Genomic DNA, 57,671 nt, shown 5'->3' on the forward strand with positions numbered 1-57,671 from the left:
CAGCGACAGGCTATCGTACTCAAAAGGCTCCGCCATGATGAAAATTGATGATGTATCGACTTTAAAATCGTTTTTACTCTCAGGCGCAGGTTGGGCAATGATGAGCCTAGAGCACTGCGACCCTGAAATAAAAGCAGGCTTACTTCAAGAAATACACATAACTGACCGAGAGCATAAATTTAGCGCGCAAATTAGAGCCTTTAGGCAGCATGCAATGCACCACGGCCCTGTAGCGCGTACTATCTGGGAGCAATTTAAACAACTAAGTAAGGAATATTCTAACAACAATGGATATTGATAAAGAAACGCTTATTTATACTGTTATCGCAGGCATACCAGTAGGAAAAGTATCAAGTTACGGGCAAGTTGCAGCTCTTGCTGGTTATCCGCAAAACTCACGGTTGGTCGGGCGCTTATTAAAAGTGATGCCAAACGACTCGGTTATACCTTGGCACAGGGTAGTGAATGGTCAAGGTAAAATATCATTCCCTGCAGGTAGCGAAAAATACCAAGAACAGCGCGAAAAGCTACTATCAGAAGGTGTGCTGTTTAAAAACGACAAAGTGAATATGCGCGAGTGCCGGTGGGAGTGATGTGACTATTATTGGCGGATAAATACCAGCAGCTGTCCTTCAAGGCGTGAATCTGAAACTTTGTTGGGTGGCGCCTTCGGCTTAACCAACCTACATTTTGACGTAGGTCGGATAAGTGGCGAAGCCACGCCATCCGACAAAAATGATGAATTTACTAGAAACAGCCCAACTTACCGCGTTGATGACACTGAAGATTACTTTTTAAAGCAAAATATCAGTTTTGAGTGTTTTATAACTTGGGAGTTAAGTGGGTGAGCAAAGAGATGGACGGCTTTGTGCTAACTGCAGACGGTCAGATGTCATAATGTCTGAAGTCAAGATTTGATAACCATATAGAAAGCTCTTTGAGTTTTCCGATACAGTTGTGTTAACCAAAACATAAACTGTACCTCGAGGAACTTAGTATGAAACTATATGGTGGAATTGACTTGCATTCAAATAATAGTGTGATTGCTATTATTGATGAACAAGGTGAAACGCTTAGCTGTAAGCGTTTAAATAATGACATGTCTGTCATTTTATCTTTTTTAGCCCCTTATAAAGACAAGCTAGCAGGACTTGTTGTTGGATCAACATTTAATTGGTATTGGTTAGTTGATGCATTAATGGATGATAAGCTTTGTTGTTTTGTTTAATACTGATTCATCATACTTCACATCTCCTTCAACACATGCTTAGAGAGCCTAATTGTTTTTTATTTTAAGAACTTTTAAAGATAAAGCTTTATAGTGGCTTAAATAATGCGTGTATTTTGTATGAATCATGCTGAAACTTAAAAGGACGTTTTAATGGCGCTATCAGTAGTAACAAATACAGCATCACTCAACGGGCAGCGAAACCTTAATAAATTCGGTAAAGACCTTGAGGTTTCAATGCAACGTCTATCTTCAGGTATGAGAATTAATAGTGCAAAAGATGATGCAGCTGGTATGCAAATATCAAATCGTTTGACTTCCCAAATTAATGGTATATCAGTTGCTCAACGCAATGCCAATGATGGAATATCTATATCGCAAACTGCTGAAGGAGCTATGGAAGAGTCTTCGAGTATCCTACAGCGAATGCGAGTATTGTCTTTACAATCTGCGAATGGCTCAAATAATGGAGATGATAGGGCTGCACTACAAAAAGAAGTGACAGCGTTGCAGCAAGAAATAACCCGCATAGCGGAAACTACTCAATTTGGAAGTATTAGTTTACTTGATGGTACGTTTGGTACAAAGCAGTTTCAGGTAGGTGCTAATGCAAATGAAACAATTAATTTAAATTTGAATGATGTTTCTGCTGACGCTATTGGAATTTATAAAATTGAACCAATTTATTTTCCTGCAGCACCATACCCTTTAGATACAATTACATCGTTGAGGTTTTCAACTTCTGATTTATGGACCTTAAATGGCGAAAGTATCAGTATTCCAGCAGGTACTGGAGCTAGTATTGTTGCTGACGTTATTAACAATAGTGGTGCTGATGTACTTGCCTCTACAAAGTTAGAAGCTCGGATAGAAGGACTAACTTCAGCAGATGATGGTGTTATGAGCTTTAAGAAGGGAGGCATAGTTATAGATAGCTATGATCTGAGTAAATATAGCGGTAACTTTGACAGATTAATGGAAGATCTTCAGTCTGATGGTTATGAAGTGATAGAAAGAGATAATGTAGCAGGGGCTACATCCACTTCATTTGATGTGTTCGGTGTTGATGTTGATGGCTTAGATATGACATCATCTCCAACAGTTAAGCTAGGCCAACTTGTTGATGGCGCTCCAGTTGGTGCTCTACAGTCACCAGTAAACCCTAACAATGGAGCATCTGTTTTCTCTAAATTAGAATTGTCCTCTTCAGATGAAATTAGCGTCAATGGAGGAGATGTTAATCGTTACTTAAATGTACCTCAAACTGGTGGAGTAAGTATATTAGATCATGTTGATGACATAGATATCTCAGGTGAAAACTCTGATGGGGCACAATCAGCTATCGAGGTAATTGATGCTGCTTTAAAACAAATAGATGCAAATAGAGCAAATTTAGGTGCAATACAAAATCGACTTAATCATACGATTAATAATTTAGCAAATATTTCTGAGAATGTTTCTACTTCCCGCAGTCGTATACAGGATGCCGATTTTGCTATTGAAACAGCTATAATTACAAAAAATCAGATATTACAACAAGCTAGTACTACGGTTCTCGCTCAAGCAAATCAGGTTACTCAAGCAGCCATTAATTTACTTGGCTAAATTACGTAGTCATAAATTTGAGCTATTCGAATTATACAAGTAGTTCTAGCTTATTTAATAAACGTAATTGCTAATTGAAATATAATGGCAAATACACCCAGCAATAACGAATAAGTGCCAAATTGCGTGGCTAAATTGGGTGCTTTTAGCACTGTAAAATAATGTACCTAAACTATAAAAAATACCGCCGGCAAGTAGCCAGTAAAGTGCCTTTACATCAACACTAGAATAAAGTGGATATACAATAGCTAGTGCAAACCAGCCCATGAGTAAGTAGGTGGCGAGTGATATTTTTTTATTGCCGTTGCGTACAAATACTTTGTACGCAACGCCTGCTAGTGCCACCGCCCAAATAAATGTAAGTGTTGCCCATGACCAAGCACCGGTTAATGAGATTAATAAAAAGGGAGTGTAGGTGCCGGCAATTAATAAGTATATGGCGCAGTGATCGCACTTTTTATAAAAGGCTCTTAAGCGCGGTTGAATACTGGCATGGTACAAAGTGGATGACAAAAACAGCACAAATAGGCTGCTGCCATAAATTGCAGTACTAATATACGCTTTAGTGCTGGTGGCTTGGCTAAATAAATCCCACATAACAAACGCGGCAAATATAATACCGAGTGCATGGCTGATTACGTTTAATTTCTCTTCTTTACGGGAATAAGGCGTTTCTAACGACATAACTGTTCCTACCACTATTGGAATTAATTTCAGTGTACAACTGTACGCTGAAAGTTTCAATCTTAGCTGTGAGTAATTCTAAATAACTTTATTTGATACGCTACTTTAGCTTTTACTTGATTTTAAAGAGAATTAATTCACTATGTTGGTGTCTAGTGTAATACATATTACGAGCTGAAATAACCATGAAACAAGATTTAAAAGCTGCTTTACTTACCGCCATTGTTTATCCTGGAGCGGGGCATTTTTCTTTAAAAAAACACCTTATAGGCGCTATTTTTGCGGGTGTATTCTCTGTTCTTTTAATTTTAACCTTTCAAGATATATTTGCGATTGCACAGTGTACTGCAAATGAAATTGTAAACGGAAAAATCCCCATGTCGGTTACGGCCATTTTAAAAGCCGCGCAACAACCATCTGACGCTTGCGCTCAACTCGCTGAATATAAGTATGTACCTTTAATGATTATAATTTGGGTGCTGAGTATGATGGATGCATACCGTTTGGGCAGAAAAGCGCTGCCCACTAAAAAATAAGCCACTTAATTAGAACTCGGTTTGGTTGGCTTATTAATTTTCTTCCCGCATATTTATCCCTGATATTTAGCTATTATTGATGGCGGTAATAATTATTATTACCGCCTTTTCATTTTTATACATATTTTTTGTAACCGAGATTTTTTGCCCGCATCATGTAAACATCGTGTAAATGCCTGTATATACCCAGTAAAATCCTCAAACCTCGTTAAATCACTCACTTGTTGATATTTAGTTAACTAAAATCCTTATCTTTGTACCTTTTTATTCATTTAATGTTAATAAATAAATGGTACTTTCTGCTCGCCAAATTAACTTTATTTGACTATTAAGTATTGGTTTGGTGTCAATTTATTACGTCAAGCAATGACGACTGATAATTTCAATTTAAGGAAATACGATGAATAACAGTTCAAATAATCACAAAAGAAAGGATTTTAAAGTGGCGAGCTTATCGTTAGCTTTATTATTAGGATGCTCAACAATGGCTAATGCCGCTGTTGAAAAGTTAACGGTGAGTGGGAATCAAATTCTTGCGGGTGGGGAAAGCACAAGCTTTGCAGGACCTAGCCTATTTTGGAGTAATACGGGGTGGGGCGCTGAAAAATTTTACACAGCAGAAACAGTAGCAAAGGCAAAAACTGAATTTAATGCAACATTAATTCGTGCAGCTATTGGTCATGGTACGAGTACTGGTGGTAGTTTGAACTTTGATTGGGAGGGCAATATGAGCCGTCTTGATACTGTTGTAAATGCAGCTATTGTTGAAGATATGTACGTTATTATTGATTTTCATAGCCATGAAGCACATACCGATCAAGCAACTGCAGTTCGCTTTTTTGAAGACGTAGCTACCAAATATGGACAGTACGACAATGTTATTTATGAAATTTATAACGAGCCGTTACAAATTTCGTGGGTTAACGATATTAAGCCTTATGCAGAAACAGTTATTGATAAAATTAGAGCAATCGACCCTGATAACTTAATTGTGGTTGGAACGCCTACGTGGTCGCAAGATGTCGATGTGGCATCACAAAACCCAATTGATCGCGCCAATATTGCTTACACTCTGCATTTTTATGCTGGCACGCATGGTCAATCGTATCGAAATAAAGCACAAACAGCACTCGATAACGGCATTGCACTATTCGCCACAGAGTGGGGAACAGTTAATGCTGATGGCAATGGTGGTGTTAATATCAATGAAACCGATGCATGGATGGCATTTTTTAAAACAAACAATATTAGCCACGCTAACTGGGCTTTAAACGATAAAAACGAAGGTGCATCGTTATTTACTCCAGGCGGTAGTTGGAATTCACTAACATCGTCAGGCACTAAAGTTAAAGAGATCATTCAAGGTTGGGGTGGTGGTAGTAGCAATGTTGATTTAGATAGCGACGGGGATGGCGTAAGTGACAGCCTTGATCAGTGCAATAATACTCCCGCAGGTACAACGGTTGATAGCATTGGTTGTGCAGTAACTGATAGCGATGCCGATGGTATAAGCGATAATGTTGATCAATGCCCTAATACACCGGCAGGTGAAACGGTTAATAATGTAGGTTGTGTTGTTGAAGTAGTTGAGCCACAAAGCGATGCGGATAACGATGGTGTGAATGATGATATCGATCAGTGCCCAGATACACCCGCTGGTACAAGTGTTGATACAAACGGATGCAGTGTTGTAAGCTCAACAGATTGTAACGGTATTAATGCATACCCTAATTGGGTGAACAAAGATTACTCAGGTGGTCCGTTTACCCACAATAACACCGACGATAAAATGCAATATCAAGGTAATGCATACAGCGCAAATTGGTATACAAACAGCCTTCCAGGAAGTGATGCTTCGTGGACGCTTCTTTATAGTTGTAATTAAGCGCGTTTAATAAAATAAACGAAGAAGGTAAATGATGTATTTACCTTCTTTTTTTATAAAATCAGCCTTTATAAACACTTTGGTGTTGGGCAGCAATGTTGTAATTTGGGGAATCTATATTATCTATATAACGCCAATCAGTTGTGATTTGCTCGTTTGTAATTGTCAATAGCATATATCCGCGGTGCGATAGGTCACAATAATTTAAGTCGTTTATTAACAATGAAAGCGAGTCAGCCATTTGCTTTGCTTGTGCAGTATTAAGCGCTAAATAATGCTCCATACCCGGGGATGTAACGCCAGGTGTTGCAAACTCTACTCCTACGCTTTCGCCTTTTGCATTTTTTAATGTGCCATGCCACGCATTGTGCGTATCACCTGCAACCACGACTAACTTTTTATTTAATGCAGTAACGCTTTTGTATAATGCTTCGCGCTCGCTTGGGTAACCATCCCACGCATCTAAATTATAAGGCATTAAAGTATTTACGCGTGCGAGTTGCTCGGGTGTTACCGCTTTATTAGCTAACACTTCTTTTTTAAAGGTAACAAGCTCTTTTAACACCTGAGGTATTTTAGTGCGATCGGATTGCGAGAATATTTCAGTAGGTAGCCACATTTTAGTCATCAATACTTGCTGGCCCAATACTTGCCATTTTGCATTTGATTTAGTTATTGCACTGGTGAGCCAGTTTAGTTGTGTGTTACCTAGTAAATGCCTATTTTGATTATTTAAATCACTGACAAAGCGCGCAACATCCATTTGCTTGGTCTCGGGGTTTTTGTAGTCGCTGTAAGCGAGTTGTTTATCGCGTGCTATTACGCGCGTATCTAGCATATGTAAGCTTATTAAATTACCAAAATCGAAGGTGCGATATATTTGCGGGCTTTGTTCGCCCATAGGTGGCCTAATTGGCAGCCATTCGTAATAGGCTTGAATAGCTGCTGCGCGACGCTTAAAAAAATCACCTTCATCAGGGGTATGATTTTCAGCACCACTTTTATAGGTATCGTTAGTAACTTCGTGATCATCCCATATTGCGATAAAAGGCGCTGCAGCGTGAAGTGCTTGAAGGCCTTGGTCTGTTCTGTAAATAGCATAGCGTTTACGATAGTCGCTAAGGGTAATAATTTCACCGCTGTTATCAGCTGCTAATTGGCGGCCAATGTTTTCTGCATTTTGTGTGGCGTACCCGCCCATTGGGTATTCGTAAATGTAATCTCCCAAATGCAGTACTACATCTAAATCTTTTTGCTTAGCGGCATCTGTGTAGGCATTAAAATACCCCGCAGGGTAGTTTGAGCAAGACACAACAACCATTTTTATTTGTTCAATATTACTAACCGGCAGAGTTTTAGCGCGGCCAATAGGGCTTTGTGTATTTAACCCAATAAAGCGATAAAAGTATTCTGTATTTGGAGTAAGGTCTTGCACATCTATTTTTATTGTAAAGTCGCGGCTTTTATCGGTTTGTTCGCGCCCGCTGCAAATAATATTTTTAAATTTAGAATCACTTGCCAACTCCCAAGCAACAGTTACTTCTGACGTTAATTGAGAAGTTGTTGCGCGTGTCCATATTATTAAAGCATTACTGAGCGGATCGCCACTCGCTACCCCGTGTTTAAATTCAATTGCTGATAGAGGCTTGCTCATTAATGTTTGAGCACAACCTGTAATGGCGCTCGATACCGCAACTGTAAATATGCTTGCAGCTGAGGTTTTTAAGAAATTTCGACGAGATGAAAGGGTCATACTGCACTTTTTTAATTATTAATAGTGGTGCGCACTTTAATGGTTAGATATGACGTTTTTATAAACGATAAATGTATTTACTGTGACGGTATTAATACACTTAAAACTCTTTTATTTATTAACTAAAAAATAGTCAAAAAATTAAATTAAATGGTTAAATTAACGAGGTATGAATTTATTAAATTAAAGCAATCAATGTAAAGTTGTTTAATTACAGTTGCTTACGATTTATTTTTATGTTGGCACAACCCTTGAGTATATAACTACGTCTAAACAATACACAAACAAGGAATACCATTATGAAACATTCAATTAAAATCGCTATGGCAAGTTTATTAGTATTAGGTTCTGCGCAAGTTCATGCAGTAGAAGTTGACCTAGATGTAACTGATATATTAACTCAAAGTGTAGCAAGCTACGTAAAGCAAACCACAATCGAGCTTGAAAAATCACTAAAGGAAACGCTTTATTTTGATGCTAAAACTGTTTTAGAGGGGTTATTAGATGAGCCCGTTTTAACAGATAGCGCAACGCTTAAAAATACTGACACTAGTATAAAAAACGTAAAATAAACCACTTAAAGGATTAAAACGATGAGCAGTGAACTTGGATTATTTGCATTAATGTTAGCACCCGTAGTAAGCATGATTAGCGCTTATTACTCGGTTCAAGTGTTTAAAGCTATGGGAGGTTGGTTTAATCTTTAACCAATTATATAGCTGGTAATTAATTCGATTCATACAAAGCTGATCGACTTAGCAAAAGCGCACGTAAATAAAGGCAGAGTGTTTGAAATAAGTAGACTTTATGAAACGTGCGATTTTTCCATTACCCATTTTTATGTTACCTGAAGGTTTTACGCGATTACGCATATTTGAGCCTCGTTATTTAAATATGGTTAAAACCGCATTAAAAAATAATTCAGGGTTTGTGCTTTGTACATTTGAGCACGACACGCCATTTAATATAAGTGCGCAAGGTTGCCTTGTCGATATTATCGATTTTGACCAAGACGATAACGACGTACTATTAATTGATGTATTTGCCTCGCAAAATGTGCAAATAAACGATGTTTACCAAGACGAAGACGAACTACGTCATGGCTTAGTGTCGCCTTGCAATACGCCTTATTGGTATAAGGATTCTAACAACGACATTGGCGATCATTACCTATTACACGACGCGCTTAAAAACGTATTTGCAGGTAATTCAGAGCTTAATTTATTGTACAAAAAAACTCATTTTGACAAGTTGCCTTGGATTGCAGCACGTTGGCTTGAGCTCCTACCTATATCAATTGAGAAAAAACAGCAACTTGCGTTTGAAACGAACTTTGATAACTTGCTGAGTTTCCTCCATACTGTGATTAATAACGAATTTGCCTAAATTTTATGATCCTAAATTAATTATTGCCCGTATTACTTAATACAAAAGCAATAACGGGATAAATTATTATGGTAAGTCAACAACAGTCACCACGTTGTGAACCTAATACAGGTAAGTACACTGCCATGCCAGAAACGCCGAGTAAAGAGCTCATGCAAGCGCTTATAGATGTTGCGCAATCACGCGACAAAAAAGCATTTTCCTATTTATTTGAATACTTTGCGCCAAAAATTAAACGCTTTGGAATTAAGCAGTTTGGTGTTGAAGCGCAAGCTATGGAGCTTGTGCAAGAGACACTAACGTCAGTTTGGCGTAAAGCACATTTGTATCATAGTGATAAAGGTGCGGCGACTACGTGGGTTTACACCGTTATGCGTAACGCTTCATTCGATATGCTTCGTAAAATGAAAAGTAATAAAGAAGAAAACATAAGCGAAGACATTTGGCCGTTATTAAACGACTCACAAGATACACATCACGAATACAGCGATCATTTAGAAGATAAACAAATTAAACGCTACCTCGATAAATTACCTATTGCTCAACGCGAAGTGGTAAGAGGCGTTTATTTTCAAGATATGTCGCAAGAACAACTTGCGCATCAACTTAATATTCCAGTAGGCACGGTAAAATCACGATTACGTTTGGCCTTGCAAAAATTACGTAATGAAATGGGAGATCAGCATGATTAAACATCACCCGAGTGAAACTTTACTGACACAGTATTGCGATGCATCACTTGCTACATCACTAAGTTTAGCCGTATCTATACATGTAGATATGTGTCCTGTGTGCCAAGCTAAAGTAGCCAAAATTGAAGCAAGTAATGCGGACGCATTATTTAGTGAAGAGCCTGCCAAATTTGAGAAACCTCAAACTGAGCAATCTGAATTACTTGAAGAATTTGAATTAAATGTACTTGATATGATCATGTCTGATGATTCTATCGATGAGGTTTATGAAGTTGAGCCTGTGTCTGTAAGTATTAACGAACACAATTATCAGCTGCCGCGTGCTTTAACACGTATTTCTCATAGCAAATTTACACAAGTTGGTAAGCTAGCGCGTTCTCGTGTTGCATTAGATGATGGTGCGCTGCGTTCTAGCTTGCTACATATTGATGCCGGTGGCGAAATTCCTGAGCATACACATACCGGATTTGAAGTTACTTTACTACTAGATGGTGAGTTTAGTGATGAAGACGGTAATTACGTACCAGGCGACTTTATTTGGCAAGATGGTAGTCATCAACACACACCTTTAACGAAAGATGGATGTTTATGCTTTACAGTTGTCAGTAGTGCGCTACATTTTAATAAGGGCTTCAGCAAGTTACTAAATCCAATAGGTAATTTGATTTACTAAGAGAATATATGCACACAGATATAATAAAAATAGGTATAAGCGCCTGCTTAGCAGGCGAAAAAGTTAGATTTGACACAGGACATAAAAAGTCAAATTTTTGTATGGATGAGCTAGGTAAACACGTTGAATACACACGATTTTGTCCGGAAGTAGCTGTTGGTTTACCGATACCTCGTCCAACTATTCGCCAAGTTAAAGTGGGCGATACTATTAAAGTATGCCGCCCAGATGGCACCGGCGAAGTAGGCCAACAACTTACTGAATATGGTAAAAAAGTTGCAACTGAACAAGCTAAAGAATTAAGCGGATTTGTATTTTGTGCAAAAAGCCCAAGCTGCGGCATGGAGCGCATTAAAATATACAATGAAGCAGGAACAGGTAATACCTCAGAAGGGATTGGTTTTTTTGCTGAGCAAATAATGAAGCACAACCCATTATTGCCATGTGAAGAAAACGGACGTTTAAACGACATGCATTTACGTGAAAACTTTGTAATGAGAATTTACGTATTTAAAAACTGGCAAAAATTAGTACAAGAGCCGCTTACGGTTCATAAGCTTACTCAATTTCACTCTCAGTATAAGTACTTGTTGATGGCTCATAACTATCAAGCTTATCGTGATTTGGGTAACCTGCTGGGAACTTATGTAGGCGACGATATAAATGCAGTTGCTGATGAATATATTCTAGGTTTGATGACGGGTCTGAAAAAGCCAGCTTCTCGAAGAAATAATTGCAACACCCTAATGCATTTACAAGGTTACTTTAAAACTGATTTATCGAAGGTTGAAAAACAAGAACTTCGTGATGCGATAGATGAATACCGCGAAGGTTTGGTGCCATTGTATGTACCACTTACCTTGTTAAAACATCATTTGAAGGTTCACCCAAATGAGTACCTTGAAAAACAAGTGTTTTTTAACCCTTACCCTCACGATTTAAAACTACGATTTGGTATTTAATGGATACATTATTTTGGTTTAGGCGCGATTTGCGCCTTTTTTCTAACGAAGCGTTAATTCAAGCGCTAAATAATGGCGCTAAACACGCCATTTTTTTTGTGTCTGAAAAACAGTGGCAACAGCACCAAGCTGCGCCTATTCAGATTGACTTACTCAAGCGCCGAGTTACTTATCTTCAATCTCAGCTTGCTGATTACGGCATTACTTTACATGTTATTGAAGCGCCTAGCTTTTCTGATTGTACGCGTGAGCTTATTGATTTTTGTAAATCAAACGATGTAAAACACGTAATTGCTAATACAGAATATGAGCTTAATGAAGTAAACCGCGATAAAGCAATTTTGCACGAATGCGATGAGCTTTCAATTACTTTTACTTTGTACGAAGGTGATTTAATTGCACCTGTTGGAACGGTTAAAAATCAAAGTAATGAAATGTATAAAGTGTTTACTCCATTTAAGCGAGCATGGTTAAAGCAGTATCAAGATACACACTTTAGTTTGCCACAATGGCCTTTAACTTCTGACCCTATTGAGTTTGACGAGAGTGATTTACTAAAAAGTGATGGATGCTCAGATAAGTGGCCGGTTGACGACGAAACACTCTCAACCGTAGTTGATAATTTTATATGTGACAAACTTACAAGCTACGACGATCAGCGTGATATACCCAGCGTAAAAGGCACATCAGGTTTAAGCCCGTATTTAGCACTTGGTATTGTAAGCACAAAACAGCTTCTTATTAATATTCAGCAGCGTTATCCTGATATTTTAACTACGTCAAAAAGTAAAACGTTTACGTGGATTAACGAGCTCGTTTGGCGCGAATTTTACAGGCATTTAATTGCTGAATTTCCGAAGCTTTCGCGCGGTGATAACTTTAACGAAAAGTACAACGCCGTAGTGTGGCGTAAAAGCGAAAATGAATTTACAGCATGGTGTGAAGGGCGTACAGGTTACCCGTTAGTGGATGCTGCAATGCTACAACTAAAGCAAACCGGTTGGATGCACAATCGTTTACGTATGGTTGTTGCGAGCTTTTTAACTAAGCATTTATTAATAGACTGGCGCGAAGGTGAGCGCTTTTTTATGCAGCACCTAATTGATGGCGATTTAGCCTCAAATAATGGTGGTTGGCAGTGGGCTGCAAGTACCGGGTGTGATGCTCAGCCTTATTTTAGAGTTTTTAATCCTATCAGACAAAGCGAGCGCTTTGATCCAACGGGCAAGTTTATCCGTAAGTATTTGCCAGAGCTTGAAAACGTGCCAGATAAACACATTCATTTTCCACACACTTATTTAGCCGCAATAGGTAAAGATAAGGAATGTTACTGGCCAGCAATAGTTGATCATAAAGCGGCACGAGAACGTGCACTTGCTGCATTTAAGGTGTGATATGGATAACCAGTTACCAGTAGATAAATTTGTTGAAATATACCAACAGCTTGATAGCACTAATCTTGATTTATTGAGTGATATTTACTGTGACAACATACAGTTTATAGACCCAATGCACGAAATTAATGGCATTGTAGAATTGCGCAGGTACTTTGCTAACTTATACAGCAATGTTAAGCATTGTCAGTTTGATATTAGCGATTCGTTTAATAGCGGAAACAATGCTTTTATTTATTGGACTATGCACTATGCACATCCAAAGCTTTCATCAGGTAAAACTATATCGGTAGAAGGTCATAGCAAGCTTATTTTTGAAAATGGCAAAATTATCAAGCACAGAGACTACTTTAATGTGGGCGAGTTGCTGTACAAACATATTCCTTTACTTGGTAGTGTTATAAAGCTAATTGATAAAAGGGCAGGTTAATTATGATCACACTTATAACGGGTGCTACTTCTGGTATTGGTGAGCAGTTAGCAATTAAATATGCACAGATGGGAGACACTGTTATAGCTTGTGGCCGTAATAGTGAAAAGCTCGCTGAGCTTGCTAAATACGACAATATTCAAGTATGCAAATTTGACGCAACTAATCTACAAGACATTAAAGAGTCGACAGTTGGCTTTCCTCATTTTGACCGTGTTATTTTAAACGCGGGTAACTGTGAATACATAGATGACGCACGAAACTTTGATAGTGCATTGTTTGAGCGTGTAATAAACGTAAATTTACTCTCTATGGGGTATTGCCTTGAGGCGCTACTTCCTAAAATAAATTCAGGTGGTCAGCTTGTTTTGGTCAGCTCAAGTGTTACCTATCTTGCGCTACCTCGTTCAGAAGCTTATGGTGCATCAAAAGCGGGTGTAAGTTACTTAGCAAAAAGCTTAGCTGTTGATTTAGATGATGTTGATGTGACTTTAGTTCACCCTGGCTTTGTGAAAACTCCGCTTACTAATAAAAATGATTTCCCGATGCCTATGGCTGTTACCGCTGAAAAAGCCGCAGACTATATGATTAAGGGGATACATAAGCGCCGAAAAGATGTTCACTTTCCGTACCGTTTTACACTTATATTAAAAGCATTACGTATTTTACCACTCCCAATTTGGCTTAAAATCGCAAAAGGATTAGCCCGTTGAAAAAAATAGCAATAATAGGAACTGGTGTATCTGGTTTAACATGTGGGCATTTGCTTCATAAACATTACGATGTAACCGTATTTGAAAAAAATGATTATATAGGTGGCCACACTGCAACGGTTGATGTTGATGTATGCGGCATAAAATACGCAATAGATACTGGCTTTATTGTATTTAATGACAGAACTTACCCATACTTTGAAAAGTTACTATCGCGTATTGGTGTAGATAAACAAACAACGCAAATGAGCTTTAGTGTTCATAACGAAGCCACTGGCTTTGAATACAATGGCCATACGTTTACAAGCCTGTTTGCACAGCGTCGTAATATTTTTAGACCAAAGTTTTGGCGATTATTGTACGACATTGTTAGGTTTAACAAACTGTGTAAAGCACTACATGAAAAAGATGATTACCAATCTGATCAATCATTAGGGCAACTGCTTAGTGACAATCACTTTAATGACTTTTTTAAATACCATTATATTCTTCCGATGGGCGCAGCTATTTGGTCTACCAGTATTAAAGAAATGGAAAATGTAGGCGTTGAATTTTTTGTTAAGTTCTTCTTTAATCATGGCCTTTTAGATGTAACAAATAGACCACAGTGGTATGTAGTACCAGGTGGCTCTCGTCAGTATATTAAGCCACTGATCAGAGGTTTTGCTGATAAAATTAAACTTAATACAGATATTAAATCTGTTACGCGTCAAAATGATGAAGTAACAATAGAGTTTGCCAATGGTGAATTAAGTAAGTTTGATAAAGTAATATTTGCTTGTCATTCAGATCAGGCGCTTGCACTACTTGGTGATGCGACTGAGCAAGAAAAGTCAGTATTGGGTGCAATAGCTTACACTGAGAACTCAGTTGTGCTGCACACCGATACAAACCTTTTACCTGATAGAAAAGCGGCATGGGCAAGTTGGAACTACCTACTTAATAACAACACTGATAAAGCAGCTGTTGTTACTTACCAAATGAATATTTTGCAAGGTATACAATCGGATACACAGTTTTGTGTAACGCTTAATCATCTTGAAGGAATAAGCCAAAGTAAAATTTTGCGCGAGTTTACTTATCATCACCCTGTATTTAACCAAGAGTCAATTGCTGCTCAAAAGCTTAAACACAGTATTGATGGACAAAACAATAGTTATTTTTGTGGTGCTTATTGGTACAATGGTTTTCATGAAGATGGCGTACACAGTGGTGTAGATGTAGCCAAGCAACTTGGGGTCGAATTTGACTAGTGCAGTGTATTTAGGCGATGTAAAACATCGCCGTTTTGCTGTTAAAGAACATCGTTTTAGTTACCCTTTGTATATGATGTGGGTAGATTTAAATAATCCTCAACAACTAAATAGTGTGCATAAGCACATAGGTACATCAGGCTTAAAAGCGTTAAAATTTAATGAAGCTGATTATCTTAAAGACACCTCAGAACTTGCTAAACGACCTCTTATTGAGCGTGCGCATGATCAACTTGCCAATTTAGGTATTACTGAAACCTTTTCTCATATTTACATGTTAGGGCAGTTTCGTTGTTTTGGTGTGTATTTTAGCCCTGTTAATTTTTACTTTTTTGGCCACAACGACACCCGTTTTAAGTACATGATTGCTGAAGTGAGTAATACACCATGGAACGAACGTCATTATTATTTAGTCCCTTTAGAAAAAAAAGTGAACTTTAAGAAGGTTTTTTCCGTATCACCTTTTATGAATCTGGATATGAACTATCATTGGCATGTTAAACAATCGCCTGATAAAACATTGATACACATTGAAAATAAGCGAAATGAAGAGTTATTATTTGATGCAACACTTCGCTTGAAACGTAAAGAACTCACTAACGAAGAGATTAATAAGTTGTTTAAACGTTTTCCGGCCATGACATGGTCTATTTTCAAAGGTATTTATTATCAAGCATTAAAGTTGTTTATAAAGCGAGTGCCTTTTTTAGGTCACTCAGGTAAGCCATAAAGCACATAGGTAGTCAGGACAATTAATAGGTATTTTAATGGATAAAGTGTCGAGCTTAAATTGCGAACAAAGCACTAGTTGGTTAACTAATATATATAAAAAATTAGTGACTAAAGCCTTTTCGTCAATTGAAACAGGTCAAGTTGTTTTAATTGAAGGAAATGAGCGTACAGTTTTTGGTGATGTATCGTCTGCGTTAAAAGCAACAGTAACAGTTAATGATAAAGCTATGTATAAAGCGTTTGCGTTATCTGGGAGTGTTGGCGCTGGCGAAGCGTATATTTTGGGGCATTGGTCTTGTGACAACTTAACTTCATTCATTGAGATATTTGCTATAAACGAAAAGCAACTCGATGAGTTTGAAAAAAAATTCGCATTTTTTAGTAATATCGCACACCGATTTAATCACATAAAAAACAAAAATTCAGAATCGGGTTCTAAGAAAAATATTGTTGCTCATTACGACTTAGGTAATGATTTGTACGAATCATTTTTAAGTAAAGAAATGCTTTACTCAAGTGCTGTATATCCTACAAAAGAAGCGACACTTGAAGAGGCTCAACAATACAAGCTTAAACGCATTTGTGAGCAAGTTGAGCTTCAAAAAAATGATTCAGTAATCGAAATTGGTACAGGGTGGGGGGCATTTGCTATATATGCAGCCACACATTACGATTGCCATGTAACAACAACAACCATATCTGATGAGCAACATGATTATGTAGCTAACAAGATTGTTGAGCTTGGTCTTGAAAGTAAAATAACATTACTTAAGCTCGACTACAGACTACTAAAAGGTAAATACGACAAGCTTGTTTCTATTGAAATGATAGAAGCGGTTGGTCATGATTATTTGCCTAGCTTTTTCACTCAATGTGGTGAGCTCCTAAAAGACGATGGTGCCATGCTTATTCAAGCAATTACTATTGGCGATCAGCGTTACAAGCACTACTTAAAAAACTCTGACTTTATCCAGCAGTATATTTTTCCGGGCGGATGTTTGCCATCGCTTAACGAAATGAGTGAGCAGATTAAAAATAATACCGATATGGTTATTCATACTGTTAATGATATTGGCGCTCACTACGCAAGAACATTAGCAGACTGGCGAACTCGTTTTATAAAAAGCTGGCCTGATTTAGACCGCTCTAAATTTGATGAACGCTTTTATCGTTTATGGTTATTTTATTTTGCTTATTGTGAAGGTGCGTTTAGAGCCAGAGCAACAAGTACGGTACATTTAATGGCGCGTAAACCTCGTTTTACAAGTGATAACGATGATATTGCGCTCGGTTACTAATTTTGTTTTATTTCAAGCAGTGTGGTTTTTATCATTGCTGCTTGAAGCCAATTCGCTACTTTTTAGTGGCTTGATTATTGTTTTAATGTTTTGTTTGTCAAAGCAGAAAAAACAAGACTCCTTACTATTAATTAAAGCCCTACCTTTAGCACTATTGTTAGAATTTATAGCGGTAAAGTTAGGCTTGTTAGAATTTAAAGTTTATCCCTTCCCTCTATGGCTCCTGTTTTTATGGGCTGCATTACTACTTTCTTTAAATACCTCAATGGTTTTTTTGAGTAAATTAAAGCTTTGGCAGGCCTTTTTGGTATGTATGGCATTTGCGCCAGCAAGTTATTGGGCTGGAGCGCGCTTTGAAGTAATAAGTTTAGGTTTACCTTTATGGCAATTCTGGCTCGTTTACGGGGCGCTTTGGTCTACAGTGTTTACTGTTATTCTTTTCATAAACCAAAAAATCAAGTTATTCATCAATCGCTGATCTTCCACGATTTCTATTTCGTAACATTACCCATTGACTCAAAGGGAGCTTATTTTGAAATTTTTACTAAAGGCAGTTACTTTTTATTTGCTTATCACTTCAACTGTTTTAGCTAACACACAATTTAATAAAGTAGGCGAAGCACGAATGGAGTATTTATTTTGGGATGTATATGACGCAGTGCTATTTACCCCTTCAGGTAATTACAGCGCAGGAGCACATCCTGTTAAGTTTAAGCTTACCTATTTACGTGACTTTGACGCTAAAGAAATAGTAAAAGCAACAAATGAGCAGTGGCAACATCTTGGAAAAACAGGGCTGGCAGATAAATACGACAGTAAATTGTTGTCTATTTGGCCTGATATAAAAAAGGGTGACTCACTAACATTAGTGACAAATGAGCAAGGTATGAGCACTTTTTATCATAATGATGAAAAAATGGGTGAAATTGATGAACCTCAATTTTCGAGTGACTTTTTAGCTATTTGGCTTGATGAAAAAACCTCTGAACCAAAATTACGAAAGCAATTATTAGGGAATTAATATGAACATATTAAACACGTTAAAAGCAGCTGTTATGAGCCTCTCGGCTCTACTTTTAATTAGCTGTTCGGCACCAAAAGTTGAACATTATAAAAATACATCGCCAAATTTCGATTTTAAAACCTTTTTTAGCGGAAATTTGAAAGCCTATGGTGTTGTACAAGACTTTAAAGGCGAGCTGACCCGAAAGCTTGTTGTAGACATGAATGCGACTTGGGATGGTAATGAGGGCGTTATTGAAGAAGACTTTGTTTACGACGATGGCGAAACTCAAAAGCGTATTTGGAAAATAACGTTAAATAACGACAATAGTTTAACGGGGACAGCGGCCGATGTTATAGGTACGGCAAAAGGCAAAAGCGATGGTAGCGTATTTCATTGGAATTACAATGTAGCCCTTCCATACGATGGCAGCACTTTAGAAGTCAATTTTGACGATTGGATGTACCTGGTTACACAATCGCGCTTGATAAACCGCACATCTATTGTTAAGTTTGGAGTCGAGGTCGGGGAAGTGACCTTAGTTATCGAAAAAATATAGCTTATTTACCCAGTTGCTTAACTTGCGCCAAAATTGTACTCAAATTAAGTCTTTGTTAACCCAACACGCTGTATTCTACCGAGAATTATTTAAATTTTACTCATTTTTTAAGAATTTAAGCAAAAAATGCAATTTGCTGTTGCTAACTCTTTAAAAATGCATAAAGATAGGTTTTGCGAAGGCAAAATAATAACGAATAGGAATCTAACAATGAATAAAGCTCAATTAGTTGAAAAAATTGCTACTGATGCAGAAATCTCTAAAGCCGCTGCTACTCGTGCTCTTGACGCGTTTACAGGTGCTGTAACTTCTTCTTTAAAAGAAGGTGATTCAGTAGCATTAGTTGGTTTTGGTACTTTCTCAGTAAAAGAACGTGCAGCTCGCACTGGCCGTAACCCACAAACGGGTGCTGAGATCCAAATCGCAGCGGCAACTATCCCAAGCTTTAAAGCAGGTAAAGGTCTTAAAGACCAAGTAAACCCTTAATAGGTTTAACGAATTAAAATAAAAAAAGAGCTATTTAGCTCTTTTTTTTTATGTTTAATAAAGACATCAATTGATGCCTTTATATTATAAATTTATGCTTTTAAGGCTTTATCGCCTCGGCCAATGCCAACAGCACCAGAACGTACAACTTCAATAATATCGGTTTCATGGCGAAGTGTGTCTAAAAACGATTCTATTTTGTCTGTACTGCTCACTAGTTGCAGGCTATAGCTTTGCCGGCCCATATCTAAAATAACACCCTGGAACACATCAACTACGCGGGTAACCGCTGCACGAGTCGTCTCGTCTTGAGCAAATACCTTAACAAGCAATAACTCTCGCTCAATGTGACTCATTTCTGTTAAATCGATAATTTTAAGCACGTCGACTAATTTGTTAACTTGCTTTGTGATCTGCTCAACCACTCTGTCATCACCCATGGTGGTAATGGTAATACGTGATAACGACTGATCATCAGTTGTGCCAACAGTTAGGCTGTCGATGTTGTATGCACGTTGTGAAAAAAGCCCAACAATACGCGACAGTGCACCTGGTTCGTTTTCCAATAGAATAGATAAAATACGACGCATTATGCTTTTACTCCTTTACGTAACCACATCTCATCAATGCCACCTAACTTGATTTGCATTGGGTATACATGTTCTTTCTCGTCTACAAGAATATCTAAAAAGACTAAACGATCGTTTATGCTCATAGCTTTATCGATAGCAGGTTGTAACTCATCAAGTGTGTTTACTTGTATGCCTACATGCCCGTAGCTTTCAACTAACTTAACAAAATCAGGCAGTGAGTCCATGTAAGATGATGAATGACGACCGCCGTAAACCATATCTTGCCATTGGCGTACCATACCTAAAGAGCGGTTATTGAGTGATACAACTTTTACAGCTAGGTTGTACTGCAAGCAGGTAGATAGCTCTTGAATATTCATTTGAATAGAGCCATCACCTGTAATACATACAGACTCTTTATCAGGAAAAGCAAGCTTTACGCCCATAGCTGCAGGTAAACCAAAGCCCATAGTGCCTAGCCCGCCTGAGTTAATCCATTGGCGAGGGTGCTTAAATGGATAATACTGCGCTGCAAACATTTGGTGCTGACCAACGTCTGAGCTGATATAAGCATCACCATTTGTTGCTTTGTAAACCGCTTCAATAACGGCTTGTGGCTTAATTTTGTCGCCATCTGTGTTGTAGCTTAAACATTTTTGTTCACGCCAGCTGATAATTTGGCGCCACCAATCTTCTTGCGCGCTTCGATCTATTTTAATTGGGCTTTTATCAATACCCGTTTGTAGTTGTTCTAGTACTGTTGCTAAGCAACCTACAACCGGTATGTGAGCTTTAATTGTTTTAGAAATAGAAGTTGGATCGACATCAACATGTACAATGGTGGCATTTGGACAAAACTTTTTAACGTTATTAGTTACTCGATCATCAAAACGAGCACCAAGCGCTAAAATCACATCGGCGTTTGCCATTGCTTTGTTAGCCTCAAGCGTACCGTGCATGCCTAGCATACCTACAAAGTTTGGATGTACACCTGATATGCCGCCAAGCCCCATTAGTGTATTGGTAATGGGCGCATTTAACGACTCAACTAAATGCGTTAATTGCTCTGACGTATTTGAAATAACAATACCACCGCCAGAGTAGATAACCAGTTTTTTGGCTTCTAAAATAGTTGTTACCGCTTTACGAATTTGTTTTGAATGCCCTTTAGTATTAGGGCTGTATGTTCTTAGCTCTGTTGTTTTAGGAAATTCGTATTCAAACTTAATAGCAGGGTTAAGCATATCTTTAGGAAGCTCAACCACAACAGGTCCAGGACGACCTGTACTGGCTATATAAAAGGCTTTAGCTAAGATTGTTGGGATTTCTTTAGCACTTCTACAGTTAAAGCTGTGTTTAACTATAGGGCGAGAACAGCCAACAATATCAGTTTCTTGGAATGCATCGTCACCAATTAAACTTGTAGGCACTTGGCCTGACAATACAACCATAGGAATTGAATCCATGTAGGCCGTTGCAATACCCGTTATACAGTTTGTAGCGCCAGGGCCTGAGGTTGCAAGTACAACACCAACGTCTCCAGTAGCACGAGCATAACCATCAGCCATATGTGTGGCAGCTTGTTCATGACGTACTAATATATGCTCAATATCATCTTGCTGAAAAAGTGCATCATATAAGTCTAAAACCGAACCACCGGGGTAGCCAAATATGTATTTTACCTTTAACTCTTTTAATGCCTGAACTACTAGTTCAGAGCCATTATATTCTTGTTTGCTCATCCTCATTCCTCTGTGCGCTTTTTTATGCATAAAAAAACCCCCGCGTAGTGCGAGGGTTTTTAAAAAGCAGTATCACCTTTTAATACATCCCCGCTGGGCTTATAACTAAGACCAGTACGAGTACGACTAAAAGGTTAATTTGTGTGTTCATAGTTTTTACTCTACTTAGCAAAACACTGCTTTTAAATTAAAAATTCTGTATAGGTTTATTTTTAAGGGTTTTGAACCCTTATGTCAACCTTGAAAGTGGTTTTTTGCATTTTAAATTCGTTTTGTAGCTTTTTTTAATTTAAATCTGCAGAAATACTGTATTTAACTGAGTTAACTAGCAGAAATTATGCGTTTTAGGTTGTGTGTTTGATTTTAGTTATAAAAGAGTGTGAAAGACCATTAACTTTTATTGCACATGTTAACTATATGTTTTTATCGCATGTTTAAATTTCTATTATTAGGTATGATTACTACATAATTATGTTTGAGGAAAACACAGTGAAAAAAGTGACGTTAATTGCGCTTTTAACTACGCTATTAAGCCCTATAGTAGCGGCTAATAATTTAAGCCCGCATGATGTTGGTATAACTAACGAAGAACGTATTTTATATTGGCTTAAAAAAAGAGACCAAATATCCTCTAGTGAGTTAGATAGTTCATTTAAGTCATATATGAGTAACAAAGAAGTTGCCAATCACTCAATTAAAAATGGCTTTAGGCGATTTAAATCTTCCTCTACGGATTTTTCAAACACAAATAAAAAACAAGCCGCTTTTTCAACGTCGCTAGTGCCTGATCAAAGCGTTAATGATGTAAAAGTGTTAGCTATCTTAATTGATTTTCCTGACCTCAAACATGACGATGATCGACTTGTACAGCAAGACACCGACATGTTTTACGCTGATTATTCAACTGAACACTATCAGCAAATGCTTTTTAATACTCAAGGTTATGCGGGCCCTGATGGACAAAGCTTATCAACGGCTGCAGATTATTATAAAGCAGCGTCTGGTAATAGCTTAAACTTTAACGGGCAAGTATATGGCTGGGTAACCGCTGATAGTAATGCAAAAACATATGGTGAACGCCAAGGCAGTACGCGTGATAAAAATGCGCCCGCTTTAGTCAAAGAAGCGGTAGAAAAAGCCGTTGCACAATTTAATATTAATTTAGCCGATTATGATTTAACCGATTTAGATGATATTGATGGCGATGGAATTATTAACGAACCCAATGGCATTATTGACCATGTAATGATTTTTCATTCAAGTATTGGCGAGGAAGCGGGTGGTGGCTACCTAAGCACCGACGCTATTTGGTCGCACCGCTACTATGTATTTGATGAAAGTAGCGGGCCGAGCGAGATTGCAGGCAGCAATATAAAGCTCTTTGGTTATACAATTAATCCAATTGATGCTGGGATTGGCGTGGTGGTACATGAGTTTGGGCATGACTTGGGATTATTAGATGAATACGACTTACAATCTAACACGGTAGGTGAGCCTGTCGCGTCTTGGTCAGTTATGTCGACAGGAAGTTGGGCAGGTTCTCCACGAGGCTCAGAGCCTGTTATGTTTAGCCCTTATGCGCTTGAATATTTACAAAATCGATACCAGGGTAATTGGGTTAATCAGCTCACGCTTGATATGGATGAGATAGATGCTAACGCACAGCAAACATTAATTAATACTGCGAGTACTTCACAACTACAAAGCCAAATAAAAATAACACTGCCATCTCGACTCGAAAAATTTAAAACGCCAGTAGAAGGCGATTTTCAATACTATTCAAATACGGGCGACAATGTTAGTAACAGCTTAGTTAATACAGTAACGCTACCAAACACAACTGAGGCACTTACTTTAAGCTTTATTGCTTATTACAGTATTGAGCGCGACTATGATTTAGTACAGGTAAAAGTAAATGGGGAGCCTATTGCTAGTAATTATACGCAAGCAATTAACCCATACTATGGTGACATTGGTCCGTATATATCAGGTGATTCATTTTTTAATAGTGATGCTAAGCAACCTAACGGCTATTTAACTCATAAGTTTGATTTATCAGCTTATGTTGGGCAAATCATTGATCTAAAAATTGAATACATAACAGATGCGAACACACATTATTATGGTTTTGTTGTGGATGATATGCGTATTGTGCAAAGTGATACTTTAATTTGGCAAAATAATGCACAAGATCAAATTAACACCGAGTTTAATGGCTTTGAAAAAATAGGTAGTTACACATATGCATCGCCATCACATTACTATTTACAATTGCGTTCATACACAGGCGTTGACAGTAGTTTGCAAGCAGAGCAGTACTCACCGGGATTATTATTGTGGTATAGCAATGAATCTCAAGCAGATAACAACACGACAGAGCATCCAGGTAGTGGTTTTGCATTAGTGGTAGATGCTGATCAGCGCTCGATAAATAAAGGCAGTACGCAAACTCCGGCTGCTTCAGCAATTCAAATTCGTGATGCTGCTTTTAGTTTATATCCACAGCGAGCTGGATTAGGTGATGATGATTTATCTGCTATTACAGAGTTTACTGATAAAACCGACTATAGCTTTTCAGCGCAACAGTCATCGGGCGTTGCCCTCCCACAGGTTGGCTTTGGGTTTAATATTATAAGCCAGTCAGCTGATAGTGAAGATATAGAAGTAGAGCTTAATTACGATGTTACTAAAGGTATTAATTTTACCAAAACAGGTTTAATCGTTAATTTTAATGTAGAAGGTTTTGCACTCACGCCTGCGGATAAATTCACGTGGAGTTTTGACGATGGTAGCTCAAGCACAGAGTTAACGCCTACTCATGAATATCAAGACTATGGCACCTATAGCGTTGAGTTTATGGCAAGTAATGATACTTCACAGCAAGTAGCTATAGCTCAAGTTACATTAGTTGAGCCATTATCTGTAAATGAAATTGAATATGAAATAAACCAAGGAATATTAACAGCTCAAGCTTCGTTTACAGGTGGAGTCGCACCGTATACCTATAATTGGCAGCTAGGGGATGGAAGTACTTTAACGACGCAATCGCTCACTTATAATTATTTATACTCTGGTGATTACCAAGTAACGCTTACAGTGACAGATAACGAAGGCACGGAGCAAACTAAAGCGGTTGATGTAACGGCAACTGTTCCGCTTAGCATAGACGCAAACGTTACAGTAAATGATTTAAGCGCTCAATTTAATGCGCAAGTAACTGGCGGCTTTAATAGTTATACTTACAGTTGGGATTTTGGTGATGGCAGTGCGGTATCAAACTTACAAAACCCAAGGCATACTTATCAGACTGGCGGTGCATTTAGTGTAACGTTGAATGTTACTGATACTCAAACAAATGATACTTTTACTAAAGAGTTATCTCTTACAGTGCAAAAGCAACAAAGTAGTTCGGGTTCAAGTGGCGGATCATTGGCAGGTTTATTAGTGTTATTACTTTTATGCTTACCTAGGATAAAGCGCAGCTAGCAAATAAAAAAAAGCCCGCTAAATTAGCGGGCTATTTAAATTAATAACAAATATTAATTATAAACGGTCAATTACTGATTGAGTGAAATCAGTTGTACCGTGGCTGCCGCCTAAATCGCGAGTTGTACGGTCGCCTGATTTAATTACATCAGCAACAGCACTACGAATACGCTCTGCTGTATCGCCCATATCTAAATGCTCAAGCATTTGGATAGACGCTAAAATTACAGATGTTGGGTTAGCTAGGTTTTTGCCAGCAATATCTGGTGCACTACCGTGTACAGCTTCAAAAATTGCAGCGTCTTCACCAATGTTAGCACCTGGAGCCATACCTAAACCGCCAACTAAACCAGCACAAAGGTCAGATAAAATATCACCAAATAAGTTAGTCGTAACAATTACGTCAAACTCTTCAGGTGTCATTACCAGTTTCATACACGTTGCATCAACAATCATTTCATTTGATTCAATTTGTGGGTAACGCTCAGCTACTTCACGTGCTACTTTTAAAAACAAACCAGATGTTGATTTTAAAATGTTAGCTTTATGAACAGCAGTTACTTTTTTACGACCTTCACGTACCGCTAGCTCATATGCAAAAGTTACGATTTTTTCTGCGCCTTCACGCGTAATTATCGATTTTGCTTCTGCTTCATTACCGTCTTCACTTACTATTTGGCCTGCACCTGAGTACATACCTTGCGTATTTTCACGAATAGTAATGATATCAATATCGTCGTAACGCGCTTTAGTGCCAACAAATGATTTAACAGGGCGTACGTTAGCGTATAAACCAAATTGCTTACGAAGTGTTACGTTAATAGACGTAAAACCTTCACCTACAGGCGTTGTTAATGGGCCTTTAAGAGTGATTTTGTTTCTAGCTATTGTATCAACCGTGTCTTGTGGAAGTAACTCACCTGTTTTTTCAAGTGCAGCTAGGCCAGCATCAACAAATTCATAATCAAAGTCGCAACCTGCGGCTTTTAATATTTCAAGTGCTGAGTCGATAATGCTCGGACCGATGCCGTCGCCTTTGATCACTGTGATGGTTTGTTTGGCCATTGACTTTTCCTTTAAAGAGTTTGATTTGCACATAAATTATTACCCTGAGAGGGTAATCGCTTGTTAGATCATTTATGTGAACGTGCTTGAAAATTTAAGGGCGCATTTATATCAACTTATCACCCATTTTGCTAGTTTATACAAGAAATACTGGGTATACACCAAAGTTATAATGGGTATAAAGACGTTAAATAGGTTTCCATAAATTAAATACTATTAAATAACGCGAGAGATTCTAATTTTTGATTAAAATCAGTTGGGTTTTGCCAATTTAGTATTTTCAGTTGTTCGTTTAATGTTTGCAGTTGCCACGCTGTTAGCGCGAGTTCTGGTTTAAAAACACTCTGGGCAACAATTTTAAGTGTGATCCAGAGTTTATGAGAATCAGTTAAGTGTTTTTTAGGTGTTTGCTCTGCTTCTAAAAGTGCCGTTGTCCATGGGTTGTCACTTAATAAATGAGTAAGCTGTTGCGTTAGTTGCTCGTTATTAATTGAATCTACTCCAAAAAATGAGCAAATAGGGGCACTCAATGTTTTATTTGGTGTGTCGTCAATCAGCGTTTTACGAGAAAGCTGTGTACTGCATTGCGTTAATAAAAAATGAGCATAAGCATATAAAGGTAATGTAATGTGTTCAAACTGGTCGTGTTTATTTTTACTGACTAATAAGGCCATTATTTTCACTAAACCATTTAATCTGTTAGTAACGTAGGCTTGCAGAGGGTGTGGGGTAACATTAACTAATTGCTCAAAAACAACTCTTTGAATTATCGCAGGTGCATTATAATAACCGACCATCGATAAACTATGCTTTAAGTCTTTAGCGGCCTGATGCTCCTTATTATAAGGTTTTACTGCCTCACATAAATTAGCAACTACCTGAGGGTGAGCCGCCATTAGCTGGCTTAGCCCTTTATAGCTATATTCGTGCTGTGACTTAATATTACTTATTAGTTCAAGTAAAGACTGTGCTTTATCAACGCCAACCACACTTTTTGACTTAACATGTTCACTGTTAAACACTTTGAAGCTAATGGTTTTATCAGCGCAATGCCATTGTTTTGGGTTGTCGTTAAGGGTTGCTTTAACGCTAAACCAAGCTAATTTATTTGGATTAGTGTTACTAATTAAAATATGTTTTTGCTGCGCATCAGTCGCTAAATAAATCATGGTTTGCTCGGCATAAAAAACGCGGCTTCCCGGTAATAGTGGCCCCAAATGGGCTATAAGTGATTTGATTAGCTGCAGTGCAAACAAATTTGGTGTGCGAATATACAAGTCAGTAAGTGCTTTAAATAAACTCATGTGTTTATTAGCCGTATTACTAGTAATGTTCATACTAATAATATTTGCTAAAGCAATTAGTGTTATGCCCCCATCGTAAAGCATTATTTTAGGAGCACTTACCAATGCTTGTTTATATTTACTTAACTTAGCTAATAATTGCGTAACGGGTTTGGCAGAATCGCCACTGGATAACATTACTTTAGCAGCTAACTGATGACGCATTTTCCATATGTTTTTATCAGAGTCTTGAAAAGGTGTTTGCTCACAGAGCTTGTTTAATTGCGCTCCAACACATAAATGCTCAATGAGTGAAGCCGCTATGTATAGCTCGCTTAGGGCATTGTTATAGTGTTGAGATTTACAAAGTGCAGCGGTTATTACACTTTGACTAACAACTAAGTTGGTGGCATAAGAATAATTAGGATTATAAAGTGTTAAACGAGCTTGTAATGCGAATGGCTGTTCACTATAGAGCACTCTATATTGCTCAGCTAGCTTACTTGCCATGGGGTATAAGGCTGTCCATTTTTGTTTATTGTTATAATAGCTTAAAAACAGCTGCGTATTATTAAGCAGCTGCTCTAAAGTAGTTGAAACAGCTTCATCCATTAAACCTTCACCTAATTTTGTTCTTGATATTTATTATATGCACTAGGACCCCATAAAAATAGCTGCCCATTTTTAAATAATAACCCAGTACATTCATCCATAGTGGTTATACCGTCAGATGTTTTATGCTGTGTACGGTAAAAAACAATCTGAAATACCTGTTCACCATCTCGTTTGGCATAAGTAAGGTCGGGGCTGCCTAAATAATCAAGCACAGTATTTAGTGTTGTTGGCTGCTCAAGTGATAGTTTTTCGATATAACGTTTATTAAAAGCTTCTCGGTCTTGCCAGATCATAGCCTGAGGATCGTCTTTATAAAAGGTGATCACCAACGCTGCTATCAGTGCATATAGCCCTAAACCTAAGATTAAATATCGGATAAATTTTTTCAATATGGTTTACTCTGACTCCGGTAACTAATAATAGTATACGTTTTGTAATGTTTAGAGGCTATTAACTTGCGACTAATTAAGTCTTAACTGCTTTAAACTAAAGCCTAAATTTATATCGGTGCGTAAACTAACCAAGTGCTTTGAGATTACGTACATATCCATATTAGCGGCTAACTTTGCTTTAATACTCGGGCTTAGAGATTCATCTTCTGCCGCATGCTCAATTGAATGATAGTTATTAACTATTTGCTGCGCAGACTTAGTACCTATTCCTTTTACTCCCGGAATATCATTTGTTTTATCACCCGCTAATGCCCAAAAATCAACGAGCTTATTTTGCTCAACACCAAAACGCTCTTTTATACTTGTCTCATCTAAATAGAGTTTTTTAAAGTAATCATAAACTGTAATGTAGGGGCCTATATAGGGTAAAAAGCCTTTATCAGTAGAGACAACAGTATTAGCTATTTGATTATTTGATGCCTTAAACGCAAGCGTTGCAATAATGTCATCGGCTTCATCGTTAATAGGCTCAAATACAACAATACCGGTTTCTTCTATTGCGGTTTTAAAGTGCTCTAAGGCATCTTTTAGCACTTGAGGCATTGAGGCACGGGAGTGTTTGTAGTCTTTATAAAAATGATAACGCCAGCTTTTGTCACCATCAAATACCGCAATCGCATGGGTTGCATTACTTGTATTTAAAAGCTTTTTACATGCATGAGCTACACGTGCACAGCACGTTTGTATCATTTGTTCATCGCTGTGATGTTTTTGATTAGCGTCAACGGCGTAAATGCGCCTAATTAAATTAAGCGCATCAATAAGAAGTAAATGGGGTTTCAAACTATAAAACTCATGCTTTTATTTTGTAACACGGAATGTATTTGCTGCCAGGGAGTTTCATACGCCCTTGATCAACAAATGCTTGTAATAACGTATCCATATTTTCCATAAGGGCAGGCTCGCCACTTAAAATGTATGGACCGTTTTGCTTAATGGCTTTAACGCCTTCGTCTTTTACATTTCCAGCTACAATACCTGAAAAAGCTCTGCGTAAATTAGCCGCTAATAACTGCTTTGGTTGATCAAGATGTAAATCAAGACTTGCCATATTTTCGTGTGTTGGTGCAAAAGGTTGTTGAAAATCGTTATCGATTTTTAACGTCCAGTTAAAGTAGTAGGCATCGCCTTCACTTTTACGGTAATCACGAACATTGGCCATAGCCGATCTTAGCTTTTGTCCAACTAACTCAGGATTATCAATAATAACTTCAAACTTATCTAATGCTTCTTTACCAAGCGTCATTTCAACAAATTCACACAGCTCTTTAAAGTACGCTTCACTTTCTTTAGGGCCAGTTAAAATCACAGGCAAACATTGTTTGGTGTTATCTGGATGAAGTAATATGCCTAATAAATATAGCAATTCTTCAGCAGTACCTGCGCCACCAGGAAAAATGATAATAGCGTGAGCTGTTCTTATAAAAGCTTCAAGGCGCTTTTCAATGTCAGGTAAAATAACTAATTCGTTAACAATAGGGTTTGGTGGCTCTGCAGCAATAATGCTTGGCTCTGTTAGGCCTAAGTAACGGTTATTGGTATTGCGCTGTTTTGCATGGCCAATAGTGGCACCTTTCATTGGGCCTTTCATGGCACCAGGGCCACAACCAGTACAAATATTTAATCCACGTAAGCCAAGCTCGTAACCCACTTGTTTTGTGTATTTATATTCAACTTCGTTTATTGAGTGTCCGCCCCAGCAAACAACCATACTTGGCTCGCTATTAACACGCAAAGCACCGGCATTTCTGAGCATATCGAATACCATATGAGTAATGGCTTTTTGCTCTTTTAAATCTTTTTCGTATTTTTGACAAATAAACAAAATATCGCGAATAACAGAAAATATATGCTCGTGAATTCCGGTAATTATTTCGCCATCAACAAATGCGGTTTCGGGTGGGTTTTCAAGCTCAATTTTAATGCCTCGTTCGCGGCTTACTAAACGAATATCAAAATCTTTGTATTTGTCGTATATATCGCTACTTTCGTCGGTATGGCTACCTACATTAAGCACTGCTAGTACGCAGTTTCTAAATAACTTATAACGCTCACTAGCAGAAGATTGCTCTAATAAATCAACTTCTAATTGCGACAGTAAATCTAAAACCCCAGTTGGGTTTAACTGTATTAACATAGACGTTCTCCTTACTGCTAAATCGTAAAAAACTACTTGTCATAAAATTTATAATGGCTATGACATTATTTACTGGTACAAAGTCTATCTCGTCCTGAATTTTTGGCCTCGTAAAGAGCATCATCTGCTCGATCAAATGCCTTTAACAGAGTATCGCCTTTTTTAAACTGAGTTGCACCTACCGAAATAGTGATCTCAATTTGTTTTTCTCTAAATTTAAAAGGTATATTTTTAATTACCTTTCTTACTTTATCCAGAGGTAATGTTGCGTTTTCAAGCGACACACCTGGCATTAACAATACAAATTCTTCACCGCCGTAACGCGCTATAAAATCGGACTTTCTTACCGATTTTTGCAACGCTTTTGATATAACCTGTAAGGTAATGTCACCTGCGGTATGGCCAAATCTATCATTGATAGATTTAAAGTGGTCAACATCAATAACCGCAAGCGTAACATCTGATGGCTGCACATTAAACAAATGCATTTCGTGATTGTAACGTTCATCAAATGCAGCTCGGTTAGGCAGTTTTGTAAGCCCATCAAGTAAACTTTTAAAGCGCTGTTCGTTTAAACGTTTTTTATACGTTGTTAACTTATCTTCTAAAGTAATAATTCGTTTGTTTATTTCACTAAAGCTAGTGCTAAGCATTTCTCTGTCTTTTCGTTCTAGCTTTTCTTTTGCTAGAAAATCTTCGCTTAGTGATTTTAATTCGTTATCTACAAGTTCTTTTAAAGATGAGATTGACGTTGCTTTTTGTGTTTGTTCGTTGAGGTTTTTTATTTTTAGTTCAATGCTTTTATTTAACGAATCAAACTCAATACTCATCGATTCTGAGTGTCTACTAGTAGAGACAATAGAATTATGTAGATCTTCGAGGGTTTGATTTAATGAAACTAAAAAGCTTTGTGCAGATTTACGCTCTTTGCTAATGTTTTTTACTACGACTTCAATTATGTTAATCGCAACATCGAGTAATGCATCGATTGTGTCACTTTCTGTAATATTATTTTTTATACTATTAATTTGTAGTGTAGCTTCTTCTTCAAGTATAAGTTCGTTAGCTAGCTCAAGTAGTTTTTTTGCACGAGCCTGTTTTACAGGGCGCTGATTATCGGCTTGAGGGTCTTGCTTAGTTAGCAATGCTTCATGATAAAAAAGAATAAGTTGATCAAGTAGCGGAATATAACCATGGGTTGACTGAACGTTATTAATCTCTTGATCGAGTAAATTTCTCAGGGCTCTGCGAGTATCGTCAGGTAAACCTTTAGTTTTTTGTAACTGTTTACCTGCATTTTGTACACTGTTGAATAAATCACGTTGCTGAGCTTGCTGAATCGATTCTTGATTTTTAAGTAATATCAAAGTTTCACTAACAAGGGGGGAGAGGTCTTCAAAGCTCATACCTTTATTGAGTGCACTTCTAAATTTAGCAAGGCGATTATCTAACTCAATATCAAGCCCTTTACAGCTTAGCGAAAGTTTAGCTGCAAAGTCGCACAAAATATCCACTTGATGTTTGCGTGCACTCTCAATAGCCATACGAGCATCAATTGCTTGTTTGAGTTTTTTATCTGTTGGATTAGATCTTTCAGACACCTAAGCGTACCGCCATCAAATTAATTTTATTATCTTCAGTTTACAACAAATTTTTATTATGTGTAGTTATCTAGTAAAAAACTTAGAAATTTTAATAAGCTACTACGTATAAACTCGTATACGGGGCAATTTGTCGTATTTAATTCACTTTTAAATAGGGGCTTGCTAGTCTTGCAGGCAATTAAGTTTCCACTAAGAGTTTCTATGAAAAAGTTATTAGCCCTATCTATTTTAGCTGCATGTTCAGCACCTGTATTTGCCGATGTAAATTATTCTTTAGAAATTTCGCAACCACAACATCATTTAGGCGATGTAAGTGTTGAGTTTCCAAAAACAGCGCAAGCACATCTTGATATAAAACTTCCTGCATGGCGAACGGGTCGCTACGAAATGCTAAACCTTGCCAATGGCATTCGTTACTTCAAAGCTAAAGATGAAGATGGTAAAGAGTTAAAATGGGAAAAAATTGATCACAGTACATGGCGTGTACACCTTAATGAGCCAACAGAAGTTAATGTTGACTACCAGGTGTATGCAAATGAGCTTGGTAAGCGCGCTCGCCACATTGACGACAGCCATGCATTTATAGATGCATCAGGCTTTTTTATGTTTAGTGAATCATTTCGCCAAGAGCCAGTAACCGTTAATTTAGAAGTGCCTAAAAAGTGGCGCTCTGTATCGGGTATGGATAATTTAAAAGGCAAAAATTCATTTAAAGCAGCAGATTACGACGTACTTGTTGATTCACCAATCGAAACGGGTATTAACCAACTACACACATTTGAAGTAGATGGCCGTGAATACGATTTAGTTATATGGGGCGACGGTAACTACGATGTAGAGCAAATGCTTACCGATCTTAAAAAATTAGTTGCTACTGGTAATGTAATTTGGGATGGCTATCCGTATGAACGTTATGTATTTATGGTACATGCTACGTCGGGTGCTGGTGGTGCTACAGAGCATTTAAACTCTACAATTATTCAACGTCCACGCGATCGATTTGGTAGCCGCGAAGATTACCTAGCCTTTATTAGCACCGCTGCGCATGAGTTTGTTCATACGTGGAATGTTAAAGCATACCGCCCTCAAGGTTTGGTGCCTTACGATTACACGAACATGAACTACTCAAAACTACTGTGGATCGCTGAAGGTTCAACAAGTTATTTTGAAGACCATTTAATGGTTCGCTCTGGTATTGAAACCACAGATGAATTTTTTAAAGTGATGAGCAAAACCATTAATCGCCATTTACAAACACCGGGCCGTGAAGTGCAAAGCGCAAGCGAAACAAGCTTTGATAAATGGATTAATCAAGGTGGCGATCATGCACGTAACTACAGCACCAACATTTATTCTGAGGGCTCGTTACTCTCTTTAGCTTTAGATATCGACTTACTTGAAAAAAGCCAAGGTAAAATAAGCTATCGCGACGTGCACAAAGCACTTTATAACAATCATAAAATGCCAGCCGGTTTTACAGGCGTAGACGTGCTTAATATTTTAAAAGACTTAACAGGGCGTGATTACTCAAGCTGGTGGCAGGAAAATGTAGAATCGCCAGCAAGTATCAACTTTGACGAACTACTTACTAAAGTAGGCTTGAAATTTGAGCGACCAGAAAAAGCAAAAGCGCTTGCAAGTATTGATGCTACCGCTAAAAACACAGGCGAGTTACTTACGTTAAGTTACGTTCGCCGTGGTGGCAGTGCGTGGAAAGCAGGTTTAACTACCGATGATAAAATTGTCGCTATAAACAAACATCACGTAGGTAAAGATTTAAAAACCAGCTTAGAAACGTTTAAAAAAGGCGATAAAGTAACCATTGACTATCTTCGTCGCGATGCTCTTGAAAGCTTAACATTAGTATTATCAGAAGATTTTGATAAGCCTAAAAAAGTAGTTGCTGATAAAGAGGCAACGCCTGAGCAAAAAGCACTATTCAAAGCATGGATTGGCGTGGAACATCCAAATGATGTGACAAAAAAATAAATTCAGTTTTTATAGCGTTTAAATATAGTTAACAATTATTAAAAAAGAGCTTCGGCTCTTTTTTTGTTTTGTATAATGGCGTATATAATGTACATGGAAATTTAATATTAAAATTAAATTTAATTATTATTTAGTATTTCTCTATTATTAAATAAAATTATTTATGGATATAGCCTCAAAATGAAATTAGATAACCCGACTTCAAACTTAACCCATCAATTTGTAATTAACGACTATTTGCATCAGTTATTTGATGCGGTAAATGTTATTTCTGTTCAAGGTTATGACAATGAACGTCGTGTTATTTATTGGAATGAAGGCAGTGAGCGACTTTATGGATATACCAAAGAAGAAGCCATAGGACAAAAAATAGAAGACCTTATAATTCCAGAGCCAATGTGTGAGTTAGTTATTAACGCACATAGTGATTGGGTAAAAAAAGATATAGAAATTCCAGCATCTGAAATTATCTTACAAGACAAAGATGGAAACAATGTATCGGTTTTTTCCAGCCATGTTATGTTTACAAATCAATATAATACAAAACAAATGTACTGTATTGATATTGATTTATCTGAGGTTAAAAAGGCACAAGCGGATGCGTCATTTAATGAGCATATGCTAAAAACTATTTTTGGAGCAATTCCTGACTTATTTTTCTTGATGGAAAACGATGGAACTATTATTGAGTATCATGCCAGTAATGAGACCGACCTCTATACCAAGCCAAAGCAATTTATTGGTAAAAGAATGGGTGATGTCCTCCCTCATGATGTAGCCAAAAAATTTGAAACCTATATCAGCCTTGTATTAGAAAAAGAACAGATGATGAGCTTTAAATACGAGCTAGCTTTGCCCCATGGGCTCGTTTTTTTTGAAGCAAGAATAAATAAAATAACAGAACATAACCAGTTAATGGTTATTATTCGAGATATTACAGAACAGCATAAATCAGATGAAATAATTAGACATCAAGCGTATTACGATAGTCTAACTTTACTCCCAAATCGTTTTTTAGCACTTGATCGTTTGTCGCAATTACTTATTGAAGCACAAAGAAATAACGAGAAAGCGGCAGTACTGTTTTTGGATTTAGATGATTTTAAAAAAATAAATGACTCTTTAGGCCATGAAACAGGAGACAAACTTTTAATTGAATCAGCGCAAAGGCTACAAGAGGCACTGCGAAAAGACGACACGGTAGGGCGCCTAGGTGGAGATGAGTTTATCGTATTACTACGAGGTATAACTGATCACCATGCAGCGCTAAAAATTACTGAAAAACTGGTCAATAACTTTAGAGCCCCTTTTAAAATTGAGGGCCGGGAACACATACTAACAGCGAGTATTGGTGTAGCCATATACCCAGAAAATGGTACAACCGTTGCTGATTTATTACGAAATGCTGACACTGCAATGTATCAAGCAAAATCATATGGTCGTAATACTTATTCATTTTTTACTAAAAAGATGAACGTAATTATTCAGCGCCGACTAGTAATAGAAGAGCAGATGCGTGGCGCCCTTGAGCGTAATGAATTTGAGTTATTCTACCAGCCCCAATTTGACGCCAAAAATAAACACATCATTGGTGCAGAAGCGTTATTACGCTGGCATAACCCTGTGCTAGGTAATGTAACACCCGATGAGTTTATACCTATTGCCGAAAATACAGGATTAATTGTATCTATTGGTAAGTTTGTAATTAGCCAAGCATTACACTTTTTAAACACATGGCAAAGTACCTGCAAACGCCAACAAAAATACACCATGGCTGTTAACTTATCTCCTCGCCAATTTAGAGACGTAGGGTTGCTCAGTTTTATTCAAAACTCATTGAGTGAAGCAAACGTAAACCCCGAAAGTTTAGAGCTTGAAATAACTGAGGGAGTATTGATGAGTTGCCACACTAATGTTGTTGATATACTGACTGAAATTACTGCATTAGGCATTAACTTATCAATGGATGACTTTGGTACAGGTTATTCATCATTAAGTTATTTGAGAGAATACCCTTTTAATGTACTTAAAATAGATAGAAGTTTTATTGATGGTATTGTACTAAACAATGAAGACCGTAATCTCGTAAAGGCAATTATTGCCATGTCGCACAGCTTAGGACTGACAGTGGTAGCCGAAGGTGTAGAAACAAAAGAGCAGCATACATTATTGAACGAATTGGGTTGTGATTTTATGCAAGGCTTCTATTTTAGTAAACCAATACCAGCAAAACAGTTTCTTGATTTTTCGATGAATTTTGATAAAAAGTAAGATTAAACACTCGATTGTAACAATTTATTGCACGGCTATTGACCTTATTGTCCCATCGCGAGTAACCTGTTATAGAAACAAATAAAAAGGATTCTATAATGCGTTTAAAACCTCTTGTAGCTACATTAGTAGCCACATTTTCTTTATCACTTTCAAGTAGTGCCATAGCCGACGAAGGCATGTGGCAACCACACCAACTTCCAGAGTTAGAATCAATTTTAAAAGCCAAAGGGCTTGAAATTGATGTTGAATCTATTTCTAAATTAACCGAATTCCCAATGAATGCGGTAATTAGCCTAGGTGGCTGTACAGCATCGTTTGTATCGCCTAAGGGTTTAGTTGTGTCAAACCATCACTGTGTTTATGGCTCGGTACAATACAACTCAACACCTGAAAACAATATTTTAGAAAATGGCTTTTTAGCTAAAAGTCCTACAGAAGATTTACCTGCAGCGCCGGGCTCACGCGTCTATGTAACAAAAACGGTTACCAACGTAACAGATGAAGTAATTAAAGGTACTAACGAGCTAACAGCAAAAGCACGCTACGATGCACTCGAAAAAAACGAAAAAGCACTAGTAGCACAATGTGAAGCTGATGAAAGCTATCGTTGTAATGTATATTCGTTTCACGGTGGTTTAGAGTTTTACCTAATTAAGTCACTTGAAATAAAAGACGTACGTTTATCTTATGCACCGGCAATGGGCGTAGGTAAATACGGCGGCGATATAGATAACTGGATGTGGCCGCGCCACACAGGCGACTTTGGTTTTTACCGTGCCTATGTAGGCAAAGATGGAAAACCTGCAGAGTACAGCAAAGACAACGTACCTTACGTACCAGACTCTTACCTAAAAGTAAGTGCCAAAGGCGTGCAAGAAGGCGACTTTGTAATGGTTACAGGCTACCCAGGGCGTACTAACCGCTACCGCATTGCAACAGAGGTAGATAACGTATTTAACGACAGTTACCCTAAAGCACGCGTTCATAACTCAAAATACGTGTCGCTTATTGAAGAAAACTCAGAAGACGGCAGTAAAGCGCGTATTGCTTACGAAAGCACCATTGCAGGTTATAACAACTATATTAAAAACTATGGTTCGATGATCGAAAGCTTCAAAAAAGGCACTATGCTTGAGCGCAAAAAACAGTTTGAGCAAGATCTAACACAATGGATCAATAGTGACGGTGAGCGTAAAGAGCAATACGGAAGCGTATTAGGTGAGCTATCTGAGCTAATTGCGCAATCACAAGAGCACAGTGAACGCGACCGTATGTTAGGTTATGTACATCGCTCACAAATGATCAACACAGCACGACGTTTATACCGCTTAGGTTATGAAAAGCAAAAGCCAAATAGCGAACGTGAATCTGGTTATCAAGAACGTGACTTACCTCGCATTAAAGCAGGGCTTGAGCGCATGACGCGCCGTTATGATAGCAAAGTAGACAAAGCTATTTTACTGCACTTTTTAGAACTGTATGCAGCACTTCCAAAAGAAGATCGTTTTAGCGACGTTGATAACGTATTTAAAGTACAAAATGGGTTTGATAAAGCAACCCAAAGCGCGTTACTTGATAGCATGTATGAGCAGTCAAGACTCGATAATGCCACTGTTCGCAATTCATTATTTGAGCAATCGTTTAGCCAGCTAAATCAAAGCCAAGACCCTTTTGTGCAGTACGCTAAAGCAATCTTTAAAGTAATGAAAGCTGAGGAAGATAAATCAAAAGCACTTGCAGGTAAATTACAAGCAGCTCGCCCAGAGCTAATGAGCGCAATAATTGCGTTTAACAAAGCTAAAAACAAACCTGTATACGCCGATGCCAACAGCACATTACGAGTAACCTATGGCACCGTAGGCGGCTACTCACCTCAAGATGGCTTGGTAGCAACACCCTTTACATCGCTTGAAGGGTTACTAGCTAAAAACACCAATGTTGACCCATTTAATGCACCTAAAAAGTTACAAGAGCAAATTAAAGCCAAGCTTTACGGTGATTACACGGGTGGCATGAATACAGTACCCGTTAACTTTTTATCAAATGTAGACACTACCGGTGGTAACTCAGGTTCACCAACACTTAACGGCAAAGCAGAACTTGTAGGCTTACTGTTTGACGGTGTTTACGAAAGTATTATTGGTGATTGGGATTACAACCCTGAGCTTAATCGCTCAATCCACGTTGATTCACGCTACATGCTGTGGGTAATGGATAAAGTAGATAATGCACAAAACTTGTTAGACGAAATGACAATCGTAAAATAAGTAATTAGTGAGATAACAGAAGGGCGCTTACCGTAAAGGAAGCGCCTTTTTTGTTGGTATTTGATTCGTTTATGACTGCTAAGTGCCATGATCGGATAATCGAAACCTTAGTCGCTTGTTATATTTAAATTTTACGCTCAAAGGCTAGATATAAAGTTGCAAATAAAAAACCACTAAAGCCTTTTTCCATTTTTGATAACACCCACCCATCTCTTGCCAACTCGTTTGCTTTAGCGTTTGCTCTATTTAACATACCACCTGTAGCCCAGATTTGAGAAACTGCAATAAACTTATACTCCATGTAACACTCCTTTAAATATAAATGCTTTATCAGAGGACTCTTTCTCTATTTTTAAGCGAAAACGTCCTTATTTTATTAGCTTCTATTAATAGCAAAAAGCATAAGTTATTGCTAGCTATATATATTATGCTTATGATGGGTTATTTGAACATATAAAAAAGGGGGGGAAGTAGTCATTAATTAATTACTCACTCAATGACTAATTCTCGCTCACAGCACGCTTAAGCAAAGTACCACTTGCTGTCATATAAATAGAAATTAGCAAAGACGACCTCATTTTCTTACCTTTTTTGTTGGTGTTTGATTCGTATATTTATGACTGCTAAGTGCCATAAGCGGACGTTTACGCAGCAATAAGCGGTGAGTAATAGTTGGCTAAAATGATGCGAAGCGGAACGAGCAAACTGTAACGAATCCGGCTTAATTGCCTTGTTACATGGCTGTTACTCTACCGCCAAAGATGAGTCTATAAGCTCCTGATAATCATTGATTTTATTTAGGTGGCTTAAGTCATCATAATCGGATATGTCGAGCTTACAATAAACACATTTTAACCTGGTAATAAAATAACCAGTTACAACCTCTTGATTCATGAACTTGTTGTATTCAACTTCAGGCTTGGTATATAGAACAGAAGTCTTATCACAGGCAGGACATACACACTGAAACTTATTAGGCGTTGACAAAATCTGATGTAGCATCTTATCTTTATCTTCAAGATAACCAGGTTTGCTTTTAAGACTTTGCCATTTTCTTTTGTGCATACCAAGTAATATTGAAACTTTATCCGACACTGACTCCTGAAGTGGGTAGCTCAGCAGTGAAAGTCTAGTATCTTGATGCGCTAACAAATTGTGAATATTTAAATTAAACACGTTCGCGACATCCTGAGAAATGGTATAAAAGTCTTTCTTAAGCATTAATTTCATTCTTTCGATATCTAAGTGCTTAAGTTCATTATGTGCAATTATATCTCTGCATTGGGACAAATAAAAAAGTATCGGCTTTTTAGCATGGGCAAATTCAGATACGATTTCAGCCCTTATTAAAGACGTTCTATATGTAATAACATCCTCATTGGGACTATCACTGACTTCTTTAGTTTTATATTTAATTTCGCTTGCGTATAAAGCAGCCACAGAGTTTTTAAATGAAGGTTCCATAAGAATATAAACAGGGTTAATGTCGTATAGGATCGCTTTAAGTACTCTCTCCATTGCTAAAGCAAAAGACATCGTAGCATTGATCACTGTAGCCTTATCCATTTCCGCTTCAATTTGCGTGGCTACTGAACTAAAGAAAATCTTACTGTCTTCAATATATGGATTCAAAACTTACCTCTATAATAATTGTGGTAACAGAAAGTCATGTAATAATTTATTAGTTTGAATTTCATTAATTACTTAATTATTGACAATCATAAGTATTTAGCTTTTTATCTAATTCATCTAAAAAAATACTTTGCCCGTAATTCATTTTATACCCATTTCTGGTATAAAAGTGTTCCGACTTGAAAAAATGAACATCATACTTAGCTCTTGTTAGGGCCACAAAGAAAAGCCGTCTCTTCTCTTGAAGCTCTTTATCTTCAGGGTAATACCAAACTCTTTCTCTAGGCTTATAAACCAATCTAGGAAATACCCCATTATCTAAACCTATAGCGATAACAACATCATATTCACAGCCTTTGCTAGAGTGGTATGTTATAAGATTCAGTTTGTTTGATTTGTCCCTATTATCACCAAGCATCTGTAGATTTATATTATGTAGAACCCCGTCATCTTTTAATGAACTTTGCATTTTCAAAACTTCATAAAAATCATCCTTTGTTTTAGGGTCATCGATGAATACAGAAAAATGTTCAGTAATTAACTTGCTGACAAAGGCTTCAGCTGTTATTAAGTTTGATATATTTTTAGAGCTCCATAAGAATTTGACAAAATTTAGAGCCGCTGAATCAATATCTTCAATAAAATTACGAGTAAGAACAGTAAAAGACTTTATTAGGTCGTTTAAGTAAATACTTTTACCTTGTTCCTTCCAGTCAAATGTAATCCAAGATGCGCAGTCTTCAATGAAGTTTGTCATTGGGTTTTTTCTGTATGGTGCGTTATTATCTATTCGGCTGTAAAACAACCCTCTATCTGTTGCTTTTTGTGCAACTATATCGCCTGTTTTAGCATCTGGGTATAATATTGCGACGTCACTAAGTGTTCTACTTTCTAACAAATCCACGCAAGCTAACGCCTTTTTCAGAGCTTCATCAACTTGCTCTTCTAGTCCATTAGGGCATAAATGGTAATCAATAGTTGCGACTCTATTTTGGTTATGTGCAACCACTCCTTTATTAGCACCAACGAATCCATCCGAAAGATTAACTATATTTTGAGCGGAACGATAGTTAAGTTTCATTTCTACTTTTTCAAAATCACTGCGTTCACTTAGGCTTAAAAGTAATTCAGGGTGCGCCCCTGTAAATCCATAAATAGATTGATCAACATCGCCCACTGCTATTACTTTTACGCCATGTTCAACTAATAACAATACGATTTCATGTAATGGCTTTCCTAAATCCTGATACTCATCTATGACAATAATTGGAAATTTTGCTTTCAAAATATCCCTTATCCACGCATAGTCTTTTATCATCTTTCGAGTGATTAAAATTAGATCATCAAAGTCTACTAAGCTATTACTTCGAAGAAATCGCTCATAGTTTGTGACTAAATTAGCATACAAAATATCATTGCTATTAAAAGACTCATCCCTCTCAAGATAGGACATTCTATAGTTTGTCATAGTTGCGAAACTGCAATATTTTGCGGCTTCACCTATACGGCTTTTAGCGGATTCAAAACTGTCGTTTCGTTGTTTTTCATTGGCAATTGAATATGTAGCGGGTAATTCAGACTCGACTAGGTGCGCTAATGGAGATACGATTTGACTTAAACAAAAGCTGTGAACCGTCCCTACATACAAGTTTTCATTTAAAGATATTCCTATTTTTTTAAACCTTTGCTGTAATTCCCTACAACATTGTCGGCTATATGTTATGCATGCAACCTTTTGATAGTCATTGATTTCTTCATCAAGGATTTTAGCGACCTTTAAGACTAAAGTTTTGGTTTTACCACTTCCTGGTCCGGCAATAACGGCACAATTAGTATTCGAATCATAAGCAGCCTTTTGACCAAACTCATTTAATTGAAGAGCTTCTGTTTTATAAAAACTAGCTACTTTACGTTGCATGGGTAATATACTCAAAAGACGAAATAATATATTGAGGGCACTGTCCATCAGGGAGCCTGTAACTCAACCTTTTAGCAAAGCGCCCTTTACCAATTTCTTGTATGTACCTTAGTAACGCAGGCATATCTACAGGCGTTTGGTTGTTTCTCCAACCTTCAATAATTGGTCCGACACGTTGCCTCTCTCCATGCTCTTCTAACAAAATATCGCATACGATAGTTTTTAAGACTGGAGAGTTAATTAATTCAGTTTCCAGAGTCTGAGAATTCGTAAAAATACCTTGAGCCTGACCTGCTAAAATGATCGTTGCTTCGGGGTTTACACCTGCAACATATGCAGGAACAATCAATTCTAGAAGCTTATCAATTCTTGTTATCCCCAAAGGAACAGGTAGGTTTAAAGGGTCTCGATCTGTAATAATCGTAAATGGTGTACCGATACATTTTAAAAATTTCACATATGGAGCAAAGTTAGTGCCTGCAACTGAACATATTGAAATGCCTTTTTTATCTAGTTCATAGCCAAGCTTATTTGCTAACTCAGGTATTAAAAACTCTTCTGCATCTCCTTCAACTAAAATAACCCCTCGGGCAAAAAGCATTTCTCCTCTTGTTACAGTTAAATATCTACTCATATCTTCAATATCATTTGGACTTAGAGTTGAATTTGTTAAAGAGTAGCCCGCAGTTGAACTAAGGGCACCAATCACATGTTCTTTAAAAACAATCAATGATTGCAACGGTGCGGAACTAGCGATATGAGGAGAATGTGTTGTTAATATGGTGTTTAGATTGGCTTCAGAGTTGTAGAAATAATCAAATAGTAGCCTTTGAATATGAGGATGTAAGTGCGCTTCAGGTTCTTCAATTGCTAAAAAAGTAAACTCTTGCTCACCTTGCTGTATCGAATGCTGCAACTTAAGCAACTTTAGAGTTAAAAATAATATATTTGAACTGCCAGTACTAGCCTGACTTATTGTTCTAAGTCCCGCATCTATCAATAATTGCAATGACCTAACCAATTTACTTATGTCCTGTGGTGCTAACTTCAAGCTAACTGGTGTAACGTGATTAGTACCAACAATAGTTTCAAGCATATTGTTAATGTTAACTGCTATATTATCTATACTAGGAACGCCATCAAGTGCTCCTTGTGTTTGTTCAAACCCAGCGGCAATTGAAACTTTTTGCTGTTCAGTTAAGTTCTCACTTACATCATCTAAAAAAGCTCTTATTGGTGAACGATTACTATTTTTTAACTCTCTTTCACAATCTCTTAAGGCATGAAAAAGCTCCATTTGTAAGCATCTTCGAAAGCTACGAGGAATAATGTTTTCAGTATTATTACCAAGATAAGTATTGTATTCGTAGTCATTAATCGTATGGTTTTCGACGCCATCACGAGGTTTAAATTCATAAGTTATTCTTGCAGTATGAGTTGCAATATTAACTAACCCATCGGCTAAAACTGATAGCATCGTTTCAGAGCTATTTATATTATCAATATCTATTGAAATTTTAATTGTGCTACCAATTTTATTAACACCCAAACCGTCCCAAAAATCGTCAACATCCAAAAATCGGTCTAATTCTGACAAAGAAGGATCAAGTATCAGTCTAAGAGCAAAAAGGAAATTACTTTTACCAACTTTGTTTTCCCCTACAATAACCATATTCCTATTGGTATTAATTTCAAAATTTTGGAAGTTTCTGAAATTCTCTATTTTAACTCTTGAGATATGTATCAATTAAAACTCCTTTTATTTATCTCACTCTGATTTTTAGTAGGTTTACTTAAAATAATCAGAAAATGAAACAACTCTTAATAGTGTGTTCAAAACTAACAGCTTGTTGAGCATCATTTTGGTGGTTTATAACATACTATAACGGCGTATATTATATACTTTGATAATTTCACCAATAATTACCTTTGTAAACAGATAATTAAAAGAGCTAATAATTAAGCATGTTATTTTGCCCCGAAACGGCGTTGAATAATGTTATCGGACAAAATTAAGCCCCTACTCAAAGAAGTAGGGATAAATTTAACTTTTAAATGTCCGCTTATCGCTCTTTGCCGAAGTTCGGCTTAGTTCCATGAGCGGACTGTCGTAACCTTAGACTCTTGTTATATACCTTTTACTTGCCTGCTTTTATTTTAGGCAGTTGCACTTGCAATATAACAAATGCAGGAATCAATGGTAAAAAAGCTAGCCACGATAATGGAGTAACAACCCAAAGCCAGATAAACCAAGCTTCTGCGATAGTTAGTAGGAATAATTTACTAACACGCTTAAAAAGCATTAAGTCACCCATAGCCGCTAAAGGCAAACCAAAACCTAGCGAACCAAATAAGGCTATAGATGGGTGAAGAGTCTCAATTTTAATGTTTTGTATCACTGAAAAATAAAACTCATAGCCATAGCTAAATAGCAAAGGACTCAATAGACAAAACGCCCAAACAGTGCTCCATCTAGCATTACGCTGATGCTTAGAGTGGATTTTGTTTTTTTCTTGAAGCTTGCTCAATGCATCCATTTAACTCGGGCTATCCCTAGGTATATAAAAATTTAATAGTGCGCTTATCGCACATATTTCTGCCGACTTAACGCTCATTTGTCTACTCTATATAGTTTTAACAAATAACCTAAGGTATTACTATCACTAAGTTTTCTAAAATATTTGAGTTAAGTTAAATAGATCAATATGCGCGTGCAGCTCATTTTTATGAATATATGCGCAAAAAGCAGTTTGACCAATCAATTAACTACTATATTTAGCCAATATCAATGACCGCTTATCGCTCCGAGCTGCCATTAACTTTAATCACCTCACCTCAACATCATTTAATATATTTCATGTGCATTTTATAGCCAAGAAGTGCTAGCTTAGTGGTAAATTAATTGAAGGAAATAATTATGAAATTAGAGTCATTAGCACTGCACCATGGTTACGAATCTGAGCCTACGACCAAATCGGCAGCCGTGCCTATCTATCACACTTCTTCTTATACATTTGATAACACGCAGCATGGCGCTGATTTATTCGATTTAAAAGTACCTGGAAATATTTACACCCGCATAATGAACCCAACTAATGCCGTACTTGAACAACGTATTGCTGCAATGGAAGGGGGTATTGGTGGGCTAGCTGTTGCCTCTGGGATGGCCGCTATTACGTATGCTATTCAATGTTTGTGTGAAGTAGGCACTAATATTGTAAGCACCAGCCAAGTATATGGTGGCACGTATAACTTATTTGCTCATACACTACCTAGGCAAGGTATTGAAGCACGCATGATTAAAGCCGATGACTTTACCGCGTTCGAGAATGCAATTGACGACAACACCCGCGCTGTTTTTTGTGAATCTATTGGTAATCCGGCAGGTAATATTGTTGATATTGAACGTTTAGCAAGTATTGCACATAGCAAAGGTGTGCCGCTTATTGTTGATAATACCGTGGCTACGCCGTATTTATGCCGCCCATTTGAGCTGGGCGCCGATATAGTGGTTCACTCACTTACAAAGTATATAAACGGGCACGGTACTGCTATTGGCGGCATGATTGTCGACTCAGGTAAATTTGATTGGAAAGCGAATGCTACGCGTTTTGCAATGATGAACGAGCCCGATCCGTCGTATCACAATGTGGTTTATACCGAAGCTTTTGCTGAAGCTGCATTTATCGGTCGCTGCAGAGTAGTGCCACTTAGAAATACCGGCGCAGCGCTTGCCCCTAAAAACGCATCTGACATTTTAATCGGCCTTGAAACCTTAGGCTTAAGAATGGATCGCCACTGCGAAAATGCACAGCACCTGGCAGAGTATTTAGAAAACCATCCAAAAGTGCTTTGGGTTAATTACGCAGGATTAAAATCAAGCCCGTATAACGAAATGAGTCAAAAAATTACCAGTGGTAAAGCATCCGGTATTTTAAGTTTTGGTATTGCTGGTGGCCTAGAAGCGGGTACTCGTTTTATTGATGCGCTAAACATGATTTTACGCTTAGTTAATATTGGCGATGCTAAGTCGCTTGCGTGTCATCCTGCGTCAACTACACACCGCCAATTAAATGATGAAGAGCTTGCTAATGCGGGCGTAAGCCGCGATTTAATTCGTTTGTCAGTCGGTATTGAAAACATTGTAGATATAATGGCAGATGTAAGCCAAGCGCTCGATAAAGCTTAAAATTACATTAATTAGAAATGCTTGTTCAGCTTTACTGTAAATACAGTATCGTTTGCTAAAAAGGTTTAGGTTTTCTAAACCTTTTTAGCCATTCATTTAGCAACAGTTTAAATACAGGCGGTAGGCTAAATATTTATTACTTTAACCCAAATAAAAAGGGCTAAAAGTAGTGATTTTTCACAATAGTTGGTATGTTACAAGTAACATTTTATTTAATTGTGTGTGATGAAAAAAAACAAACGTTCTTCTCTTCAAGATATTGCCGATGCGGTTGGTGTAACCAAAATGACGGTGAGTCGTTATTTACGTAATCCCGAAAAAGTATCAGAGTCTACTCGCACTAAAATTAGTGCAGCTATTGATACGCTAGGCTACATTGCAAATAAAGCCCCTGATTTACTCTCTAATGCTAAAAGCTACTCTATTGGTGTACTCGTTCCATCGTTAACGAACCACGTATTTGCTCAAGTTATAAAAGGCATTGAAGATGTAACAGGGCCTGCAGGATACCAAACAATGTTGGCCCATTATGGTTACAACCCTGAAATTGAAGAAAAACGGGTTGAGTATTTATTGTCGTACCACGTTGATGGTTTAATTTTATCAGAAACCACACACACAGACAGAACGCTAAAAATGATTGAAATGTCAGGCGTACCTGTGATTGAAATAATGGATACTCATCACTCTCCTATGCAGCAAGCGGTTGGTTTTGATAATGTTAAAGCCGCTTTTGATATGACGACGGCACTTTTAAATAAAGGCTATCGCAATATTGTTTATATAGGTGCAAGGCTCGATGTACGAACACGCCTAAAATTTCAAGGTTATTCAGATGCTATGTTAGCTAAAGGCTTTACGCCTAAAAGTGTGATGACTGATCAAGCTTCATCTTATAGTTTAGGCGCTGAACTTTTACAAAAAGCGCGTACTGACTACCCAAATACTGACTGTTTGTTTTGTACTAATGATGATTTAGCAATTGGGGCTATTTTTGAGTGCCAGCGAAACAATATTTTAGTGCCTAGCCAAATGGGGATTGTGGGTTTTCATGGCCATGATATTGGCCAAGCAATGGTGCCTCAATTAGCAAGTGTAATCACCCCCCGTTATCAGATAGGTAATGTTGCGGGAAGAGAGTTGTTGAGCCGGATTAATTCCGATTTGGATACGAGCATGAATTATGAGCAAGTAATTGATACTGGTTATATAGTTCATCTAGGTGAAAGTGTTTAAATCCTCTAATTATATGAGCCTAATTACCTGAGCCTAAATAACAAAAGGCTCAGGTAATTTTTATATGTGATGATAACTCTACATACTGTAATTTTACAAAAACAGAGAAATAATCATAGCGACAAGTGCGCCAACAGTACCAATAATGGTTTCCATTACTGTCCATGTTTTAAGAGTTTGCATTTCGCTCAAACCGAGATAGCGACTTGCTAACCAAAATCCTGAGTCGTTTACATGGGAGAGCACAATAGAGCCCCCACCAATAGTGACAGCGGCAAGCTGCGCTCCATCAAGGCCTAAAGGCTGAAGCATTGGAATAATTAAGCCACACGCTGTAAGCATAGCTACTGTCGCAGAGCCTTGAATGACCCGCACAGCGGCTGATAATACAAAAGCGAGTATTACAATCGGTAAGCCTGAGCCAGCTAAGTAATTACCCAGTGCCGTACCTACTCCTGAATCAACTAATACTTGTTTAAATACCCCACCGGCACCAGTGACAAGAATAATAATTCCCGCAGGTTGTAAGGCACTACCACAAATTTCCATGATTCTAGCATTAGGGACACCGCGCCTTGCGCCGAGCAAATAAAATGCCATTAGGCAGGCAACTAAAATTGCAGTAAATGGATGACCTATAAAGGCTAACCAATTATATAAATCAGAGTCTTTTTCAACAAAGCGACTACCAATAGTATTTAAACTAATCATAATTAATGGCAGAGCAATTAAACCTAATGCTAATCCAAAACTAGGCGTCCCTTTACCAACTCTTTGGTTATCGTCGATTTGTTCGTGCTGTGGGAGTTCTACATGAATAGATTTAGAAATAATAGAGCCCCAAATTGGACCTCCTATAATCATTGCCGGTATGGCAGCAATAAGGCCAAATAAAATCATATAACCATAGTCAGCGCCTAATTGAGAGGCAACCAAAATAGGCCCTGGCGCAGGAATAAGAAACGCCTGACAAGACGCTATCCCAGCAAGTAGCCCAATACCAATTTTAACAACGCTGCCACCGCCTTTTCGTACCACAGCAAAAACAATACCGATTAAAAGTACAACGGCCACATCAAAAAAGAGGGGGAGGGCACAAATAAAGCCCGTAAAGGTAAGCGCCCAATTAGCGTTTTTTTCTCCAAAACGGTGTAAAAGTGTGTGGGCAATACGATCCAGCGCGCCGGTTTCTTCCATTACTTTGCCAAACATGGCGCCTAAAGCGACCACCACCGCTACAAAGCCTAGCGTTCCAGCCATTCCCTTTTGAATTGTAGCGGCAATTATTTCAGGGCTCATTCCTGAGAATAATCCTGCAATCATAGAAACAAGGATTAAAGAGACGACAGCATGTAGTCGTACTTTCATTACTAAGAAAAGCAATAAAAATATGGAGCCTGCCGCTGTTAGTATTAATGATAAATCTGACATTTTTCCCTACTTATATTCAGTGTGAATTATGATGTTTAGTGTGTGTTTAACTTCACTTTCGCATTTGTTACGGGTAACATGTTACCCGTAACTCAATATAATATATACATTGAAAATAATTAATTATTAAATTAAGGCGAGGGTAAATACATGAGTAACACAAATGTAGGTCGTGTTTATATTGTAATGGGGGTTTCAAGCACAGGGAAGTCAAGTGTGGGTGATGCATTAGCAAAGCGCATTGGCGCTAAATTTATCGACGGAGACGACTTACATCCCAAGGCTAATATATTAAAAATGTCATCTGGGCAGCCTTTAAATGATGCTGATCGTGTGCCTTGGCTAGAAAGAATACGTGATGCTGCATTTAGCATTGAAAAGAAAAATGAAATTGCGGTAATAGTCTGCTCTGCATTAAAAAAGAAATACCGAGAACAAATATGTGACGGAAATATAGGTATTACCTTTTTACATCTTTATGGTGATTTTGAACTGGTTAAAAGCCGTATGCAGGACAGAAAAGGGCATTTTATGCCTGTTGATTTACTCAAAAGCCAATTTGAAGCGCTAGAAGTACCAAAAGAAGATGAGCCCAATGTTATAAATATAGATATTAATAACTCATTCGAGCTAGTAGTCGAAAGCTGTATTAGCGCAACTAAAATGAATAGCCACAACAAGTAAAAAGCTTTTAGTTAATCAGTTAACTGTTACTTTTAACATTTAGGGGCTTTATTTGTTATGAGTTAGCATCTGCTCGTGGTGTTTCTAAAATCGCTTTTTTTTCATCTTCAGATAATATTATCCAATCAAAAATTTCTTCGTTGGTACGCCCACACCCGGTGCAGTAACCGCTGCGCCTTTCGCATATTCCTAGGCAATCAGTTTTAAATTTAGATGGTTTTTTGTTTTGATTTAATTGGCGCATTATTAAAGCCCTAACGGTGGTGCAATTTCAAAGCGAGTATTGAACCCATTACCTTCTTGATTGGTAGAGAGTGTAATGACAGGGGTTTTAGTATCAAGTACAAAGGTGCTGTAAATTGAACTTGCTGTTTCTTTTTGGCTTTCAAACCAACCTGTTGTGGTTAAGCATTGGCGTAATTGCTTAGCCAGTTTTTGATGAGACTTTACGGTTTGCGTTTGTGTATTAACGGGTGTTTGGCATTGGTAGCTTGCTTGCTCTGACTTATTTAAAGTAATCGTACAGCTTGCTCCAATAATATGAGTATTAGTACGCCATTGATTAGTAAACTGGTTATTTACTTTATCTGTTTTGATTGAATTAAAACCAGACTCATAACCATTTATTAGGTTATTTATGGTGCTGCATTCATCGGGTGTTACTGTGGTTTTTACAGACTGATTCGTTGTAGTAGTGGCTGCTGTAGTTGTAGTCTGATTAGTTTTTCTGGTACAGCCCGCTAAAATAAACGCGATAATAAGAGGAATAATATAGTTTTTCATAGTTCACAGTAACCGATTAATTGAGCCTCGCACTATACCATACATAATTTACTCAATTAAAAGCGAAAAACAAAAAGGCCCATAAAATATGAGCCTTTTGTAATTTTCTGTAACAGGTGCTATTTATGGCGACCTTGCAAGCATTTAACTACATCTTCAAGGGCTAAGCCTTGGCGTTGTAGCAATACGGTAAGGTGATAAATTAAATCAGCAGACTCGTTAGTTAGCTCATCGTTATCGTGTTTCATAGCGGCAAGGGCAACTTCTACGCCTTCTTCACCTACCTTTTGACAACTACGGCTTAAGTCTTTTGCAAATAATGAGGCAGTGTAGCTTTTTTCAGGGTCGTCGTTTTTACGCGCTACAATCACATCTTCTAACTGTGCTAAAAAGCTTAAACTTGGTTTTGCTTCATCGCCAAAACAGCTTTGTGTGCCTAAGTGGCACGTTGGGCCTTCTGGGTTGGCAAGTACTAAAATTGAATCGTAGTCACAATCGGTATGCACAGATACTACGTTTAAGTAGTTTTCTGATGACTCGCCTTTAGTCCATAAACGCGATTTTGAACGCGAGTAAAACGTTACCTTATTGGTATCAAGCGTAACGTTTAGTGCTTCGCTGTTCATAAAGCCTTGCATTAAAATAACACCCGAGCGGGCATCTTGAATAATAGCAGGGATCATTTCACTTTTAGCGAAATCGACTTGATCTTGGTTTTGTTGTGTTACTTGCATAATCTTGCTGCCACTTGGTTATCTGTTAAAAATTGTTTTAGTTCGCCAATGTTAATCACATTTTTATGAAAAACGCTGGCGGCTAATGCACCATCTACTTTGCTTTGTTTAAATACATCAACAAAATCTTGCATAGAGCCCGCACCGCCTGAGGCGATTAAAGGAATGTGACATAGCTCGCGAATTTTACTGAGTTGCTCGTTGTCGTAACCGTTACGAACGCCATCTTGGTTCATACAGTTTAATACGATTTCGCCTGCGCCTAAGTCTTGTACGCGTTTAACCCATTCTTGTGTTTTATAACGCGTACGGCTTGATGCATTAGGATCGCCGGTTAATTGATACACTAAATACTCGCCGGTAATTTCATCAAAAAAGCTGTCTATGCCGACTACAACACATTGCTTACCAAACTCATCGTGTAATTCTTTAATAAGTTCAGGGCGCGCAATAGCAGGGCTGTTAATGCTTATTTTGTCAGCACCGCGCTCTAAAACACGCGCTGCATCAGCTACTGATTTAATACCGCCAGCTACACAAAATGGAATATCGATATTGCGTGCAATGCTCTCTACCCAGTTTACATCAAGTAGGCGTTTTTCAACGCTTGCACTGATCTCGTAAAAAACCAGTTCATCTGCGCCAGCTTCGCTGTAGGCTTTAGCCATTGTTAAAATATCGCCAACAACTTCATGACCTTTAAACTTAACGCCTTTAACTACTTGGCCGTCTTTAACGTCTAAACATGGAATTATGCGTTTTGATAACATGCCAGTGCCTCCTCAACGCTAAATGCGCCATCAAGCAGTGACTTACCTAATATAACGCCGCCCACACCTAGCTCTTTAAGCTTTTTAATATCATCCAGTGAGCTTACGCCACCTGAGGCTTGCACTTTAATTGTGCTGTTGTGGCGAGTTAGGTCTTCGTAAAGCTCAAACGATGGGCCCGTCATTGTGCCATCTTTACTGATGTCCGTGCATAAGAAGTCGATAACGCCTAAGCTCACATAAAAATCAACCAGCTCAAGTAAACCAAATTCAGATTCACTTAACCAACCGTGCGTAGCAGGTGCCCAGCCAGTGGCTGTTTTATTTACATCAAGGGCAATAACAAAGTGCTCTGCGCCAAATTGTTCAATCCAGGCTTTTACTTGTTCGCGTTTTTCTACTGCCATTGAACCAATAACAACTTGGTTTGCGCCGGCTTTTAGCCAATCACTTACATCTTGCTCTGAGCGAATACCGCCGCCCACTTGGTACGGTACGTTAAGCGCTTTGGTTGCAGCTTGAATATGTTTCCACTGTTTTTTACTTGGATCGCGTGCACCTTCTAAATCAACAAGGTGCAGTTTTCCTGCGCCGCTGTCGGCGTATTCTTTTAAGCGCGCGCCAAGTTCGAAAGGGTAAAACTGTGCTGTATCGTATTTACCTTGGTACAAGCGCACAATTTGATTTTGTAATACGTCTAATGCTGGAATAATCACAAATAATCTCTTTTTTGTTAGTTAATAGGCAGCTTATAACTGCCAATCAACAAAATTTTGTAATAAACGTGCGCCAACTTTTGCGCTGCGCTCTGGGTGAAATTGCATGCCCGCGTAATTGTCTTTAGCAACAATGGCTGAAAAGGTTTGACCGTATTCGCCGCTAACTAGTGTGGCGTCGTTTACGGTGTGCGCAAAGCTGTGAACAAAATACACTTGCTCATCGAGCGTTAGCCCTTTAGTTAATGCATGTTCTTTGTTAACGCTTAAGTTATTCCAACCCATATGCGGCGACGTTAAATTGCCTACATCAAGCGCTTTTACTTGCCCTGGTATTTTACCTAGGCACTGTACGTTACCTTCTTCGGTGCTTTCGCACAGTAACTGCATACCTAAACAAATACCCATAAGCGGGCGCTGGTATTCATTTATAGCTTGTTGCCAGCCGTTATCTACTAGGCGTTTCATAGCAACTGACGCATGACCTACACCTGGCAATATAGCGCGCTCAAAACCCGTTAATTGCTCTGGTGAAGTAATTACTGTTGGTGTTTGCCCTAAGCGTTCAAATGCAAAACGTACTGAATTTATATTGGCACAACCGGTATTAATTATGGCAATCATAAACATCCCTTAGAGCTGGCTGTTTGTTGGGTTGTGTCTTGTGCTACTGCCATACGAAGGGCGCGCGAAAACGCTTTAAATAAGCCTTCTACTTGGTGATGACAGTTACCGTCGCTTACCGATAAAATAAGGCTAATAGCGGCATTATCACTTAAGCTTTTGAAAAAGTGCTCAACCATTTGTACGTCTAAATCACCGGCTTTTTCGCGGCTAAAGTTAGCGTTTAATACAAATGATGCACGGCCCGATAAATCAATTTGTGCTTCAGCTTTACATTCATCCATAGGAAGCGCAAAACCATAGCGTGCAATTTGCGATTTAGTACCGAGGGCTTGTTTAAGTGCGACACCTAAGGCAATACCAATGTCTTCAACAAGGTGGTGCTCGTCTATGTGTAAATCGCCTTTGGCTTTAATGTTTAAACCAATGTTTGCGTGCGTGCGAATTTGATCAAGCATGTGATCAAAAAAGCCAAGTCCGGTGTCTATGCTGCCATTTTTAGTTTGATCTAAGTTTATGGCTACATCAATTTGGGTTTCTTTAGTGTTGCGTGTAACACGACCTTCGCGGTTTGCAGTGGTCAATTTAGTTACTATGGCACTCCAATCGCCGTCGTATAAAATGCCTTCACAACATAGGTTTTGAGCAAGGCCAATATCAGTTTCGCGGTCGCCAATAACAAAAGAGCGTGCTAAATCTACTTTGCCTGAGCGCATAAGCTCGGTAAGTAATCCTGTTTTAGGTTTACGGCAATCACAGTTTTGCTCGTTAAAGTGTGGGCAAATTAATACTTCGTCAAAGCTAATGCCTTGGCTTTGCATTATGTCCATCATTTTGTCTTGTGCTATGTCAAAATCAGCAGTAGGAAAGCTATCTGTGCCTAAACCATCTTGGTTAGACACCATTACTAAACGGTAACCTGCGGCTTGTAATTGTAATAACGCAGGGATAACGCCAGGTAAAAATGCTAGCTTTTCAAGGCTATCTACCTGTTTGTCGGTAATTGGCTCTTCAATAATAGTGCCGTCGCGGTCGATAAATAAATAGGGGTTACTCATGATACTTCGTTTCCTGCTAAAGATGCTGCGGTAGCTGGCGTTTGTAGGCCATCTAACCAAATTTTTACTTGTTCAAGTTCTTGTTCACTGCCAATTGAAATTCGTAGCCAGTCGTCTTCCCCGTATAGCGTAAAAGCGCGCATAACCAAACCTTGCTCAAGTGCAATTTTAAAATAGTTTTTATCGGCTAATTTTAAAGTAACAAAGTTACCTTCACCAGTGAGAATTTTTAATGCAGCAGGGGAGGCGTTTAGCCAATCCACTAATTTAGCTTTTAAGCTATTTAAAATAGTCACTTGGCGACGCATTGATGTAATTGCATCGGGTGCAATTGCTTGCGCTGCAATGCTTGCTACTACGCCAGATACCGGATACGGCGCGATGACTTTACGAATTGGCGCAAGAGTTGCTGCTTGTGCAAGCGTAAAGCCAGTTCTAAGGCCTGCAAGCGCAAAGGCTTTAGAAAGCGTACGCAAAACCACTACATTACTAAATTCATTAATAAGCTTAGTCGCGCTTTGCTCTGGGCAAAACTCTATATAGGCTTCATCAACAATAACTAATGCAGAACCCGCAAGTGCTGTAGCAATCGCTTTTACTTTATCAAGTGGTGTTAGGCTGCCCGTTGGATTATTTGGGTTACAAATAAATACTAGTTTTGAGCTGCCAACAGCGGCGACTATTTCGTCAGCACTGCCACTTAATAATAATTCTTGGGTAAGCGCGTTAATACCAACGTTGTGTGTATCGGCGGTAACTTTGTACATACCGTAGGTTGGTAAAAATAGCGCAATACTATCTTTAGCTGGCTCACAGTATGTGCGCACTAAAAGCTCAATGCCTTCATCTGCGCCGCGCGTCATTAATACATTTCCGCTTTCAAGCTCTGTATAAGCGGCGTAACGGTCAATAACCAGTTGCGGTTGTGGATCAGGGTAGCGATTTAAATCCTCAATACTCAGTTCAAGGTTTTTAGCATAAGGGCTTTCGTTAGCATTTAGCCACGTAGTACCGGTTAGCTTTTCACTTTTTGCAGAGCTGTATGCAGCAAGGGCTGCAATATTCTTAGGTAATAAGCTAGACGCTTGTGCGCTCTCATTGCTCATTTTTAATTGCCTCTAAACGAATTGAAACCGCATTAGCGTGGGCATCAAGGCCTTCTGCATCTGCAAGTGGTAAAATAGCTTTCGAAAGCTGCGTTAAACCACTTTTGGTAATTGTTTGCACTGTGTATGTACGAAAAAAATCAAGTAAGTTTAAGCTCGAGTATGTTGCACTGTAACCATACGTTGGTAACACGTGGTTAGTACCCGATGCGTAATCGCCTGCAGATTCTGGTGTGTAGTCACCTACAAATACTGAGCCTGCATTTTTAACTTTATCTAGGTAAGGTGCTGAATCAGCTAATTGTAAAATTAGGTGCTCTGGACCGTACTGCGCTGATACGTCAAATGCCTGCGCAACTGAATCAACTAAAATAAGCGATGAGTTAGCCAGTGCTTTTTCGGCTGTGTCTTTGCGGCTTAAGTTAGCTAACTGGCGTGTAAGCGCCTGTTGAGTTTGTTCTATAATATTTTCGCTGTTACATAATAAAATAACTTGCGAGTCTGCGCCGTGCTCTGCTTGAGAGAGTAAATCGGCGGCTATAAATTCTGGGTTCGCACGTTCATCTGCAATAACTAATACTTCAGACGGACCTGCTGGCATATCAATTGCCATACCCGGTATAGTTTGCGCAACAAGCTGTTTAGCCATTGTTACAAAGCTATTACCTGGGCCAAATATTTTGTTCACTTTAGGAACCGATTCGGTGCCATACGCCATTGCTGCAATTGCGCCTGCGCCACCACTTTCTATTAACGTAGTGATACCACATAACTTAGCTGCATATAAAATAGCAGGGTTAATGGCTTTATCACCTTGTACTGGTGTAGCAAGTACAACAGTTTTTGCGCCGCTTAGCTGTGCTAATACACCTTGCATAATAACCGACGATGGCAGTGGAGCACTGCCACCGGGTACATAAATACCGACTGCTTCGATGGCTTGATATTTCAGTTCACATACAACGCCTGGTTGGGTCGATAATTTAATATCTTTTGGCAATTGCGCTTCGTGAAAACGTTTAACGTTTGCATAAGCGGTATCAATTGCGTATTTAAGCTCTGCACTTAGTGCTTGCTCTGATGCGTTAATTTCATCAAGCGGAACACATAAGCGAGGGTTAGATCTATTATCAAACTCTTTAGCCATGCTAAGTAAGGCTTCATCGCCTTGCTCTTTTACGTTAGCTAAAATAGTTTTGCATATAGCTTCAACCTTGGCACTGGCAGAAACTGCAGGGCGCATTAGCGCCGCTGCTTGTACTTGTGAAGATTCCTCATTCCAACGAAGCATGGCACTTACTCCATCATTTTTTCAATTGGCATAACTAAAATAGAGTTAGCGCCTAGGGCTTTTAACTGCTCCATTGTTTCCCAAAATAATGTTTCGCTGCTTACCATGTGTAGTGCTACGTATTCATCGTTACCAGCAAGGGCAAGTAGAGTAGGTTGACCAGAACCTGGTAAAATTTCACAAATTTCATCAAGTTTGTTTTTTGGTGCGTGTAGCATGATGTATTTGCTTTCTTTAGCTTGTCTAACACCACGTAGGCGCGGCATAAGCTTATTGATTAGTGCTAGTTTGTCAGCATCTTGAAGATCTTTATTTTGAATTAAACACGCGTTTGATTCTAAAATTGTTTCGCCTTGAATTAAGCCGTTAGCTTCAAGTGTTGCGCCAGTAGATACTAAATCACAAATTGCATCAGATAAACCCGCACGCGGTGCTACTTCAACAGAACCCGTAAGCATTACTGTACTTGCGTTAATGCCTTCGCGCTTTAACCACTGAGTTAAGATTTCTGGGTAGGTAGTCGCAATACGTTTGCCTTCAAACCAGCTCTTATCGCGAGCGCCAAGCTCTTGTGGCCATGCAAGTGCAAGACGACAGTAACCAAAGTCTAGTTTTGAAAGTTTAGTTACTTCACTTGGAACACCTTGTCGTTCACGTTCTGCTTGAACTTCTACTAGTACGTTTTCGCCAACTATGCCTAAGTCACATACACCGTCCATTACTAAACCCGGAATATCGTCA

At 38.2% G+C, this 57,671-nt stretch carries 54 protein-coding genes (1 of these 54 running past the window's edge); 28 read left to right on the plus strand and 26 right to left on the minus strand.

Features of this window, described 5'->3' with window-relative positions:
* The 4 genes from I6F45_RS05110 to I6F45_RS05125 form a co-directional block, all read left to right on the plus strand.
* Positions 1-298: LysR substrate-binding domain-containing protein (locus I6F45_RS05110; protein ID WP_231609612.1), on the plus strand; the 298-nt coding region annotated here is incomplete at its 5' end.
* On the plus strand, positions 288-593 hold the full coding sequence (locus I6F45_RS05115) for an MGMT family protein (RefSeq protein WP_197118940.1): 306 nt from the start codon (positions 288-290) through the stop codon (positions 591-593). The genes I6F45_RS05110 and I6F45_RS05115, both read left to right, overlap by 11 nt.
* A gap of 404 nt (positions 594-997) precedes the next feature.
* Entirely contained in the window at positions 998-1,228 is a 231-nt protein-coding gene (locus I6F45_RS05120; protein ID WP_231609613.1) for a hypothetical protein, read from the plus strand.
* A gap of 153 nt (positions 1,229-1,381) precedes the next feature.
* Positions 1,382-2,833: a flagellin gene (locus I6F45_RS05125; protein WP_197118941.1), complete on the plus strand. Its 1,452-nt coding sequence runs from the start codon at positions 1,382-1,384 to the stop codon at positions 2,831-2,833.
* Positions 2,834-2,887: 54 nt separating this feature from the next.
* Here I6F45_RS05125 and trhA read toward each other — a convergent pair whose 3' ends face one another.
* Positions 2,888-3,517, minus strand: a complete 630-nt coding sequence (trhA, locus tag I6F45_RS05130) for a PAQR family membrane homeostasis protein TrhA (protein ID WP_197118942.1) — start codon at positions 3,515-3,517, stop codon at positions 2,888-2,890.
* A gap of 185 nt (positions 3,518-3,702) precedes the next feature.
* Between trhA and I6F45_RS05135 the strand changes: the two genes are divergently transcribed.
* Both I6F45_RS05135 and I6F45_RS05140 read left to right on the plus strand, forming a co-directional pair.
* Positions 3,703-4,053, plus strand: a complete 351-nt coding sequence (locus tag I6F45_RS05135; RefSeq protein WP_121955585.1) for a hypothetical protein — start codon at positions 3,703-3,705, stop codon at positions 4,051-4,053.
* 400 nt (positions 4,054-4,453) lie between these two features.
* The gene (locus I6F45_RS05140; RefSeq protein ID WP_197118943.1) at positions 4,454-5,938 is read left to right on the plus strand and encodes a cellulase family glycosylhydrolase; all 1,485 of its coding nucleotides are present in this window, start codon (positions 4,454-4,456) and stop codon (positions 5,936-5,938) included.
* 61 nt (positions 5,939-5,999) lie between these two features.
* Here the strand turns inward: I6F45_RS05140 and I6F45_RS05145 are convergent, their stop codons facing one another.
* The gene (locus I6F45_RS05145; RefSeq protein ID WP_197159832.1) at positions 6,000-7,691 is read right to left on the minus strand and encodes an alkaline phosphatase D family protein; all 1,692 of its coding nucleotides are present in this window, start codon (positions 7,689-7,691) and stop codon (positions 6,000-6,002) included.
* A gap of 299 nt (positions 7,692-7,990) precedes the next feature.
* Between I6F45_RS05145 and I6F45_RS05150 the strand changes: the two genes are divergently transcribed.
* The 15 genes from I6F45_RS05150 to I6F45_RS05220 all read left to right on the plus strand — a co-directional run bounded on the left by I6F45_RS05150 (position 7,991) and on the right by I6F45_RS05220 (position 19,272).
* On the plus strand, positions 7,991-8,263 hold the full coding sequence (locus I6F45_RS05150; RefSeq protein ID WP_024592205.1) for a hypothetical protein: 273 nt from the start codon (positions 7,991-7,993) through the stop codon (positions 8,261-8,263).
* A gap of 235 nt (positions 8,264-8,498) precedes the next feature.
* Positions 8,499-9,077, plus strand: a complete 579-nt coding sequence (locus tag I6F45_RS05155; protein ID WP_166376597.1) for an LON peptidase substrate-binding domain-containing protein — start codon at positions 8,499-8,501, stop codon at positions 9,075-9,077.
* Between the two features lie 68 nt (positions 9,078-9,145).
* On the plus strand, positions 9,146-9,769 hold the full coding sequence (locus tag I6F45_RS05160; RefSeq protein WP_024598117.1) for a sigma-70 family RNA polymerase sigma factor: 624 nt from the start codon (positions 9,146-9,148) through the stop codon (positions 9,767-9,769).
* Positions 9,762-10,442 carry a ChrR family anti-sigma-E factor gene (locus tag I6F45_RS05165; RefSeq protein ID WP_165728012.1) on the plus strand — a complete coding sequence of 227 codons (681 nt, stop codon included), beginning with the start codon at positions 9,762-9,764 and terminating at the stop codon, positions 10,440-10,442. The genes I6F45_RS05160 and I6F45_RS05165 overlap by 8 nt, the downstream gene beginning before the upstream one ends.
* A gap of 8 nt (positions 10,443-10,450) precedes the next feature.
* Positions 10,451-11,404: a YbgA family protein gene (locus I6F45_RS05170; RefSeq protein ID WP_197159834.1), complete on the plus strand. Its 954-nt coding sequence runs from the start codon at positions 10,451-10,453 to the stop codon at positions 11,402-11,404.
* Positions 11,404-12,798: a deoxyribodipyrimidine photo-lyase gene (gene phrB / locus I6F45_RS05175; protein ID WP_197159836.1), complete on the plus strand. Its 1,395-nt coding sequence runs from the start codon at positions 11,404-11,406 to the stop codon at positions 12,796-12,798. The genes I6F45_RS05170 and phrB overlap by 1 nt, the downstream gene beginning before the upstream one ends.
* A gap of 1 nt (position 12,799) precedes the next feature.
* The gene (locus I6F45_RS05180; protein ID WP_007580706.1) at positions 12,800-13,228 is read left to right on the plus strand and encodes a nuclear transport factor 2 family protein; all 429 of its coding nucleotides are present in this window, start codon (positions 12,800-12,802) and stop codon (positions 13,226-13,228) included.
* A gap of 2 nt (positions 13,229-13,230) precedes the next feature.
* A complete protein-coding gene (locus I6F45_RS05185) occupies positions 13,231-13,941 on the plus strand; it encodes an SDR family NAD(P)-dependent oxidoreductase (protein WP_197159838.1) in 711 nt (236 codons plus the stop codon).
* Positions 13,938-15,194, plus strand: coding sequence for an NAD(P)/FAD-dependent oxidoreductase (locus I6F45_RS05190; protein WP_007580703.1), 1,257 nt, complete (start codon positions 13,938-13,940; stop codon positions 15,192-15,194). The genes I6F45_RS05185 and I6F45_RS05190 overlap by 4 nt, the downstream gene beginning before the upstream one ends.
* Entirely contained in the window at positions 15,187-15,924 is a 738-nt protein-coding gene (locus tag I6F45_RS05195) for a DUF1365 domain-containing protein (protein ID WP_197159840.1), read from the plus strand. The genes I6F45_RS05190 and I6F45_RS05195 overlap by 8 nt, the downstream gene beginning before the upstream one ends.
* A 37-nt stretch (positions 15,925-15,961) precedes the next feature.
* Positions 15,962-17,224: an SAM-dependent methyltransferase gene (locus I6F45_RS05200; protein ID WP_165735776.1), complete on the plus strand. Its 1,263-nt coding sequence runs from the start codon at positions 15,962-15,964 to the stop codon at positions 17,222-17,224.
* A complete protein-coding gene (locus I6F45_RS05205) occupies positions 17,202-17,702 on the plus strand; it encodes a DUF2878 domain-containing protein (protein WP_197159842.1) in 501 nt (166 codons plus the stop codon). The genes I6F45_RS05200 and I6F45_RS05205 overlap by 23 nt, the downstream gene beginning before the upstream one ends.
* Positions 17,703-17,756: 54 nt before the next feature.
* Positions 17,757-18,245 carry a chalcone isomerase family protein gene (locus I6F45_RS05210; RefSeq protein WP_197159844.1) on the plus strand — a complete coding sequence of 163 codons (489 nt, stop codon included), beginning with the start codon at positions 17,757-17,759 and terminating at the stop codon, positions 18,243-18,245.
* A 1-nt stretch (position 18,246) separates the two neighbouring features.
* Entirely contained in the window at positions 18,247-18,786 is a 540-nt protein-coding gene (locus I6F45_RS05215; protein ID WP_166376604.1) for a DUF3833 domain-containing protein, read from the plus strand.
* Between the two features lie 210 nt (positions 18,787-18,996).
* Positions 18,997-19,272 (plus strand): HU family DNA-binding protein, encoded by a 276-nt coding sequence (locus tag I6F45_RS05220; RefSeq protein ID WP_002962474.1) that lies wholly within the window; start codon positions 18,997-18,999, stop codon positions 19,270-19,272.
* 92 nt (positions 19,273-19,364) lie between these two features.
* Here I6F45_RS05220 and ilvN read toward each other — a convergent pair whose 3' ends face one another.
* Together ilvN and I6F45_RS05230 are read right to left on the minus strand one after the other, a co-directional pair.
* Complete coding sequence (gene ilvN, locus I6F45_RS05225) at positions 19,365-19,862, minus strand: acetolactate synthase small subunit (protein WP_007580691.1); 498 nt, start codon at positions 19,860-19,862, stop codon at positions 19,365-19,367.
* Positions 19,862-21,586 (minus strand): acetolactate synthase 3 large subunit, encoded by a 1,725-nt coding sequence (locus I6F45_RS05230; RefSeq protein ID WP_166376605.1) that lies wholly within the window; start codon positions 21,584-21,586, stop codon positions 19,862-19,864. The genes ilvN and I6F45_RS05230 overlap by 1 nt, the downstream gene beginning before the upstream one ends.
* Positions 21,587-22,075: 489 nt before the next feature.
* On the opposite strand from I6F45_RS05230, the gene I6F45_RS05235 reads away from it, so the two are divergent.
* Positions 22,076-25,072, plus strand: coding sequence for an immune inhibitor A domain-containing protein (locus tag I6F45_RS05235; protein WP_197159848.1), 2,997 nt, complete (start codon positions 22,076-22,078; stop codon positions 25,070-25,072).
* Between the two features lie 57 nt (positions 25,073-25,129).
* Here the strand turns inward: I6F45_RS05235 and I6F45_RS05240 are convergent, their stop codons facing one another.
* The 6 genes from I6F45_RS05240 to I6F45_RS05265 all read right to left on the minus strand — a co-directional run bounded on the left by I6F45_RS05240 (position 25,130) and on the right by I6F45_RS05265 (position 32,225).
* Entirely contained in the window at positions 25,130-26,137 is a 1,008-nt protein-coding gene (locus I6F45_RS05240; protein ID WP_007580684.1) for an isocitrate dehydrogenase, read from the minus strand.
* Between the two features lie 206 nt (positions 26,138-26,343).
* Positions 26,344-28,032, minus strand: a complete 1,689-nt coding sequence (locus I6F45_RS05245; RefSeq protein ID WP_165728002.1) for a hypothetical protein — start codon at positions 28,030-28,032, stop codon at positions 26,344-26,346.
* Between the two features lie 11 nt (positions 28,033-28,043).
* The gene (locus tag I6F45_RS05250; protein ID WP_024591078.1) at positions 28,044-28,427 is read right to left on the minus strand and encodes a DUF3192 domain-containing protein; all 384 of its coding nucleotides are present in this window, start codon (positions 28,425-28,427) and stop codon (positions 28,044-28,046) included.
* 69 nt (positions 28,428-28,496) lie between these two features.
* Positions 28,497-29,270, minus strand: a complete 774-nt coding sequence (gene xni / locus I6F45_RS05255; protein ID WP_197159856.1) for a flap endonuclease Xni — start codon at positions 29,268-29,270, stop codon at positions 28,497-28,499.
* 10 nt (positions 29,271-29,280) lie between these two features.
* Positions 29,281-30,624, minus strand: coding sequence for a nucleotide 5'-monophosphate nucleosidase PpnN (ppnN, locus tag I6F45_RS05260; RefSeq protein WP_007580678.1), 1,344 nt, complete (start codon positions 30,622-30,624; stop codon positions 29,281-29,283).
* Positions 30,625-30,689: 65 nt separating this feature from the next.
* Positions 30,690-32,225, minus strand: coding sequence for a GGDEF domain-containing protein (locus I6F45_RS05265; RefSeq protein WP_165728000.1), 1,536 nt, complete (start codon positions 32,223-32,225; stop codon positions 30,690-30,692).
* Between the two features lie 204 nt (positions 32,226-32,429).
* Here I6F45_RS05265 and I6F45_RS05270 point away from each other — a divergent pair, with 204 nt between their 5' ends.
* The 3 genes from I6F45_RS05270 to I6F45_RS05280 all read left to right on the plus strand — a co-directional run bounded on the left by I6F45_RS05270 (position 32,430) and on the right by I6F45_RS05280 (position 38,758).
* A complete protein-coding gene (locus I6F45_RS05270; RefSeq protein WP_165727999.1) occupies positions 32,430-34,217 on the plus strand; it encodes a M61 family metallopeptidase in 1,788 nt (595 codons plus the stop codon).
* A 180-nt stretch (positions 34,218-34,397) separates the two neighbouring features.
* Positions 34,398-36,488 (plus strand): bifunctional diguanylate cyclase/phosphodiesterase, encoded by a 2,091-nt coding sequence (locus I6F45_RS05275; protein ID WP_197159857.1) that lies wholly within the window; start codon positions 34,398-34,400, stop codon positions 36,486-36,488.
* Between the two features lie 98 nt (positions 36,489-36,586).
* Positions 36,587-38,758: a S46 family peptidase gene (locus I6F45_RS05280; protein WP_197159860.1), complete on the plus strand. Its 2,172-nt coding sequence runs from the start codon at positions 36,587-36,589 to the stop codon at positions 38,756-38,758.
* 124 nt (positions 38,759-38,882) lie between these two features.
* Here I6F45_RS05280 and I6F45_RS05285 read toward each other — a convergent pair whose 3' ends face one another.
* The 5 genes from I6F45_RS05285 to I6F45_RS05305 form a co-directional block, all read right to left on the minus strand.
* Complete coding sequence (locus tag I6F45_RS05285) at positions 38,883-39,059, minus strand: hypothetical protein (RefSeq protein WP_165722958.1); 177 nt, start codon at positions 39,057-39,059, stop codon at positions 38,883-38,885.
* A 443-nt stretch (positions 39,060-39,502) separates the two neighbouring features.
* Complete coding sequence (locus tag I6F45_RS05290; RefSeq protein WP_149603687.1) at positions 39,503-40,390, minus strand: hypothetical protein; 888 nt, start codon at positions 40,388-40,390, stop codon at positions 39,503-39,505.
* 76 nt (positions 40,391-40,466) lie between these two features.
* Positions 40,467-42,308, minus strand: coding sequence for an ATP-dependent helicase (locus I6F45_RS05295; RefSeq protein ID WP_197159862.1), 1,842 nt, complete (start codon positions 42,306-42,308; stop codon positions 40,467-40,469).
* A complete protein-coding gene (locus I6F45_RS05300) occupies positions 42,298-44,055 on the minus strand; it encodes an ATP-dependent nuclease (RefSeq protein WP_197159864.1) in 1,758 nt (585 codons plus the stop codon). Before I6F45_RS05300 ends, I6F45_RS05295 begins: the two co-directional genes overlap by 11 nt.
* A 391-nt stretch (positions 44,056-44,446) precedes the next feature.
* On the minus strand, positions 44,447-44,845 hold the full coding sequence (locus I6F45_RS05305; RefSeq protein ID WP_149603689.1) for a hypothetical protein: 399 nt from the start codon (positions 44,843-44,845) through the stop codon (positions 44,447-44,449).
* Positions 44,846-45,225: 380 nt separating this feature from the next.
* On the opposite strand from I6F45_RS05305, the gene I6F45_RS05310 reads away from it, so the two are divergent.
* Complete coding sequence (locus tag I6F45_RS05310) at positions 45,226-46,497, plus strand: O-acetylhomoserine aminocarboxypropyltransferase/cysteine synthase family protein (protein ID WP_197159866.1); 1,272 nt, start codon at positions 45,226-45,228, stop codon at positions 46,495-46,497.
* Positions 46,498-46,722: 225 nt separating this feature from the next.
* Positions 46,723-47,733: a gluconate operon transcriptional repressor GntR gene (gene gntR, locus I6F45_RS05315; RefSeq protein WP_197159868.1), complete on the plus strand. Its 1,011-nt coding sequence runs from the start codon at positions 46,723-46,725 to the stop codon at positions 47,731-47,733.
* A 93-nt stretch (positions 47,734-47,826) separates the two neighbouring features.
* On the opposite strand, the gene gntU is transcribed toward gntR, so the two are convergent.
* Positions 47,827-49,164 carry a gluconate transporter gene (gene gntU, locus I6F45_RS05320; RefSeq protein ID WP_197159869.1) on the minus strand — a complete coding sequence of 446 codons (1,338 nt, stop codon included), beginning with the start codon at positions 49,162-49,164 and terminating at the stop codon, positions 47,827-47,829.
* A gap of 150 nt (positions 49,165-49,314) precedes the next feature.
* On the opposite strand from gntU, the gene I6F45_RS05325 reads away from it, so the two are divergent.
* Positions 49,315-49,848, plus strand: a complete 534-nt coding sequence (locus I6F45_RS05325; protein ID WP_197159871.1) for a gluconokinase — start codon at positions 49,315-49,317, stop codon at positions 49,846-49,848.
* A 55-nt stretch (positions 49,849-49,903) separates the two neighbouring features.
* On the opposite strand, the gene I6F45_RS05330 is transcribed toward I6F45_RS05325, so the two are convergent.
* The 10 genes from I6F45_RS05330 to hisG all read right to left on the minus strand — a co-directional run.
* Entirely contained in the window at positions 49,904-50,092 is a 189-nt protein-coding gene (locus I6F45_RS05330) for a DUF1289 domain-containing protein (RefSeq protein WP_002960277.1), read from the minus strand.
* A 2-nt stretch (positions 50,093-50,094) separates the two neighbouring features.
* Positions 50,095-50,631 carry a hypothetical protein gene (locus tag I6F45_RS05335; protein ID WP_197159873.1) on the minus strand — a complete coding sequence of 179 codons (537 nt, stop codon included), beginning with the start codon at positions 50,629-50,631 and terminating at the stop codon, positions 50,095-50,097.
* Between the two features lie 119 nt (positions 50,632-50,750).
* Complete coding sequence (gene hisIE / locus I6F45_RS05340; protein WP_197159880.1) at positions 50,751-51,365, minus strand: bifunctional phosphoribosyl-AMP cyclohydrolase/phosphoribosyl-ATP diphosphatase HisIE; 615 nt, start codon at positions 51,363-51,365, stop codon at positions 50,751-50,753.
* Positions 51,356-52,135: an imidazole glycerol phosphate synthase subunit HisF gene (gene hisF, locus I6F45_RS05345; RefSeq protein ID WP_033038393.1), complete on the minus strand. Its 780-nt coding sequence runs from the start codon at positions 52,133-52,135 to the stop codon at positions 51,356-51,358. The genes hisIE and hisF overlap by 10 nt, the downstream gene beginning before the upstream one ends.
* On the minus strand, positions 52,117-52,851 hold the full coding sequence (locus I6F45_RS05350) for a 1-(5-phosphoribosyl)-5-[(5-phosphoribosylamino)methylideneamino] imidazole-4-carboxamide isomerase (protein ID WP_002960267.1): 735 nt from the start codon (positions 52,849-52,851) through the stop codon (positions 52,117-52,119). Before I6F45_RS05350 ends, hisF begins: the two co-directional genes overlap by 19 nt.
* Before the next feature lie 33 nt (positions 52,852-52,884).
* A complete protein-coding gene (gene hisH, locus I6F45_RS05355; RefSeq protein ID WP_197159882.1) occupies positions 52,885-53,475 on the minus strand; it encodes an imidazole glycerol phosphate synthase subunit HisH in 591 nt (196 codons plus the stop codon).
* Entirely contained in the window at positions 53,472-54,533 is a 1,062-nt protein-coding gene (hisB, locus tag I6F45_RS05360; protein WP_007580650.1) for a bifunctional histidinol-phosphatase/imidazoleglycerol-phosphate dehydratase HisB, read from the minus strand. The genes hisH and hisB overlap by 4 nt, the downstream gene beginning before the upstream one ends.
* The gene (hisC, locus tag I6F45_RS05365) at positions 54,530-55,639 is read right to left on the minus strand and encodes a histidinol-phosphate transaminase (protein WP_197100477.1); all 1,110 of its coding nucleotides are present in this window, start codon (positions 55,637-55,639) and stop codon (positions 54,530-54,532) included. The genes hisB and hisC overlap by 4 nt, the downstream gene beginning before the upstream one ends.
* Entirely contained in the window at positions 55,629-56,930 is a 1,302-nt protein-coding gene (gene hisD, locus I6F45_RS05370; RefSeq protein WP_197159884.1) for a histidinol dehydrogenase, read from the minus strand. The genes hisC and hisD overlap by 11 nt, the downstream gene beginning before the upstream one ends.
* Positions 56,931-56,935: 5 nt before the next feature.
* A protein-coding gene (hisG, locus tag I6F45_RS05375; RefSeq protein ID WP_007580644.1) for an ATP phosphoribosyltransferase crosses the window boundary here: on the minus strand, positions 56,936-57,671 show its 3' portion. The gene runs 164 nt beyond the window's last position; 736 of the gene's 900 nt are visible here — the last part of the coding sequence; its start codon lies beyond the right edge, outside the window — the gene reads right to left on this strand; the stop codon is at positions 56,936-56,938.

The sequence above is a fragment of the Pseudoalteromonas sp. SWYJZ19 genome (genome assembly GCF_015864375.1).
Taxonomy (GTDB): Bacteria; Pseudomonadota; Gammaproteobacteria; order Enterobacterales; family Alteromonadaceae; genus Pseudoalteromonas; species Pseudoalteromonas arctica.

Coding starts and splice junctions, on each gene's coding strand:
- I6F45_RS05115 (WP_197118940.1), top strand. CDS start 288: ATGGATATTGATAAAGAAACGCTTATTTATACTGTTATCGCAGGCATA.
- I6F45_RS05120 (WP_231609613.1), top strand. CDS start 998: ATGAAACTATATGGTGGAATTGACTTGCATTCAAATAATAGTGTGATT.
- I6F45_RS05125 (WP_197118941.1), top strand. CDS start 1,382: ATGGCGCTATCAGTAGTAACAAATACAGCATCACTCAACGGGCAGCGA.
- trhA (WP_197118942.1), bottom strand. CDS start 3,517: ATGTCGTTAGAAACGCCTTATTCCCGTAAAGAAGAGAAATTAAACGTA.
- I6F45_RS05135 (WP_121955585.1), top strand. CDS start 3,703: ATGAAACAAGATTTAAAAGCTGCTTTACTTACCGCCATTGTTTATCCT.
- I6F45_RS05140 (WP_197118943.1), top strand. CDS start 4,454: ATGAATAACAGTTCAAATAATCACAAAAGAAAGGATTTTAAAGTGGCG.
- I6F45_RS05145 (WP_197159832.1), bottom strand. CDS start 7,691: ATGACCCTTTCATCTCGTCGAAATTTCTTAAAAACCTCAGCTGCAAGC.
- I6F45_RS05150 (WP_024592205.1), top strand. CDS start 7,991: ATGAAACATTCAATTAAAATCGCTATGGCAAGTTTATTAGTATTAGGT.
- I6F45_RS05155 (WP_166376597.1), top strand. CDS start 8,499: ATGAAACGTGCGATTTTTCCATTACCCATTTTTATGTTACCTGAAGGT.
- I6F45_RS05160 (WP_024598117.1), top strand. CDS start 9,146: ATGGTAAGTCAACAACAGTCACCACGTTGTGAACCTAATACAGGTAAG.
- I6F45_RS05165 (WP_165728012.1), top strand. CDS start 9,762: ATGATTAAACATCACCCGAGTGAAACTTTACTGACACAGTATTGCGAT.
- I6F45_RS05170 (WP_197159834.1), top strand. CDS start 10,451: ATGCACACAGATATAATAAAAATAGGTATAAGCGCCTGCTTAGCAGGC.
- phrB (WP_197159836.1), top strand. CDS start 11,404: ATGGATACATTATTTTGGTTTAGGCGCGATTTGCGCCTTTTTTCTAAC.
- I6F45_RS05180 (WP_007580706.1), top strand. CDS start 12,800: ATGGATAACCAGTTACCAGTAGATAAATTTGTTGAAATATACCAACAG.
- I6F45_RS05185 (WP_197159838.1), top strand. CDS start 13,231: ATGATCACACTTATAACGGGTGCTACTTCTGGTATTGGTGAGCAGTTA.
- I6F45_RS05200 (WP_165735776.1), top strand. CDS start 15,962: ATGGATAAAGTGTCGAGCTTAAATTGCGAACAAAGCACTAGTTGGTTA.
- I6F45_RS05205 (WP_197159842.1), top strand. CDS start 17,202: ATGATATTGCGCTCGGTTACTAATTTTGTTTTATTTCAAGCAGTGTGG.
- I6F45_RS05215 (WP_166376604.1), top strand. CDS start 18,247: ATGAACATATTAAACACGTTAAAAGCAGCTGTTATGAGCCTCTCGGCT.
- I6F45_RS05220 (WP_002962474.1), top strand. CDS start 18,997: ATGAATAAAGCTCAATTAGTTGAAAAAATTGCTACTGATGCAGAAATC.
- ilvN (WP_007580691.1), bottom strand. CDS start 19,862: ATGCGTCGTATTTTATCTATTCTATTGGAAAACGAACCAGGTGCACTG.
- I6F45_RS05230 (WP_166376605.1), bottom strand. CDS start 21,586: ATGAGCAAACAAGAATATAATGGCTCTGAACTAGTAGTTCAGGCATTA.
- I6F45_RS05240 (WP_007580684.1), bottom strand. CDS start 26,137: ATGGCCAAACAAACCATCACAGTGATCAAAGGCGACGGCATCGGTCCG.
- I6F45_RS05245 (WP_165728002.1), bottom strand. CDS start 28,032: ATGGATGAAGCTGTTTCAACTACTTTAGAGCAGCTGCTTAATAATACG.
- ppnN (WP_007580678.1), bottom strand. CDS start 30,624: ATGTTAATACAGTTAAACCCAACTGGGGTTTTAGATTTACTGTCGCAA.
- I6F45_RS05270 (WP_165727999.1), top strand. CDS start 32,430: ATGAAAAAGTTATTAGCCCTATCTATTTTAGCTGCATGTTCAGCACCT.
- I6F45_RS05275 (WP_197159857.1), top strand. CDS start 34,398: ATGAAATTAGATAACCCGACTTCAAACTTAACCCATCAATTTGTAATT.
- I6F45_RS05280 (WP_197159860.1), top strand. CDS start 36,587: ATGCGTTTAAAACCTCTTGTAGCTACATTAGTAGCCACATTTTCTTTA.
- I6F45_RS05285 (WP_165722958.1), bottom strand. CDS start 39,059: ATGGAGTATAAGTTTATTGCAGTTTCTCAAATCTGGGCTACAGGTGGT.
- I6F45_RS05295 (WP_197159862.1), bottom strand. CDS start 42,308: ATGCAACGTAAAGTAGCTAGTTTTTATAAAACAGAAGCTCTTCAATTA.
- I6F45_RS05305 (WP_149603689.1), bottom strand. CDS start 44,845: ATGGATGCATTGAGCAAGCTTCAAGAAAAAAACAAAATCCACTCTAAG.
- I6F45_RS05310 (WP_197159866.1), top strand. CDS start 45,226: ATGAAATTAGAGTCATTAGCACTGCACCATGGTTACGAATCTGAGCCT.
- gntR (WP_197159868.1), top strand. CDS start 46,723: ATGAAAAAAAACAAACGTTCTTCTCTTCAAGATATTGCCGATGCGGTT.
- gntU (WP_197159869.1), bottom strand. CDS start 49,164: ATGTCAGATTTATCATTAATACTAACAGCGGCAGGCTCCATATTTTTA.
- I6F45_RS05325 (WP_197159871.1), top strand. CDS start 49,315: ATGAGTAACACAAATGTAGGTCGTGTTTATATTGTAATGGGGGTTTCA.
- I6F45_RS05330 (WP_002960277.1), bottom strand. CDS start 50,092: ATGCGCCAATTAAATCAAAACAAAAAACCATCTAAATTTAAAACTGAT.
- I6F45_RS05335 (WP_197159873.1), bottom strand. CDS start 50,631: ATGAAAAACTATATTATTCCTCTTATTATCGCGTTTATTTTAGCGGGC.
- hisIE (WP_197159880.1), bottom strand. CDS start 51,365: ATGCAAGTAACACAACAAAACCAAGATCAAGTCGATTTCGCTAAAAGT.
- hisF (WP_033038393.1), bottom strand. CDS start 52,135: ATGTTATCAAAACGCATAATTCCATGTTTAGACGTTAAAGACGGCCAA.
- hisH (WP_197159882.1), bottom strand. CDS start 53,475: ATGATTGCCATAATTAATACCGGTTGTGCCAATATAAATTCAGTACGT.
- hisB (WP_007580650.1), bottom strand. CDS start 54,533: ATGAGTAACCCCTATTTATTTATCGACCGCGACGGCACTATTATTGAA.
- hisC (WP_197100477.1), bottom strand. CDS start 55,639: ATGAGCAATGAGAGCGCACAAGCGTCTAGCTTATTACCTAAGAATATT.
- hisD (WP_197159884.1), bottom strand. CDS start 56,930: ATGCTTCGTTGGAATGAGGAATCTTCACAAGTACAAGCAGCGGCGCTA.